This window comes from Micromonospora mirobrigensis (assembly GCF_900091555.1).
In the GTDB taxonomy this organism is placed as follows: Bacteria; Actinomycetota; Actinomycetes; order Mycobacteriales; family Micromonosporaceae; genus Micromonospora; species Micromonospora mirobrigensis.
On the sequence record NZ_FMCX01000010.1, the window covers coordinates 1 to 56670 of the forward strand.

A 56670-nucleotide genomic window follows, 5' to 3' on the forward strand; every position below is an offset into this window, starting at 1 on the left:
TCCTGATCACCGAGCACCCGACCCGCGTGGTCGACCGCAGCGGCGTGATGCGTCTTCCCGTGGGTATCAACCCCACCCGTGACCTGGCGCTTCTTGGCTGTCATCCTGGAACCGTCGTCCCTTTCGCTTGCACCGACAGGGTCGGCACGCACCCGCCGGGACGGGCGGACAGGACAGTGACGGGGCCTCTTGCACAGGCTCCTATCAGGTCACGACGCCCCTGCCAGTGACGTGCAGGACGGGGTCACCCGGAACCGATCGACGAATCGCTCAACAGGACAGCAACGTCGGTCAGTCGGTGAGTCAGACCGGACCGGGTGACCCCACCTACATCCTCACTGTCAGTCGGTCAGCGGCAGCGCGGTGGAGTGCAGCAGTCGACCGTCGTCGGTGACCACGGCGTGGGTGTGGTCGGCCAGCCGGTCCAGCCAGGCGACGCCGGCCGGGCCCATGGCGACGGCCGCGGTGGCGTACGCGTCGGCCACGCCCAGGTCCGCGCCGACCACCGTGACCGAGCGCAGCCCCCGGGCCGGCTCGCCGCGCCGCGGGTCGAGCACGTGGTGCCCCCGCTCGTAGACGCCGGAGGTGGCCACCGCCAGGTCGGTGCCGGTGAGCACCAGGCAGGTGGCTCCCGCGTCCCACGGGTGCCGCACCCCGATCCGCCACGGCCGGCCGGCCGCCGAGCGGCCCCGCACCCGGATGTCGCCGCCGGCGTTCAGGCAGTGGTTGGCCGCCCCGGCCGCGAGCAGCCGGTCCGAGGCGACCTGCGCCGACCAGCCCTTGACGTAGCCGGACGGGTCCAGCCCGCCGGTGGCGTACGCGTCGAAGAAGCCGTCGGTGTCGCGCCACAGCTCGGCGCAGCGCTCCAGCACGCCCCGCAGGTCGGCGGAGGCCCCGGCGAACGACAGCTCCCCCCGGCCGAAGCGGGACACCTCGCTCTCCGGCCGGTACGTGCTGAACCGGGCGTCCACCTCGCGCAGCCAGTCGAACGCCTCGTCGGCCAGCGCGTGCAGGGTGGCCGTGGGCAGGTCGTCGGCGAGGTCCAGGCTGATCGCGGTCCCCATCACCTGCTCCACCCGGCGCAGCCCGGGCCGGGCCGCGGTGGTCATCTCAGCGCGCCTGGTCGATCGCGGCCTGCAACGACTGCTTGTACGAGTTGCTGGTGTAGGTGGCCCCCGAGACGGTGTCCAGGCTGGCGCTCTGCCGCTGCACCACCTGCCCGGAGGTCCCGCTGTAGGCGGCGTCGACCTTGTCGCTGCGCAGGTCCGACTGGCCGCCCTGCGGCAGCTCCAGGGCCACGCAGTCGGTGATCCGGCTGCCGGAGAGGGTGATCTGCACCTGCACGTTGCCGTACTCGTTGGAGATCACCGGCCCGGTCACCTTGCGGTTGGTCGGCGCGGCGGTGGTGGTCCTCGGCGCGGCCGTGGTGGTGCGCGGGGCGGCCGTGGTGGTCCGCGGCGCCGACGTCCGGGTCCGGGTGCTCGTCGCGCCGTCCGGGGTGCGGCTCGGCCGGGCGGTGGCCGACCGGCTCGGCCGGGGCGACGGCGACGGGGTGACCTTCGGTCGCGGCGGCGTCGCCGACGCCCGAGGGGCGGTGGTCGCGCCGGGCACGGCGGGGGCCTGGTCGGCCGGGAGATCCTGGGCGGTCGGCTGGCCGGCGCCCGGGGAGCCCTTGAGCGCCACCAGCGCGGTGGTGCTGGCGGCGAGGCCGGTGATGGCGAGCAGGGCGCGGCGCATGGAGTGGAATGCCTCTCTACAGCTCGAAGGTGGCCAGGTGGATCTGCCGGCGGGGCACCCCGGCCTCCCGCAGCACCCGCACCGACTGGTCGACCAGGCCGGGCGGCCCGCACAGGTAGACGTCCCGGCGCAGCAGGTCGGGCACCAGCCGGAGCAGCCCCGCCGGGGTCATCACCTGGCGCGGGCCGGTGTCGTCACGGGAGCCGATGACGTACCAGACCGAGGTCTGCCGGGCCTGGGCGATCCAGTCCAGCTCCCGGTGCAGCAGCACGTCGGCCGGGGTGCGGGCGCGGTAGATCAGCGCGGCGCCGGCCGGCAGCTCCTCCAGGATGGCCCGCAGCGGGGCGATGCCGCTGCCGCCGGCGATCAGCAACGCCCGCTCCCGGGTGCGGTGCGCGGCGGTGAACGTCCCCGACGGGCCCTCCGCCCAGACCCGGGTGCCCGGCTCCAGGTCGCGCAGGTCCGCGGTGTGCGTGCCGACCACCTTGACGGTCAGCCGCAGCCAGCGGCCGTTGCCCGCGGCCGACAGCGAGAACGGGTGCGACTGCCACCAGCAGCCCGGGTTGAGGAACCGCCACCGGAAGTACTGGCCGCCGAGCAGGTCGATCTGGTTGAGCCGACGCCCGGTCAGGTAGATCGAGATGGTGTCCGGGGACTCCGCGACCACGTCGGCGACCTGGATGCGGTGCCGCAGGTTGAACCGCAGCGGGGCGACCAGTCGACCCCAGACCACCCCCGCCCCGACCAGCAGGTACGCGACGATCCAGCCGGTGCGGACCGGCCCGGCGGGGAAGAGCTGGGCGCCGTTGCTGAACTGGTGGCCGAAGCCGAGCAGCAGCACCGCGTAGCTGGCCAGGTGCAGGTGGTACCAGAGCTCGTAGGGCAGTACCCGGCGGACCGCCCGGACGCTGCTCACCCCGACCGCCACCAGCAGGCCGGCGGCGACGAACGCCGAGACCATGTCCTCGTAGCCGGTCAGCAGCGCGCCGACCTCGCCGAACAGGGAGTTCCCCTCGATCTCGGCGTAGGCGACCACCAGCAGCGACAGGTGGGCCAGGACGGCGACGAACAGGGTGGCGCCCAGGTCCCGGTGCAGCCGGGAGACCCGCTCGCCGCCCAGCCCGCGTTCCAGCACCCCGAGGCGGCTCATCATCAGCACCTGCACGAGCAGCAGATAGCCGGCGACCAGGCCGGTGATCCGCCCGGCGGCGGTGAGCACGTCGGCGGTGCCGGCCAGCGAGTCGGCCGGGGTCTGCACCCACCAGGGCAGCACCGCCGCCACCAGGCCCAGCCAGAAGGCCACGGCCAGGGCCCGCCGGGCGCCGGGCCCGCGCCGGGGAAGCGCGAGCGGCGAGGGTACGGAGGCAGCCGAACGGCCGCCGTACGGGGACGGGGTCCCGGTACGACGGCCGGCGGCGTCGGTGTGCTGGGACGTCACGCGTACAACTTCATGGGCTTGAACTTCTGCCTCGGGAAGATCGTGTCCACCTGCCCGTTCGTCAGGCCGAACCTGCCCTGCGCGACCGAGCCGTAGACGTTGAACATGTTGTTGTACTCGGGTACGTCGCCGCTGTCCAGATCGTTCAACCCGTTCCAGGTGCCGAGCAGCGAGCCGGCGAGCCGGCGCCCGGACAGGATGCTGACCACCCCGCCGTGACCGTGGTCGGTGCCGCCGCTGTTCGAGGCGACCCGGCGGCCGAACTCGCTGGACACCATCACCGTCACGTCGGCGGCCCGGTCGCCGAGGTCGGTGAAGAAGGCCGCCATCGCCTTGGCCAGCTCGTTGAGCTTGTTCCAGAGCTGCCCGCCGTCCTGGGTGCCCTGGTTCTCGTGGGTGTCGTAGCCACCCATGCCGACCGTGGCGACCCGGACGTTCGCACCGCCCTTGATCAGCTGGGCGAGCTGCTGGAAGGCGTAGCCGACGCCCTCGTAGGTGACCCCCGCCGCCGGCTCGTACGGCTTGGCCGCCAGCCGCTGCGCGGTGGCCAGCGCGCCCATGCCGTCGCGGACCGCCTCCTCCACCGGGTGGTTGATGTTGGTGAACAGGCCCTTGATCGCCTTCTCGGTGGCCTCCCGGTACTTGTCGTCACCGTTGAGGCGCAGCGAGCCGACGCTGTTCAGCGACAGCGCGCCGTTGGTGCCGACCAGCGAGCGGGGCAGCGTACTGCCGACGCCGACGCTGCGGAACGCGGTGCCCTTGCCGAGCTGGTCGACCAGGCTGTCCAGCCAGCCCCGGCCGCCGGTCTCGCTGGGCAGGCCACCGAGGTTGCAGGCGTCGGCTGCCTGGAAGTGGCTGCGGGACAGCCGCTCGTCGGAGACCGCCGGCACGAAGCCGAGCTGGCCGGCGGAGAGCCACTTCTCCAGCGGCTTGAACGCGCTGGTCAGCTTGAAGCCCCGGCCGAGGGCCAGCGAGTCGTTGCTGAGCAGCAGGTCCGGCCGGGCCTTGCCGAGCACCGGGTCGTCCGCCGGGGCGACCAGGCTCAGCCCGTCCAGCCCGCCGTAGAGGAAGACGTGGATCAGGGTGCCGGTCTTCGTCGCGGCGAAGGACGCCGAGGTGGTGACGAACTGGGCGGTGGCCAGCGCGGTGGCGGTGGCCGCGGCGCCGGCGACGAAGGTCCGCCGGGTCACCCCCCGGCCGTCCTGCTGGGCCTCCTCCAGCTCCTCCAGCCGGCGGTAGCGGTCCCGCTCGGCGGCGTTCTCGGCCGCCACGGCGGCGGCCTCGGCGCGCAGCACCGCCTCGGCCGGGTTGTCGGCCAGCCGGCGCAGGTCGGGGCAGTCGGGGTGCAGGGGGTACGGGTTCACGGTCTTCTCCATCGGGTGCCTCACCGGAGGTGGTGCTGGGGGGACGCGAGGATCGCCCGCGCGACGGCGGTGACGGCCCCGTTGAACGTCGGGTCGACCTTGGTGCTCGCCTCGACCCCGGCGACGCCGAGGATCAGGGCCCGCTCCCGGGCGGTCGGCTTCTGGTGCACCAGCCGCTTGAACAGCGCGTCCACGTACGCCCCGGCGGTGGCCGGCGGATCCGCCAGCAGCTTCTCCGGCTTGCTGAAGGTGAAGTGGGTGCGCCAGCCGGCGGCCAGGTCACCGGCCTCGTTCCAGCCGTTGACCATGGTGCCGGCGGAGGTCCAGGCGACGTAGACGTCGGGGTAGCCGTCGGGGGTGGGCTGACCCATCGGGTACTGGCCCAGCTCCCGCAGCTTGTCCTGGATCTGCCGCAGCCCCTCCGCGTACGGGGTCCGCTGGTTGTCGCCCGGCTTGTGCTCGGGCGAGGCGTCCGGCCGCACGCCCAGCGTGCGGTACGTGGCCACCAGGTACTCCATCGGCCGGCGTACCTTCTGGCCGATCGCCGCCCAGAACTCCGAGGCGCTGAACAGCGACATCAGCACCGGCTTGATCATGCCGTGGTTGGCCGTGTAGACCTTCTCCAGCCGGTCCACGATGGACTTCGGCGGGGTGTCGGAGACGAACCGGGTGGCCAGGCTGCGGGCGACGTACCGGGCGGTCGACGGATGCAGCGCGATGTAGGTGATGTACGAGTCGATGACCTTGTCGGCCTGCTTCGGGTCGTCGAAGTTGTTCGCGTGGCTGAAGCCGAGGACCTTGACCTTGCCCTTGTAGTGGCGCTCGGCGCGGAAGACGTACTCGTCGTCGTTCACGCCCCGGCCGGTCTGGAGCATGGCCGCCTGCCGGACGTCCTTCTCGGTGTAGCCGCCGTCCACGCCGACCGAGTACAGCTCCAGGTTCTCCCGGGCCAGGTTCTCGTTGATCGCGTCGGCCCGGGAGTCGTTCTGGTTCAGGTAGAGCAGCAGCGCCGGGTGCCGGTTCGCGGCGACCAGCATCTCCGGGTAGCTGCCCAGGGCGTGCTTGCGGATGACGTCCCGGTCGAAGGAGTTGCGGTGCAGCTCGCCGCCGTCGAAGTCCGCCGACACGTGCAGGAAGTCGTTCCAGAAGTCGACCATCACCTCGTAGAGCTGCCGGTCGGACCAGATCTGCCGGGCGATGGTGGCGTCGACCATCTCCTTCTCCGGCTGGGCGCCCCGCTGGTTGAGCTGGTCGCGCTGCTCCCGCAGCTGCTTGGCGCCCATCGTCAGGGTGCTCAGCTCGGCGAGCTTCAGCTCCCCCTTGGTCGGGGCGATCTTCTCCGGGTCGAGCTGCCAGCGGACCCAGGCGTCGACCCCCATCCGGCGGATGTCGGCGAGCACCTTGGGGGTCGCCCCGAAGGTGGCCCGGCTGGCCAGGTGCCGGACCGGGTCCTTGGCGAGCACGGTGCGGACAGTCGGCGTCGTCTCCTTCGCGGCGGCCGCCGGCCCGGAGAAGGTCCGGCCGCCGGTCGGCGAGTTCTTCTTCAGCGCCGCACCGGCCCGGGAGCCCATGTAGCTCTCGTTCTGCTCGGTGTAGGTGCGCACGGTGACCGGCTTCTGGCCGCTGGGGCGGGCGGCGGTGCCGTCGGTCACCCTGGTGCCGGTGGCGTCACCGGCCACCCCCGGCACCTCGGCCGGCTCGTCGGTGAACAGGCCCCGCACCGCGGGGGACATGGCCAACGCGGCGCCGCCGGCGATGACGGCCGCACCGCCGAACGCCACCAGGGCGCGGCGCCGCCCGGCGCCACCCCGGGGTCCGTCGTCGTCCAGGTTGGGCAGTCCGGCGCCGGCCGGCTGGGCGAAGCTCTGCCGGCTCAGCCCCTCGGGGCCGACCCACTGCGGGGTGGGGGCCACCGTGGGATTCGGGTACGCCGGCGCCGGCCGGTACGGGTCGCCGGCGGTGGGGACGCCGTACGCGTCCGGGTCGGGGTGCTGTCGTCCGTCCCACCCGCGGTCGTCCCGCGGACGGCGTGGTGGCACATTCTGGTCGGCCATGTACCAATCCCGTTTTCTTGAATCGCGCCGCAGCACCGCGTTGCCGGGGGAGCTGAAGGTGGCGGCGACTGCTGCCTGAGGAGTTGCTACGGGACGGTAGTGAAGGGCCCGGAGGCCATCAAGGCGGCCGATGCCGGCCCGGGAGGGCACTTAAGACACCGCTCAACGCCCCGCCGGCGGAGCGTCGAGCTGCCCGGTCTCGGCGCCACCGTCCCGAACAGGGCCGACCCGGCTGAGGCACGCCCGGATGTAACGTTCCGTCCCCCGGCGGCGCTGTCGTCGCCGTTCAACGGCACAGGGAAACTTAAGGTGCCGGTAAGCCGGAGCTGAGGTGCCGGCCGGACCCGCCCGGCCGCGCTCGACGGCTGGAGCCAAAGTAGCAGGAGCACGGCGGGCGTGACTCCCCGTCGCAGCGGGTATGCCGCCGAACCGCTGAAGCCGTGAGGGGAAGGCACCGCCATGCTCAGCAAAGAGGATCAGCGCAGGTTCGAACAGATCACCCGTCAGCTGCGGGAAAGCGACCCGCAGTTCTTCGCCCGCCTCGACCAGCGGGCCCGGGCCCGACGTGGCCGGTACCTGATGCTGTTGACCATCGTGCTCTGGGCCTCGCTGCCGGCGCTGACCGTGCTCGCCGGACGGCTGGCCGGCGCGGTCTGCGCCGTGGTGCTGATGGCCAACGCCGGTCTCATGTGGCGGTTCCGCCGCCGCTGGCTGTGACCGGCGCGGGCGGTGACTCGCGCGGGGACGGCCGGTCCCGACGCCGGGACGGTCCGGCAACCCCGGGCGATCAGGCCCCGCCGAGTGCCCGGTAGGCCCGGCGCAGCCGCTCCAGCAGGCCGGGCCCGCCGATCGTCGGGGCCGGCGCGCCGAGTTGGCGTAGCAGCAGCTCCGGCTCGGTGACCAGGCTCGGCGGCCGGTCCGGCAACGGCACCGGCGCCGCCCAGAACGCCGTCACCGCCTCGTCGAGGGGGGTGTCGGGCAGGCTGGCCAGCACCCGCGCCGCACCGGTGGCCGGCAGCTCCGGCCCGTTGGTGGGCAGCTCCGGAGCACCGGTGGACCGCCCTGGTCCGCCGCCCGCCGCTACCGCTGGCTCCGGCGTGGACCCACCGGGCCGATCGGGCGCCGCCGGACCGGTGCCCCGCAACCGCCGGAGCCGGTCGAGCAGCTCGGCGCGGCCGCGTCCCCGCCAGTGCAGCAGCTCGAACGGGTCGGCGTCGAACGCCTCGGCGAGCAGGTAGAAGGTGGCCGCCAGGTGCTTGCAGGGCACCGCGAAGTCCGGGCAGCTACACCGCTGGGCCAGCTCCCCCACCGACCGGGGGAAGAGCGGGGCGCCGGCGGCGGCGAACACCTCCTCCAGCTCGGCCGGCAGGTCACCGGCGAGCAGCCGGGCGCTGAAGAACGCCTGCGCGGCCAACTCCCGCTCGATCCGGTCCCAGAGCGCCGCCGGGAACGGCGCCAGCGCGATGGAGACCTGGTACGGCTGCGGGCGGGAACCCTGCACGTCGGCGGTGACCCGGCCCGGCGCGACCGTCAGGCGCAGCACCTGGCCCCGGCGGGCGTAGGCCCGGCCTCGGGTGAGCCGGGTGCCCAACGCGAACGACTCCAGCACCTCCAGGAAGCGCCGGGACCACCAGGAGACCCCGATCGCGCCCCGGGTGCTGCGCGCCTTCAGCCCGCCGTCGACCCGTACCGGCCGGCCGTAGTCGGCGAACCGGCCGCCGCCGTTCGGCTCGCTCACTCCACCACCGCCCCGGCCTCCAGGGCGAACAGGTCGCGCAGCGCGCCGGTGGAGAGCTCGGTCACCCACTGCTCGCCGCTGCCGACCACGCTGCGGGCCAGACTGCGCTTGTCGGCGATCACCGCGGCGACCTTCTCCTCCACCGTGCCCGCGCAGACGAACTTGCGGACCTGCACCCGGCGGCGCTGACCGATCCGGAACGCCCGGTCGGTGGCCTGGTCCTCCACCGCCGGGTTCCACCACCGGTCGACGTGCACCACGTGGTTGGCGGCGGTCAGGGTCAGCCCGGTGCCGCCGGCCTTGAGCGACAGCACGAACAGCGGCGGCCCGTCCGCGGACTGGAACCGGGTCACCATGGCGTCCCGGTCGGCCTTGCCCACGCCGCCGTGCAGGAAGATCACCTCGCGGCCGGTCCGGGCGGAGAGGTGCCCGCGCAGCATGCCGCCGAACTCGGCGTACTGGGTGAACAGCAGGGCCTTCTCGCCGGCGGCGAGGACCTCGTCGACGATCTCCTCCAGCCGTTCCAGCTTGCCGGAGCGGCCGGCCAGCGGCGAGCCGTCGCGCAGCAGCTGGGCCGGATGATTGCAGACCTGCTTGAGCCGGGTCATGGTGGCCAGCACCAGCCCGCGCCGCTCGATGCCGTCGCTCGCCTCGATCTTCGCCAGCATCTCGTCGACCACCGCGCGATAGAGCGCCGCCTGCTCGGCGGTGAGGTTGCAGAGCACCTCCATCTCCAGCTTCTCGGGCAGGTCGGAGATGATCGACCGGTCGGTCTTGAGCCGGCGCAGCACGAACGGGCCGGTGATCCGGCGCAGCCGCTCGGCCACCTCGGCGTCGCCGTGCCGCTCGATCGGCTCGGCGAACCGCTTGCGGAAGGTGGCGGCCGGGCCGAGCAGCCCCGGATTGGCGAACTGCATGATCGACCAGAGGTCGGCGAGGCGGTTCTCCACAGGCGTACCGCTGACCGCGACCCGGTGCCGCGCGGGCAGCGAGCGGACCGCCTCGGCCTGCCGGGTCGAGGCGTTCTTGATCGCCTGGGCCTCGTCCACCACCACCCGGTGCCAGTCGATCCCGGCCAGGTCCGGCGCGTCCCGGGCGGCGACCGAGTAGGTGGTCACCACCAGGTCCGCGGCGTGCACGGCCGCGGTGAAGCTCTCGCCACGGGCCCGCTCGGCCCCGTGGTGCACGTGTACGCGCAGCTTCGGGGTGAACTTCGCGGCCTCCCGCTGCCAGTTGCCGACCAGCGACATCGGGCAGACCAGCAGGGTCGGCCCGGCCTCCGGCGGGTCCCCGGCGAGCAGGGCGAGCAGCTGCACCGTCTTGCCCAGCCCCATGTCGTCGGCGAGCACGCCACCCAGCCCGAGGGACTGGAGGAACGCCAGCCAGGCCAGCCCGCGCCGCTGGTACGGCCGCAGGGTGCCGTGGAAGCCCGGCGGCGGCTCGGCCGGGGTGAGCCGGCGCTCCACCTGCCCGGCCAGCAGGTCGCCCAGGGCGCCGTCGGCGGTCACCTCCAGCACCGGCAGCTCGTCCGGGCGGTCCGCCCCAGCCAGCCCCATCCGCAGCAGGTCCGCCACGGTCAACTCGCCGCTGGAGCGCAGCAGCCGCAGCCCGGCGGCGAGCCGCTTCGGGTCCAGCTCCACCCACCGGCCGCGCAGCCGCAGCAGCGGGGTCTTGGCGGTGGCCAGCGCCGCCAGCTCCTCGGCGGTCAGCGGCTGGTCGCCGAGCGCCACCTCCCACCGGTAGTCCACCAGGGCGTCCAGCCCCAGGCCACCGCCGGTGGTGGCGACGGTGCCCGGCGCGGTCCGGCCGCGGGCCCGCAGCCGGGCGCCCAGCCGGGAGGAGGGGCGTCGCCACCACGACGGCAGCAGCACCCCGAAGCCGGCCGCGTGCAGCACCGGCGCGCCGTCGCGCAGGAACCGGTGCGCGCCCTCGACGTCCAGCTCCAGCCCCTGCGGGGTTGCGGTGCGCAGCGCGTCCGCCAGCTCGGGCCAGAGCCGGCTGGCCCGGCCCAGCTCGGCCAGCAGGGTCTCCTGCGGGTCACCACCGCGCCCGGCCAGGGCGACGACGCTCGCCGGCTCCCGCCACACCTGCCCGGCCTCGACGTGCAGGCCCGGCTCGTCGGCCGCCTGGAGGCCGAACTCCACCCGCCACGGGCCGACCGGCCCGACGACCGTCGCCGGGTCGGCCGCCGGGACCACCACCAGCGGCTCGGCGACCTCGTCGGGGTCGGGCTCGACCAGCCGGAAGCTGGCCCGTACCGCCCCGCCGGCCGCGTCCCGCTGCCAGGCGGCCAGCTCCCCGGCGAGGGTGCGCAGCGCGTCCGGGTCGCCGCCGACCAGCGGATCGGGGCCGGCCAGGGCGCGCAGCCAGCCGGCCACCACGCCGTCGCGCCGGCCGCCACGGACCAGGTCGACGCCGGCGAGCGCCGCCCGGGCGGCGGCGTCGGTCAACGCGTCCAGCGCGTCGGTGACCACGGCGGCGGCTCCGGGGGAATCGGCGCCGCCGGCCGGGCGGGCAGTCACCGGCCCCGGGCCGCCCAGGTCGGGACCGGAACCGGCCAGGTCGACCGCCGAAGCGGCGCGGGCGGCCGGGGGCAGGGCGAGAGCCAGTGACCGGGCCCAGCCGGCGTCGGTGCCGGTGAGCAGCGGCCGCCACACCGCCCGGGCCGCCCCCGCGCCGCTGCCGGCTGGAGGGTCGAGGCCGTCCGGCTCGCCGACGCGGGCCGGCTCGGCGGCGCCGTCGGGCAGGTCGGCGAGGGCGGGAAGGAGGCGGCCGCGGGTGACCAGGTCCCGGGCGAACTCGGCAACCTGGGCGAGGTGGCGCAGGTCGGCGCCGGGGACGGCGGCGCCGTCGAGGTCGTCGAGCGCGGTCAGTAGGCCGAGCGCCGCGTCCGGGGCGTACACCAGGGCGGGGGCCCGCCACCCGGCGAGGGTGACCGGGCCGCGGACCGGTCCGGCGACGGTGGCCCGGACCAGCTCCGGCGAGTCCAGCGGGGCGCCGGCCCGGGTGGGCAGGCGCAGCAGCACCGAAGCCCACCGGCCGGGCCGGTCGGCGAGGACGGCGGCGAGCTCTCCGGGGTCGACGGCGAAGGGGTGGGGCCGCTCGCGGGGCGCCCGGCCCGGGCGGCGCGGCGCGGCGCTCGGGCGGCTGCTCTCCTCGGCCCAGACGGCGAGGCCGACACCGACCAGCCACACCCCGTGGATGACCAGCAAGCTTCCTCCTCGTCGACGCCCGGGGTCAGCTTAGGCGGCACGGTTCGGCTACCGTCGCCGCCATGGTGGACCTGGTGGTGATCGGCGGGTTGGGCGTGGACCTTCGGGTACGGGTGCCGGGGATCCCGCTGCCGGCGGCCGACTCGATGGTCGTGCCGCCGATCGAGGCGCGGATCGGCAACACCGGCTCCGGGGTGGCCCTGGCGGCGCACGCCCTCGGGCTGCGGGTGCGGCTGGTGGACGTGCTCGGCGCCGACCCGGCGGGCGCGGTGGTCCGCGCGGCGCTGGGCCGTACCTCCGTGGCCACCACGCTGGTGCAGAGCCCCGGCGGCACCCGGCAGTCGGTGAACCTGGTCGACCCGGCCGGGCGGCGGATGTCGCTGTACGACCCGAGCCCGTGGTCCGGGCCGGCGCCGTTCGGCGACGAGGAGCTGGCCGGGCTGCTCCGGGACGCCGCCCACGTGCACGTCTCGATCGTGGACTGGGCCCGGGACGCGCTGCCCGTGCTGCGCGAGGCGCTGCCCGACGGGGTGACCCTCTCCACCGACCTGCACGACTGGGACGGCCAGAACGACTACCACCGGCCGTTCGCGGAGGCCGCCGACCTGGTCTTCGTCAGCGGCGTACGGCTGGGCGACCGGGCGGGCGCGGTCGCCGCCGCGCTGGCCCCGCGCACCGTGCTGGTGACCCGGGGCGCCGACGGCGCGGACCTGCACGACGGTGAGGGCCCGGCGACGCACGTACCGGCCACGGTCCCGCCGGCCGACGTGGTGGACACCAACGGGGCCGGGGACGCCTTCGCGGCCGGCCTGATCGCGGCCCGGCTGCGCGGCGACGCGCTGCCGCAGGCGGCGGGGTACGCGGCCCGGGTGGCCGCCGCGGCCTGCACCCACGACGGCATGGAGTATCCGCCCGGGCTGCTGCCCCGCGCCTGACCGGCCCGCCGCCGGCGCAAATCCTGCGCGCCGGCGACCCGCGGGGCAGGATGGGCGCATGGCATCAACGGTAGAGATCCCCCTGGTGGGTGGCGCGGCCGACGGACAGACCGTCACCGTCGAGCTGGACCCGAACGGCCGCCCGCCCCTGACCCACCACCACCTCGGCCCGCAGGGGCTCGCCGAGGCGGAGATCTACGAGCTGGAGTCCGGCGACGGCGACCGGCAGTGGGTCTACACCTCGCGGGGGCCGGCGGTCTGACGGCCCGGCCGCTCAGGTCACCCCGGTGCGGGTCAGCGCCTGCGAGCGCAGGCTCTCCAGCACCCCCCGGGTGACCTGGGAGGTGCCGCGGGCCTGCTCGCAGACCTCGGCCACCCGCCGCGCGGTGGCCGCCGCCCGGGACTCCCGCTCGTCCCAGAGCCGGTCCACCTCGGCCAGCAGCGGGCCCTCCACCTCCCGTTCCACCCCGCGCAGCGCCGGGACCCCGAGCCGCTGGGCCAGGTCGAAGACCTTCCCGGCGTACGGCAGGGGCAGGAAGGGGGTGCCGACCATGGCGGCGAAGATCAGGAAGTGCAGTCGCATGCCGACCGCGATGTCGAAGTGCCGCATCAACCCGAGGACCTGCTGCGGCGAGTAGTCGTTGTGCAGGATCCGGCCCCGGTCCGCCGCCGTCATGTGGGTCATCACCCCGTGCGAGTGCCGGATGTCGTCGCGTTCCATCGGGACGAAGAGCACGTGCGCGTCGATCCGGTGGACCAGGAAGTCCGCGATCTGCGCGAGCAGCCGGTGGTAGCCGTCCACGTCGAGGCGTTCCGCGGCGCGGCCCGGCTCCCGCACGCTCATCCCGACCAGCCGCTTGCCCTCCGGCACGCCCTCCGCCCGCAGGTAGTCGCGGGGGAAGTCGGCGGGCTCCAGCAGGAACGCCGGGTCGGCGGTGACGGTGATCGGGTTGATCAGGCCCGCCTCCTCCAGCACCATCCGGGACTCCTGGTCGCGGACGGTCACCTCGGCCGCCCCGGCCAGGGTCTCCCGGACCATGCCGGTGTCCACGCTCTCGCTGAGCGGCCCCACCCCGACCGCGTACGTCAGCAGCGGCAGGCCGCGTTCCTGGGCCACCCGGACCACCCGCAGGTAGCGGCGGGCCTCCCGGTCGTAGAGGATCCCGCCGCCGCCGAGGATGAGCAGGTCGAGCTGGGCCAGCATCAGCGACGAATCGGCCCGGCTGACCCCCTCCCAGGGCACCGCCTCGACGTCCGGGTGGGTCAGGGCGGTATGCGTCGGGTTACGCGAGAAGACGATGATCCGGGCGTTCGGCTCCTGGTTGCGCAGATCCGCCAGCAGGCCGCTGAGGATCGCCTCGTCGCCCAGATTGCGGCCACCGTACGAGCCGAGCACACCGATGCACAGGCCCTGGGTCATTCGTCGCTCCTTCCCGCCGGGGTCGGTCCAGCGGCCGGTTTCCCGGTGCGCCGGTGGACATACCTCAGCCGGCCGCGGGGGCCGTGTCCGCCCGGCCGACCAGGCGGGACACCAGGGCGGAGACCACCCGGTCGACGTCGTAGCCGGCGTCGATGGAGGTGGTCAGGAGGTCGAGGAGCAGGCCGTCGACGGCGTGGTGCAGCAGGGCGACCTCGAACGCTCCCCCGGGCAGCCCGGCCGCCACGTGGAAGGCGACGTCGTCGGCGTACCCGCGGCGCAGCACCTCGCCGAGCGCGGCGCGCAGCTCCGGGCGGCGGGAGGCCTCCAGCCGGAGCTCGAACAGCGCCCGGGTCAGCTCCGGCTCGCGGGTGGTGCGCTCGACGATGTGGCGCAGGTAGTCGGTGACCAGCGCCAGCGAGGGCTCGCGCCGGCTGAGCGCGGCCAGCACCTCCGGGTCGGGCGCCATCCGGTCGAAGATCCGTTCGGCCAGGCCGGCCAGGAGCGCCGCCCGGGACGGGAAGTAGTTGGAGGCGGTGCCGACCGGCACACCGGCCTCGGCGTCCACCGCCCGGTGGGTCAGGCCGCGGGCCCCGCCGACGGCGAGCACCCGCAGCCCGGCGTCGGCCAGCAGGATGCGGCGCTCGGGGTTACGGGGCATGCGGAACACCCTAGCAACAACCACGACAGGTGTTGTACATTCGCTCCCGACCACGACATCCGTCGTGGTCGACCCGGACATCGGAGTCGGTTTGCGCAAGCTCGTCTACTACGTCGCCAGTTCCCTCGACGGCTTCATCGCCGCCCCCGACGGGTCCTACGACTTCTTCACCCTGGAGCCCGACGTGGCGGCCCACCTCACCGCCGAATGGCCCCAGACCTTCCCCACCTTCACCCACGCCCAGCTCGGCATCGCCTCGCCGCCGGCCGGCCGCTTCGACGCGGTGCTGATGGGCCGGGCCACCTACGAGCCGGCCCTGACGGCCGGCGTGACCAGCCCCTACGCCCACCTCCGGCAGTACGTCTTCAGCCGTTCCCTGGCGCCGTCCGACTACCCGGAGGTGCGGATCGTGGCCGGCGACCCGGCGACCTTCGTCCGCGACCTCAAGGAGGAACCGGGCGGCGACATCTGGCTCTGCGGCGGCGGGCGGCTCGCCGGTCAGCTCCTGGACGAGGTCGACGAGCTGGTGGTCAAGCTCAACCCCGTGGTGACCGGCAGCGGTATCCCGCTGGCCGACCGGGGCTTCGCGCCCAGCCGGTTCACCCTGGCCGGGACCAGGACGTTCGACAGTGGAGTGGTCATGCTGCGCTACCGGCGACCGGCCACGGGCGCGACGCACGCCGGATGACCCGACGGTGCGCGTCGGCGCGGCCGGACGGAGCGGCGGGGCGCCGCCAATTCGCTTGCCCGGCCCGCCGCACCGCGCCGACCCTGGACGGATGAGCGGCACGACGCGGATCGGCTGGACCGACCTGCCCGCCGAGGTGCGGGCCGGGGTCGAGGAGGTGCTGGGCGACCGGGTGGTCGAGGCGGTCTCCCAGCCGGGCGGCTTCTCCCCCGGCACCGCCGACCGGGTACGCACGGCCGGCGGCGGTCGGGCGTTCGTCAAGGCCGCCGCCACCCACCGCAACGCCCGTACCGTCCAGATGCACCGGGTCGAGGCGGACGTCACGGCGGCGCTGCCCGGGCACGCCCCCACCCCCCGGCTGCTCGGCCGGTACGACGACGGCGAGTGGGTGGCGCTGGTCCTCACCGACGTCGACGGCCGGCACCCGGCGACCCCGTGGCGGACCGACGAGCTGACCGTCGTGCTCGACACGCTGGACCGGATGGCCGGCACGCTGACCCCCAACCCGGTGCCGCACGCCCCGACCGCCGTCGAACGGCTCACGCCCGACTTCACCGGCTGGGAGCGGATCGCCGCGGACCCGCCGGCCGACCTGGACCCGTGGGCGGCGGCCCACCTGGACGAGCTGCGGGAGGTCGCGGCGTACGGGCTGACCGGGCTGGTCGGGGACACCCTGTGCCACATCGACATCCGGGCGGACAACCTGCTGATCGACCCGGCCGGCGCGGTCACCGTGGTGGACTGGCCGCACGCCTGCGCCGGTCCGCCCTGGTTGGACACCGCGCTGCTGCTGGTCAACGTGCTGCTGCACGGCGGGCACGACGTGGACGGCCTGCTGCGCCGGTCGCCGGTGACCGCCGACGTCGACCCGGACCTGCTCACCGGGGTGCACGCCGGACTGGCCGGCTACTTCCTCGACCACGCCCGGCAGCCGCCCCCGCCCGGCATCCCCACCGTGCGCGCGTTCCAGCGACTCCAGGGCGACGCCCTGCTGCCCTGGGTACGCCAGCGGCTGCGGTGACACGGCCCGCCTCAACCATTCCCCGCCCGACCGGCGTTCTGATCAGTGGAGGGGGTGGCCGTGTCCGAGACGTTCCACGAGTTCGTGGTGCAGCGCTCGCCCGCGCTGTCCCGCACCGCCTACCTGCTGACCGGTGACCACCAGCTCGCCGAGGACCTGTTGCAGAGCGCGCTGGCCCGCACCTACCGGCACTGGCGGCGGGTCCGGGACGGCGACCCGGAGGCGTACGTGCGCCGGGCCATGTACCACCAGCACGTCTCCTGGTGGCGGCGACGCCGGGTCACCGAGCGGCTGGAGGCCGCGCCGGTCGGGCCGGCCGGCGGCGACCACAGTGACGCCACCGCCCTGCGACTGAGCCTGGACGCCGCGCTGCGTCGGCTCACCCCGCGGCAACGCACGGTGCTGGTGCTGCGCTACTACGAGGACCTGACCGAGGCCCAGGTGGCCGAGGCGCTGGGCTGCTCGGTCGGCACCGTGAAACGGCACGGCCACGACGCGGTACGCCGGCTGCGGGCGATCGCCCCGGAACTGGTGGACCGGCCTTCGGAGAGGAGCACCCGATGACCGACCGGCTGCGTACCGCGCTGCGGGAGGCCGCGGCCGACGTGCCCGCGTACGACGTGCACGGGCGGGCGGTCGCGGCGGCGCGGCGGACCCGGCGCCGGTCGGTGTCCGCCGCCCTGGCCGTGGTGGCGCTGGTCGCGCTGGTGCCGATGGGGCTGCGCGCCGGCGACCCGACCCCGACCGTCGCCGCCGGCACCCAGGGCGCGTTGCCCGACCGGGTGGCCGCGCCGGTGCTCGGCGCGCTGCACGCGACCGACCGGCCCCGGCTCGGTCCCGCGTCGGTCGTCTTCAGCGGTCAGGCGCCCCGGATGGTCTGGCACGAGGAGGGCAGCCGGGTGGTGGCCGTGGGCGCCGACTCCGACCGCTACCGGACCTTCACCGTCGGGTACGAGGCGCGCACCGGCGAGGACGTCGTCCTCTCCCCCGACGGACGACTCGTGGCGCACGGCTCCGGCGGCCCGGACCGGCCCCAGATCGCGGTGATCGACCTGGTCCGGGGGCGGAGCCGGCAGCTCGCCACCGGCGTACCCGACAGCGTCGCCAGCATCCCCGTGGCCTGGTCTCCGGACGGCAGCCGACTGGTGGTCCGGGACACCGTGCCGATCGACGAGCAGGTCACCGGCCACCGCTCGGTGCTGAGCCTGCTCCCGGTCGCCGGCGGCCCCCGGGTCGAGTTGACGGTCGGCCAGCGCCCCGACGACTTCGCCCGGGCGGTCGCGTTCAGCCCCGACGGCCGGCGCCTCGCCTACCAGGTCGGCGACCCGGCACCGCTGTCCCCCGCCACCGACCCCGAACCGGGCGGAGGAAAGTTGCAGGTGTCCGACCTCGACGGCGAGGTGGTCGCCTCCTTCCCGCTTCCCTCGTCGACCTGGCTGGCCGGCAAGGGCGCCTGGACGCCGGACGGCCGGTGGCTGACGGTGGTGGTGCGGCAGGGCGGCAGCTGGCGGCTGCGGCTCGTCGACCCGGTGAACGGGCGGGAGGTCCACCAGCTCGACGCGGCGAGCGGACGGGAGACCGGCCCCGCCCGCCTGCCGGCCGTGTCCGGGGTGACCGCGATCCGGCTGCTCGGCTGGACCGACGGCGGCGCGGCGATGGTGGTCGGGTACCGGCCGCACCCGTCGGCCCTGGCGGCGTTCGACGGGCCGCTGGACATGGACCAGCGCACGTCCTACGGCAACGTCGGCACCGTCCGGGTGCTGGCGCTGGAACCGGGGTCAACGGCGCCGCGGACCCTGATGACCGCCCCCGACGAGGTGGTCGCCGTGGACGTCGCCGACGACGTGGTGCACACCGGCCGGGTACGGCGGGCCAGCCCGCCGACCGGCACGGGGCCCCGGTTCTGGATGTGGACCGGGGTGGCAGGACTGGCCGTGGTGGCGCTGCTGGGCGTGGCGGGCCGGCGCTGGCGGCGACACCGGCAGGGCTGGTGACGCCGCCGGGTCACCCGGGCGGGCGCAGGCCGTGGGTGAGGAACGGCAGCGCCACCGCGGGCAGCGCCGGTGCGCCGACGATGTCGTGGTGGGTCAGGCCGGGCAGCACGGCCAGCCGGGACAGCGGGCGGTCGCCACCGTCCCCGCCCGCGTCGCGCCGGCCGCCGCCGAGCAGCCCGAAGAACTCGGCCGCGTGCCGGATCGGGATCTCGTCGGCGTCGGCGAAGACCAGCAGCACCGGCAGCGCCAGGGCGGCCACCTCGACCGACCAGTCGTACTCGCGGCGCAGCAGCTCCGCCGTCTTCGCCCAGAGGGTCGGCCAGTCCCACGGGCGTGGCGCCACCCGGGCGTACAGCTCGTGCGGCGGGGAGCCGCGCATCCGTTCCGCGGTCCGCTCGTCCTGGGCGACCATCGCGGCCAGCACCTCCGGGTACCAGCCGCCCCGGCGGCACGGCGCCGACACCACCACCAGCCGGCGCACCAGGCCGGGATGCTGGATCGCGGTACGCAGCGCCACCGCCCCACCCAGCGAATAGCCCATCACGTCCGGCCCGACCAGCCCGAGGTGGCGGATCAGGGCGGCGACGTCGTCGGCCATCGACTCGTATCGCAGCGGCCGGTCCACGTCGGCGGTACGCCCGTGGCCCTGGAGGTCGACGGCGACCACCCGACGGCGGGCGGCGAGGGCGGGCAGGATCGGCGCGAACGACTCGACCGCGCCGAAGCCGCCGTGCAGCAGCACCAGCGGACGGCCGTCGCCGTGCGTCTCGTACCACAGCCGCACCCCGTTGACCTCCGCGTAGCCCACCTCGGCATCCTCCGTCACCGGCGGCTCGGCCGGTCGGAAAACGCCGCGCCCCCGCTGCCGGGGCCAACGGCGGCGGGGGCGCGACGGATCCGGTCAGCTGACGCCGGTGACGGCCTTGACCAGGTTGATGCCGAAGTACAGGACGAACGCGATCGCCACACCCCAGAGCAGCGGGTGGATGCTGCGGGCCCTGCCCTGGGCGACCCGGATGGCCACCCAGCTCACGAAGCCCGCGCCGATGCCGTTGGTGATCGAGTAGGTGAACGGCATCAGGGTCATGGTCAGGAACGCCGGGACGGCGACCCCCAGGTCGGTGAAGTCGATCTCCTTGATCTGGCGGATCATCAGCGCGCCCACGATCACCAGCGCCGGGCCGGCGGCCTCGCTGGGCACCAACGACACCAGCGGGGTGAGCAGCAGCGCGCCGAGGAAGAGCAGGCCGGTGGCCACGCTGGTCAGGCCGGTCCGGCCGCCGTCGGCGATGCCCGAGGAGGACTCGACGTACGTGGTGGCCGAGGAGGCGCTGCCGGCGCCACCGGCGACCGCGGCCACGCCGTCGACGAGCAGGACCTTGTCGAGGCGGGGCATGTCGGTGCCGTCGGCGTTGGTCAGGCCGGCCTGCTTGGCCAGGCCCACTGTGGTGCCCATCACGTCGAAGAAGTCGGCGAGCACCAGGGTGAAGACCAGCAACAGTGCGGTCATCACGCCGACGTGCGCGAAGGCGCCGAACGACACGTTGCCGACCAGGTGCAGGTCGGGGGCGGAGACCAGCGGGTCGGGCAGGGTCGGCACGTTGAGCTGCCAGCCGGTCGGGTTCGGCTTGCCGTCGACGAACGCCGGCCCGGGCTTGGCCCACGCGTTGACGATCACCGCGACGACGGTGGTGACCACGATGCCGATCAGCACGCCGGCCTTGACCTTGCGGGCCACCAGGATGCCGGTGACCAGCAGGCCGACCAGGAAGACGACGGTGGGCCAGCCGCGCAGCGTGCCGTCGCCGCCGAGCTGCACCGGGACGGTGGTGCCGGCGGCGTCCGGCATCCGCCGGACCAGACCACCGTCGACGAGGCCGATGAAGGCGATGAACAGGCCGATGCCGGCGGCGATGGCCGCCTTCAGCTCCGCCGGGATGGCCCGGAAGACCGCCTTGCGGAAGCCGGTCAGCACGAGCACGGTGATGATCAGACCCTCGATCACCACCAGGCCCATCGCCTCGGCCCAGGTCATCTGGGAGGCGACCGCGTACGCGACGAAGGCGTTCAGGCCCAGGCCGGTGGCGACCGCGAACGGCACCCGGCCGACCACGCCCATCAGGATGGTCATCACCGCGGCGACCAGGGCGGTGACCCCGGCGACCGGCGCGATGCCGAGCAGGTTGCCGTCGGCGTCCGGCGCGGTGCCGATGATCAGGGGGTTGAGCACCACGATGTACGCCATCGTGGCGAAGGTGGTGATGCCGGCGAGCACCTCGCGGCGGACGGTCGAGCCCCGCCGGGTGATCTCGAAGAAGCGGTCGAGGCGGCCGTGCTCGACGGGTTCCGTCGGCTCGACCGGGGCAGCAGGATCCTGCGTGGTCACGCTCATGGCGTGGCTTGCTCCGTTCCGGGTTGGCCCGCCGGATGCGCCGGCATGGGCTGTAGGGGTGCAGTCGTCCCGTTTCGGTTGGCCCGGAGAACGTCGGAACGGCTGGGCTCCACGGTTCCCGTGAAGCACTACGAAGCCGCACCCCGGTCCGGGGAACGACTTCGCCCGTCCACCCTATCCACCGCACACCCGCCGCCGACCTGCCGCTATGGCCAACCTCACCCCTGAAGGAGCAAGCACGGGCCCCCTGTTAACGCCTGCGGTAGAGCAGGGGCCCCCTCTTAACGCCGGCCAGCCGGCCAGCGCCAGCGGGCGACGGCCGCCCGCCGCCCGCCGCCGCCGGCAGGCGGGCGCGGGGCAGCGCGGAGCGCACCGCCGCCGGTAGCGTCGGGCGGGTGGCCCTCCTGGACATGGTGGCGGCGGAACGCCGCCGCTTCGCCGACCTGATCGACCCGCTCACCCCGGAGCAGCTCGACACCCCCAGCCTCTGCGGCGAATGGACCGTCCGGGAGGTGCTCGGGCACGTGGTCTCCCCGTTCGCCGCCCGGCGTTCCTGGTTCCTGCCGCTGCTGCTGCGCAGCCGGTTCAGCCTGCACCGCGCGAACGCCGAGCTGGCCCGGATGGTGGCCCGACGGCCGGTCGCCGAGCTGACCGCCGAGCTGCGGCGCAACGCCCGCAACCCGTTCGCCCCGCCCGTGGTCGGGCAGCTCGGCCAGCTCACCGACCTGCAGGTGCACGCCCAGGACGTCCGCCGCCCGCTCGGCCTGGCGTACGCGGTCGAGCCCGAGCACGTTCGGACGTCGCTGGACTTCCTGGTCAGCCGCCGGTCGGTGGCCTTCGGCGGCGGTCGGCGCCGGGGCTTGCGGTTCGCGGCCACCGACCTGGACTGGGCGTGGGGCGACGGCCCTGAGGTACGCGGGACCGCGGAGGCGATCATGATGGCCCTCACCGGTCGGACGGTGGTGCTGCCCGAGCTGACCGGCGACGGCGCGGCGGTGCTGCGGAAGCGGTCGGCGCGGTGACCGGGGCCCGACCGGTGGTCACCGACGCGCTGGCCCGGCACGTGGTCGGCGTCTGGGGCGGCGACGGCGAGCGGTGGCTGGCCGAGCTGCCGACCGTCCTGGCCGACCTGGCCCGCGACTGGGGGCTCGACCTCGGTGAGCCGTACGAGCTGTCCTACCACTACGTCACCGCCGCGACCCTGGCCGACGGGACGCCGGCCGTACTCAAGCTGGGGGTGCCGACCGGGACGTCGCTGGCCGAGGAGGCGCCCGCGCTCGCGGCGTTCACCGGCCGGGGTGCGGTCCGGCTGCTCCGCGCGGACCTCGACCGGGGGGCGTTGCTGCTGGAGCGGGCCGTCCCCGGCGGGCGGCTGCGCGACCTGGTGCCCGACCGCGACGCCGAGGCCACCTCGGCGCTGGCCGGCGTGATCCGCCGGCTGCACGTGCCGCCACCGCCCGACTGCCGACTGCCGGAGGCGTCGGCGCAGGCCCGGGCCTTCGACCGATACCTGGCCCGGCACGGTACGGCCGGGCCGCTGCCGCACGACCTGGTGGCGCGGGCCGGCGGCCTGATGCGCGAGCTCTGCGCGTCCGCGCCCGCCCGGGTCGTGCTGCACGGCGACCTGCACCACGACAACGTCCTGCGGGCCACCCGGGAGCCCTGGCTCGCCATCGACCCGCACGGCCTGGTCGGCGACCCCGGGTACGAGGTCGGGGCGCTGCTCTACAACCCCACTCCCGAGGACCGGAGCGCGGCGCTGACCGGGTTGGTGCCGGCCCGGGTCGAGCAGCTCGCCGACGAGCTGCCGATGCCGGTCGAGCGGGTGGTGGCCTGGGGGTTCGTCAAGGCGGTGCTGTCGGACGTGTGGTCGGCCGAGGAGTGGAGCCCGGCGCAGGGTCGGTCGCCGGTGAGCCGGGCCCTCGACGTGGCCCGGCTGCTGCTGCCCCGCCTGTCCTGACCGTGGGCTGTCGTACCCGGCGGCGATGATGGGTCGACGACCGCAGGCCACGAACGGAGCAACCGATGAGCCGCCACGTCCAGGTCACCTTCGACGCCCACGACCCGCGCGCGCTGTCGTCCTTCTGGCGCGACGTGCTCGGCTACGTCCATCCCGGACCGCCCGGGGTGGAGCTGCCCGAGGGCGCCGACCCGCTGGCCGCCTGGGACGACTTCCTCGAGGGGATGGGGGTGCCGCAGGAGCAGCGCAACAGCCGGTCGGCCATCGAGGACCCGGACGGCCCCGGCCCACGGCTGTTCTTCCAGCAGGTGCCGGAGGACAAGGCCGGCAAGAACCGGGTCCACCTCGACGTCCGGGCCGCCCCCGGGCTGCGCGGCGAGGAGCGGATGGCGGCGCTGGAGGCCGAGTGCGCGCGGCTGGTCGCACTCGGGGCGACCCGGGTACGCCGGGAGGAGCCCGCACCGCCGATGAGCGCCGGCCACATCGTGCTGACCGACCCGGAGGGCAACGAGTTCTGCCTGGACTGAACCGTCGCCGCGCCCATCCGGTCCGGCCGGTCAGGTACGGGCCGCCACGGGCTGCGGGGCGGCGTCCAGCGGCAGGTCCCGCAGCCGACGGATCGGGCTCGACAGGTAGATCACCGGCGAGAGCACGGTCAGCCCCGCGAAGATCAGCAGGGTGGTGCGGGCGCTGAGCGGTCCGGCCAGCGCGCCAGCGAGCAGGCCGCCGAGCGGGATGGCGCCCCAGGAGACGAACTTGACGGTGGCGATGACCCGCGACAGGAGGTCCGGCGGGCTGGCCAGCATCCGGTAGGTCCGGGTGGTCACGCTGAGCACCACCGAGGAGACGGCGAGGACGATGGAGCCAACTGCGAAGGCGACGTATGCGGCGACGCCGGTGCCGAGCGGGATGACCAGCGCGCCGGCCACGCCGACGACGGACGCGATGACCAGGCCACGGGCGGTGCCGACCCGGTCGGTGAACCGGGTGGTCACCGCGGCGCCGACGAGCGCGCCGAGGCCGTCGGTGGCGATCAGCAGCCCGACCAGCAACGGCGACGCGTGCAGCTCGCGCACCAGGTAGTACGGGGTGAGGGCGATCATCGCGCCGGCGACGAAGTTGGTCACGGTGGCGTCCCACATGGCCGGTCCGATGATCGGGTGGCGGAGCACGAAGTGCCAGCCCTCGCGGATCATCGTGACCATCGGTGTCCGCTGCGCCGGTCGTTGCACCCGGCGGGCCGGCAGCGTCCGCAGCAGCGCGGCGGAGACGACATAGCTGGCGGCGTCCACGAAGAGCGTCGGGACGGCGCCCAGCACCTGCACCGCGAGTCCGCCCAGCGAGGGCCCGCCCAGCTGGGTGGCGGCGTGCGTGCCGGAGTTGAGGCTGTTGCGGGCCTGGAGCTGAGCGGCCGGCACGATCTCCGGCAGGAAGGTCTGGTTCGCCACGTCGAACAGCACGTTGGCGAAGCTCACCACCAGGGCGACCCCGACCAGCTGGGCCACCGTCAGGGCGTCGTACCACCAGGCCACCGGCACGGACGCGACCGCCAGGGCCCGGATCAGGTCCAGGGCGACCTGCATGCCGCGCAGCGGCACCCGCTGCACGATCACCCCGGCGGGCAGGCTGATCAGCAGGTACGCGAGGTAGCCGGCCGCCGTGATGAGACCCATCTCGAAGGCCGAAGCATGCAGCACGTTCAGTGCGGTCAACGGCAGGGCCAGCGCGCCGGCCGCGGAACCGAGCTGACTGGTCGTGCCGGCGGTCCACCAGCGCCAGAAGGCAGTAAGTTCCATAATGGAACGCACTATAGTGGAGGGCGTGAGAAGAGTCGACCTCGCTGACGCCGACTGCGGCATCGCCCAGACCCTCGGCGTGCTGTCCGACTGGTGGACGTTCCTGCTCATCCGCGACATCGCCGGCGGCGTGACCCGCTTCGACGGTCTGCAACGCGGGCTCGGCATGAGCCGCCGCGCCCTGACCGAGCGCCTCGCCGCCCTCGTCGAGCACGGCGTGCTGCGCCGCCGGCCGTACACCGATCGCCCACCGCGCCACGACTACCTGCTCACAGCGAAGGGCGAGGGGCTGTTGCCGGTCCTGGTCGCGCTGCAGGAGTGGGGCGACCGGCACCTGCTCGGCGACGGGTCGCTCACCGCCACGGCGGCGGCCGGGTCGGCCGAGGCCCGCCGCCTGCACGCCCTGGTCGGGCGCCAACTTCCCGAGGTGACCCTGGTACGCCACGACGGCGCACCGGTGCCGCCCGCCGATCCGGACGCCTGGACAGTGCTCTACTGCTTCCCCGGCGCGTACGCGCCGGGCGTGCAGGGCCTCCCGCCCTACTGGAGTGACATCCCCGGTGCCGCCGGCTGCACGCTGGAGTCCACCACCTACGCGTCACGGGCCGCCGACTTCGCCGCGCTGGGCGCCCGTGTCCACGGCGTCAGCACCCAACGTCCGGACCAACTGGCCGCCTTCGCCGCGCACGCCGAGCTGCCGTTCCCGCTGCTCTCCGACGCCGACGGCCGGCTCGCCGCCGCGCTGCTGCTGCCCACCTTCCGGGCCGCCGGCGCCGACCGGCTGAAGCGGGCCACACTGCTGGTCGACCCGGCCGCGACGGTACGCGCCGTCCAGTTCCCGGTCACCGATCCGGCCGGCTCGGTCGACGAGATGCTGCGCCTGGTCCGCGATCACCTGCCCGACCCAGATCATGAGCCCGCGAAGGCGCAACGCCAGCCCGGGACTCGGGCGATGGAACGGACCGACCGCGCCAGCCGGGTGATCGCGGCTCCTCCGGCCGCCGTCTACGACGCGCTGCTCAACCCGGAGGCACTCGAGGCGTGGCTCCCGCCGGACGGGATGCGCGGCCGGGTCGAGCGGTGGGATCCCCGGCCCGGCGGCGGGTTCCGGATGGTCCTCACCTACCTCGACGCCACCGACGCTCCGGGTAAGACGTCGGATGCGACGGACGCCGTGGAGGTCGGGTTCGCCGAGCTGACCCCGCCGCAACGGGTGGTGCAGCGGGCGGTCTTCGAGGCCGACGACCCGGCGTACGCGGGGGTCATGACGATGAGCTGGCAGCTCGTTCAGGTCGGCGCGGGGACCGAGGTGACGGTCACGGCCGCCGACGTGCCGGCCGGCATCGACCAGACCGACCACCAGACCGCGATGGCGTCGTCGCTTTCCAACCTGGCGTCGTACGTGGAAGGGGCTGACCGCACCGGTACGTGACTTGCTGCGGATTCCGCGCGAGCCGTGCCGGCCGAAAACGGAAAAGGCAAGGAGGAGAACTCCTTGCCACTGTCAACATATACCGCACCCCCGGCCTTGCGGCAAGACCCCGGTCGTGGCGCAGAATCGTCGGCCGAGCGCAGGAATCGGCACACCACGGGGGAATTCATGTTCGATGTGATCATCGTCGGCGGCGGGCCGACCGGCATGATGCTGGCGAGTGAACTGCGCCTGCACGGCGTCGACGTGCTCGTACTGGAGAAGGAGGTCGAGCCGCCGGCATTCGTGCGGTCGCTCGGGCTGCACGCACGCAGTATCGAGATCATGGATCAGCGGGGACTGCTGGAGCGGTTTCTCGAGAACGGCAGCCGATACCCGCTCGGCGGATACTTCGCGGGCATCGAGAAGCCCGCTCCCACCGGACTCGACACCACCCACGGATACGTTCTCGGTATTCCACAGACCCTGACCGACGGACTGCTCGCCGAGTACGCCGCCGAAGTCGGAGCCGAGATCCGGCTCGGTCACGGAGTGGTCGGGCTGGAGCAGGACGACGACGGTGTCGGCGTCCGCCTGGAGAACGGAACGCGGCTTCGGGCGCGGTACGCCATCGGCTGCGACGGTGGCCGCAGCAGGGTCCGGAAACTGCTCGGGGTCGGATTCCCCGGTGAGCCGTCGACGATCGACACGCTGCTGGGCGAGATGGAGGTGACCGCGTCCCCCGAAGACATCACCTCGGTGATGACCGAGGTGCGCAGGACCGAGAAGCGGTTCGGGGTGGGACCGTCGGGACGGCCGGGGGTCTTCCGGGTGGTCGTGCCGGCGCAAGGCGTGGCCGAGGACCGCGCGGTGCCGCCGACGCTCGACGAGTTCCGGCAGCAGCTGATCAGGTACGCCGGTACCGACTTCGGCGTGCACTCCCCCCGCTGGCTGTCGCGCTTCGGCGACGCCACCCGGCAGGCCGAGCGCTACCGGGTCGGACGGGTGTTCCTGGCCGGGGACGCCGCACACGTCCACCCACCGATGGGCGGACAGGGGCTCAATCTCGGGATCCAGGACTCGTTCAACCTGGGCTGGAAGCTGGCGGCGGCCGTCGACGGCTGGGCACCGGAGGACCTGCTGGACAGCTACGAATCCGAGCGGCACCCGGTGGCGGCCGACGTGCTGAGCAACACCCGGGCACAGATGCAGCTGACAACCAACGAGCCGGGACCGCAGGCGGTGCGGCGGTTGCTGGCGCAGCTGATGGACTTCGACGACGTCAACCGGTTCCTGATCGAGAAGATCACGGCGATCAGCGTCCGCTACGACCTCGGTACGGGCCACGATCTGCTCGGGCGGCGGCTGCGCGACGTCCGGCTGAAGCACGGGCGCCTGTTCGAGCTGATGCGCACCGGCAGGGGCCTGGTGCTGGACCAGACCGGACGGCTCTCGGTGCACGGCTGGGCCGACCGGGTCGACCATGCCGTCGACATCAGCGACGAGCTGGACGTGCCGGCGGTACTGCTGCGGCCGGACGGGCACGTCGCCTGGGTCGGCGAGGAACAGGAGACGCTCGAGGTCGCGCTGGCCAGGTGGTTCGGCGTCGCCGTCAGCCGTAGTACTCGACCAGGCAGAACTCGTGGTCCTCAGGGTCGGCCATGACGACGACCACACCCTGCTCGTAGTCGTGCCGCTCACCGGTGAACCGGCCACCCAGATCGACGACCGCCGCCATGGCCTCGTCGATGTCGTCGACGGAGATGTCGAGGTGGATCCGCACCTTGCCCGTTCTGGGCTCGGACACCGGCTGGAACACCAGCCGCGGCTGCGGCTCACCTCGCTCGCCGAGGTAGACCCAACCCTGCTGCGACGGGCCGAACTCGCGACCGAGCAGGGAGCTCCAGAATCGGGCCACCCGCTCGGGGTCGAGGCAGTCGATCGTGACACCGGACCAGACGTACGCCATGCGCCGATCCTGACAGAGCACGTCGGTGGTGAAGGGTGGGCGCGGCAGGTTTCGAACCTGCGACCCCTCGCTTGTAAGGCGAGTGCTCTCCCACTGAGCTACGCGCCCGGAACGCCCGTTCGGCGGGCCGGAGGCTGGCCAGCTTACCTGCCCGCCTCCGGCCCGGTCGAACGAGTACCGGTCGAACGGGTCAGGCCGCGACCGCGTCGGCGAGCGCCTTGCGCCAGCCCTGCTGGTCGCGGGCCTCACCCGGCATGTTCATCTCGGCGAAGCGGACCACGCCGGCCTTGTCGATGACGAAGGTGCCCCGGTTGGCGATGCCGGCGACGTCGTTGAAGACGCCGTACGCCTGGGCGACCGCCCCGTGCGGCCAGAAGTCGGCCAGCAGCGGGAACTGGTAGCCCTCCTTCTCGGCCCAGATCTTGTGCGAGTAGACGGAGTCCACGCTGACGGTGAGGACCTGGACGTCGTCGTTGACGTACTCGTTGAGGTTGTCCCGCACCTCGCAGAGCTCGCCGGAGCAGATGCCGGTGAAGGCCAGCGGGTAGAAGACCAGCAGCACGGTGCGCTCGCCGCGGAAGTCCGACAGCCGGACCTCCTGGTTGTTCTGGTCCTTGAGCACGAAGTCCGGCGCCTCGGCGCCAACCTCGATCGGCATGCGAACTCCTCGGTTCGGGTCAGGGGTGGGATCAGCCTGCCACACCCGACGGCCGGGGCCGCCGGGAGCGCACGCGGGTGGTTACTTCTTGTTCTTGGAGCCGCGGCGCAGCACGAGGCGGGCGCCGCTCCAGTCCCGGCCGGCGTTGATCGTGGAGGTCTGCTGGAGGCCGGCGGTCTGCGCGGACTCCGCGACCTCGCTCGGCTCGACGTGCCCGTCCCGCCCGGCCTTGGGCGTCAGGAGCCACACCACACCGGCGTCGGCCAGCGGGCCGAGGGCGTCGACGAGCAGCTCGAACAGATCACCGTCGCCGTCCCTGTACCACACCAGCACGGCGTCGACCACCTCGTCGGTGTCCTCGTCGACAAGTTCTCCACAGCGGTCGGTCAGGGCGTCCCGGAGATCCTGGTCGACGTCTTCGTCGTACCCCATCTCCATGACGACCATCCCCGGCTCGATCCCGAACCGGTCCGCCAGGCTGCGTACCCCGTCGGCGGCCTGACCAGCGGTCGCGCTCACTGTCGCGTGCCTCCTCATCTCATCCCTGCTCGCGGCGTCGTTGCGACACCGTCAGGCAAAGTCCACACACCAATCCCGCCGGATGCAAGTGGCGCACCGGGTGGAACGGAATTTACCGTGCCAGCAGCGTACGGGCACCCTGGGTAATGGCTTCCTCGGAGACCAGAACCTGACGCGCCGCCGGACCTAATGGTACAAACGAGTCGACTCCGGCTACCCTCCGCACGGCCCCGACGAAGCCGCCGTCGACCAGCGCGGCGATGATCCCCTCACCCACCCCACCGGAGCGGCGGGTCTCGTCGACGACCAGCACCCGCCCGGTCGCCGTGGCCTCCCGGACCACGTCCGCCACCGGCAACGGGGCCAGCCAGCGCAGATCCACCACGCGGGAGCCGATCCCCTCGTCGGCGAGGGTCGCCGCCGCCCGCAACGACATCCGTACCCCGTTGCCGAAGGTGACGATCGTGACGTCCTCGGCCGAGCCCACCCCGTACACCCGGGCCCGGCCGACCGGCACGTGCCCGGCGGACCAGGCGCCCGGCTCGGCGTAGCCGGCGAGCCACTCCTCGTCACCGTCCGTGTACAGGTCGCGGGTGTGGTAGAGCGCGATCGGCTCCAGGAAGACGCAGACCGTGCCGTCCACCGCCGCGCTGGCCAGGCAGGTCCGCAGCAGCGGCGCGGCGTCGTCCGGCCGCGCCGGCACCGCGACCACCAGACCCGGGACGTCCCGGAGTACGGCCACCGAGTTGTCGTTGTGGAAGTGCCCGCCGAACCCCTCCTGGTACGCCAGCCCGGCGACCCGCACCACCATCGGGTTGCGGAACGCGCCCCGGGAGAAGAACTGCATCGTCGCCGCCTCGCCGCGCAGCTGGTCCTCGGCGTTGTGCAGGTACGCCAGGTACTGGATCTCCGGCACCGGCAGCATCCCGGCCAGCCCGGCGCCCAGCCCGAGCCCCAGGATCGAGGTCTCGTCGAGCAGCGTGTCGAAGACCCGGGCCGCGCCGAACCTGTCCCGCAGCCCCTTGGTCACCCCGTACACCCCGCCCTTGGCGGCGACGTCCTCGCCGAAGAGGGCGAGCTGCGGATGGTCCAGCATGGCGTCGGCGAGCGCGGCGTTGATGCTCTGCGCGAGGGTCAGCGGGCCGGCCAGCTCCGGCGGCTTGCCGCCGAACGCCTCGGTGCGTGCCCCCGCCCCCGGACCGGCGGCCCGGGCCGCCGCGTCGGCCACCGCCCGGGACACCCGGACCGGCCGTCGGGGCGCCAGCGGGGCGACCACGTCCGCCGCGGCGGTCAGCTTCGGCTCGGCGAGCACCTCCTCGGCGACCCGGCGGACCTGCCAGCCCCGCTCGTCGTAGCGGGTCAGCAGCTCGGTAGGGGTGGCCGTCCCGGCCGAGACCAGCAGCCGGGCGGTGGCGAGCAGCGGATCGCCGGCCAGGTCGGCGGCGATCTCCTCGACCCCCCGGTACGCGGACTCCACGTCGGCCCCGGCGTGCCCCATCAGCCGTACCGTGCCCAGGTGCAGCACCGCCGGGCGGCGGTGCCGGCGTACCCAGGCCGCCGCCTCGGCCGCCACCGCGTACGTGCCGACCGGGTCGGTGCCGTCGGCGGCGAAGTAGCGGATGCCGGGCTTGGACCGGAGCGCCGTCGCCACCCAGCCCTCCGGCGAGCGGACGCTGATGCCCAGGCCGTTGTCCTCGCAGACGAAGAGCACCGGGATCCGCAGCCCGGTGTGGTCGTACCAGCCGGCGGTGTTCAGCGCGGCGGTGGCGCTGGCATGGTTGACGGAGGCATCGCCGAACGAGCAGACCACGATCGCGTCGGGCGGCCACGGCGAGCGCGCCGCCACGGGCTCCCCGGCCACCCCGCCGCGCCGCCCCGCCCCGTCGAGGCGGCGCAGCCGTTCCAGGGCGAGGCCCATCCCGACCGCGCGCGGCAGATGCGAGGCGATGGTGGAGGTGGTCGGCACGACGGCCAGGTCGGCCCGGCCGAAGACCTTGTGCCGCCCACCGGCGATCGGCTCCTGCGCGGAGGCCACCATGCCCCGCAGCACGTCCCGGGCCGCCTCCGTGTACGCGTCCTCGGCCCCCTCGGCCGGCGCGGGGGTGGGGGCGACGACCGCCTCGCCGGCCGCGTCGACGGCGATCGGGACGCCGGGCGGCGCCACCCGCGCCCGGTCCCCGTCCCGCGCCGGTCCCGCCGCGCCGTCCGCCTCCGCCGGCCCGCCGTCGTGGACGGTGCCGGCATCGTGGGCGGTTCCGGTGTCTCGGGTGGTTCCGGGCGGCCGGGTGGAGGGCTCCAGGGTTCCGGCCGACGGCCCGGAGGTGTCGGTGGGCTCGGCGCCCCCGCTGGGCTCGGTGTCCCCGCTGTGGTCGGCGGCCGCCTGGGCGGCGCGGAGGCAGTAGAAGGCGCCGGAGCGGTAGTGCAGCAGGGCGGGATCGGTGGGGCGCAGGGCTGCGGCCACCGCCGCGTTGCTCTCGTGGCCGGCCGAGCCGATGGTGTAGAAGCCCTCACCGAAGCTGCGCAGCCAGCGCCCGGCCAGGTCGAGCTGGCGGCTGGTGACCTGGGCGTCGAAGATCTCCAGCAGCTGCTGCCCGGTCAGCGCGGCGCCGTCGGCGACCGGCTCGCCCCGGTCCCGTGGCTGCGGCGCGGCGGCGAGGGCGGCCAGGGTCTCCCGGAACCGGTCGTCGAGATCTTGCGGCGTGGTCACGTCGGACAGCATTACCGAATCGGGGCCCGGTCGCCCAGTTGGACACGAACCGGGCCGGTCCGGATCAGCGCGGACCGCACTCCTGCGGGCAGCCGCCGTCGGAAACCTTCCACACCAGCTCACGCAGGGTGGCCAGCTCGTCCGGGGTGAGCCCGGCGAGCAGTCGGGAGTCGGACATCACCCGGCGTACCCGGTCCCGCATCGCCCGGCCCGCCTCGGTGACCACCAGGGTCTTCTGCCGGCGGTCGGCCCGGTCGACCCGGCGTTCCACCAGGCCGGCGCGTTCGAGCTTGTCCACCAGGGCGGTGACGTTGGACCGGTCGCAGCGCAGCTGCTCGGCGAGGTCCCGGGCCGGCAGCGGGCGGTCCGGGTCCAGTTCGTCGAGGGCGCGGGCGACGGCCGGGGTCAGGCCCAGGGCGGCGATCTCCTCGTCCTGGTAGTGCCGCATCGCCGACGCGACGTGCATGATCCGGCGCACGGTGTCCCCGGCCAGCCCGGCACGGCCGGTCGCGGCGGCTCCGGCGGAGGGGAGGGTCATGCCTCGATCCTACGTCCGGGTCCACCGGTCGACGATCTACACCGCTGCGGGCCGACGCGGCGGAAAGCTCCGGCAACCGTCGTCTCGCCGTCACCTGCCGGCCGTCCACCAGACCTACGACCGCCGACGGCCTGACCCGGTCCCGGGCCGGGGCGCCGCCCCGGCCCGGGCTCAGCCGGGCAGGAAGGAGAAGCGGACCTGGCGGGACGGGTTGTCGCCGTTGGGGTCGACCAGGCAGACCGACTGCCAGGTGCCGAGCTGGAGCCGGCCGCCGAGCACCGGCAGGGTGGCGTACGGCGGGACGAAGGCGGGCAGCACGTGGTCGCGCCCGTGCCCGGGTGAGCCGTGCCGGTGCCGCCAGCGGTCGTCGGTGGGGAGCAGGTCGTCGATCGCCCGCAGCAGGTCGTCGTCGGAGCCGGCGCCGGTCTCGATGACGGCGAGGCCGGCGGTGGCGTGCGGCACGAAGACGTGCAGCAGCCCGTCGCCCTGCCCGGAGACGAACCGCTCGGCCTCGGCCGTGATGTCCAGGACGGTCGGCCGGGAGCCGGTCCGGACGGTGATCACCTCACTGCGCATACGGCGCATTCTGCCGCAACCGCTCAGGAACCGCCGCCGGTCGGACCCGCGCACCGGTCGCCCCCGGGCCCGTCCGTCCAGCCACCCTCCGGCCAGCCGGGCCCGGCCAGGCCGGGCCGGCCCGGGGAGAGCAGGCCGTTCAGGCCGACCGCGAGCAGCACCAGCCCGGGCAGCCCGACCGGCGCCGGGGCGAGGTACCCCCGGAAGAGCCCGACGAGGGAGACCACCAGCGCCGTCGTGCCGAGCAGCAGGGCGCCGGCGGCCAGGGCACGGCGCGCGGTCATGGCCCGACCCTAGAGGGCGGGCGCAACCCGCACGACGGGCGCGCGCGGAGCAGTGCAAAGTTACCCACGGGTACCTGTGTTGAGCGTCGCGTTGCGGGGAGCCAGAGGTGACGACGGGTGCCACCAGGGGGCAGGATGGCGCTAGAGACCTATCCCACACACAACCGAGGGAACGCCTGTGGCTACGGAACGCAAGCGCCCGGTGATCACCGCTGGTCTGCCGAGCCAGCTTCCGGACATCGACCCTGAAGAGACCAGCGAATGGGTCGAGTCACTCGACGGTGTCATCGACGAACGCGGAACCAAACGCGCTCGATACGTCATGCTGCGCCTGCTCGAGCGGGCGCGCGAGCGCCAGGTCGGGGTGCCGTCCCTGACCACCACCGACTACATCAACACGATCGCCCCGGAGCAGGAGCCCTGGTTCCCGGGTGACGAGCACATCGAGCGGCGGCTGCGCGCCTACATCCGGTGGAACGCCGCCATGCTGGTGCACCGGGCGCAGCGCCCGGAGATCGGCGTCGGCGGGCACATCTCCACCTTCGCCAGCTCCGCCTCGCTCTACGAGGTGGGCTTCAACCACTTCTTCCGCGGCAAGGACCACCCGGGCGGCGGCGACCACATCTACTACCAGGGTCACGCCTCCCCCGGCATGTACGCGCGGGCGTTCCTGGAGGGGCGGCTCAGCGCCGACCAGCTCGACGGCTTCCGGCAGGAACTCTCCCACCCGGGCGGCGGGCTGCCGTCGTACCCGCACCCGCGGCTGATGCCGGACTTCTGGGAGTTCCCCACCGTCTCCATGGGCCTCGGCCCGCTGAACGCGATCTACCAGGCCCGGTTCAACCGGTACCTGCACCACCGCGGCATCAAGGACACCTCCCAGCAGCACGTCTGGGCGTTCCTCGGCGACGGCGAGATGGACGAGGTCGAGTCGCTCGGCGCGATCGGCGTGGCCGCCCGCGAGGAGCTGGACAACCTCACCTTCGTGATCAACTGCAACCTCCAGCGGCTGGACGGGCCGGTCCGCGGCAACGGCAAGGTCATGCAGGAGCTGGAGGCGTTCTTCCGGGGCGCCGGCTGGAACGTCATCAAGGTGGTCTGGGGCCGCGAGTGGGACCCGCTGCTCGCCGCGGACACCGACGGCGCGCTGGTCAACCTGATGAACACCACGCCCGACGGTGACTACCAGACCTACAAGGCTGAGTCCGGGGCGTACGTCCGGGAGCACTTCTTCGGCCGTGACCAGCGGACCCGCAAGATGGTCGAGGGGCTCACCGACGACGAGATCTGGAACCTCAAGCGGGGTGGCCACGACTACCGCAAGCTCTACGCGGCCTACAAGGCGGCCACGGAGCACACCGGCCAGCCGACCGTCATCCTGGCGAAGACCATCAAGGGTTGGACGCTGGGCTCGCACTTCGAGGGCCGCAACGCCACCCACCAGATGAAGAAGCTGACGCTGGAGGACCTCAAGCTCTTCCGCGACCGGCTCTACCTGGACATCCCGGACAAGGCTCTGGAGGAGAACCCGTACCTCCCGCCGTACTACACCCCGGGCGAGAAGTCCGAGGAGATCGCCTACCTCAAGGAGCGGCGCGCGCAGCTGGGCGGCTACCTGCCCTCGCGTAACACCGCCCGCAAGACCCTGGCGATCCCGGGCAAGGAGCGGTTCGCCGACGTCAAGCGCGGCTCGGGCAAGCAGAAGGTGGCCACCACGATGGCCTTCGTCCGCCTGCTCAAGGACGTGATGAAGGACAAGGAGTTCGGCAGGCGCTGGGTGCCGATCATCCCGGACGAGGCCCGCACCTTCGGCATGGACTCGCTCTTCCCGACCCAGAAGATCTACTCGCCGCACGGCCAGCGGTACACCTCCGTCGACCGGGAGCTGTTCCTGTCGTACAAGGAGTCGACCACCGGCCAGATCCTGCACGAGGGGATCAACGAGGCCGGCTCGGTGGCGTCGTTCACCGCCGCCGGCACGTCGTACGCCACCCACGGCGAGCCGATGATCCCGCTGTACATCTTCTACTCGATGTTCGGCTTCCAGCGCACCGGCGACGGGTTCTGGGCGGCGGCCGACCAGATGGCGCGGGGCTTCGTGCTCGGCGCGACCGCCGGTCGCACCACCCTCAACGGTGAGGGCCTCCAGCACGAGGACGGCCACTCGCTGCTGCTCGCCGCCACCAACCCGGCGGTGGTCGCGTACGACGCGGCGTTCGCCTTCGAGCTGGCCCACATCATGGAGGCCGGCCTGCACCGGATGTACGGCGAGGAGCAGGAGAACATCTTCTACTACCTCACCGTCTACAACGAGCCGATCCACCAGCCGGCCGAGCCGGACGGTGTGGACGTCGAGGGGCTGCTCAAGGGCATCTACCGCTACTCCCCCGCCCCGGCGGTGGACGGCGACGCGCCGCGGGCCAACATCCTGGCCTCCGGCACCGGCATGCAGTGGGCCCTCAAGGCCCAGCAGCTGCTGGCCCAGGACTGGGGGGTGGCCGCCGACGTCTGGTCGGTGACCTCCTGGACCGAGCTGCGCCGCGACGCGGTCGAGTGCGAGGAGTACAACCTCCTCAACCCGGGCAGCGAGCCGCGGGTGCCGTACGTCGCGCAGAAGCTGGCCGACGCGGACGGCCCGAAGGTCGCGGTCAGCGACTGGATGCGCGCGGTGCCGGACCTGGTCGCCCGCTGGGTCCCCGGTGACTACACCTCGCTGGGCACGGACGGTTTCGGCATGTCCGACACCCGGCACGCGCTGCGCCGGCACTTCCACGTCGACGCCGAGTCGGTGGTGGTGGCGACGCTGCGGCAGCTCGCCGTGCGCAAGGCGGTGCCGGCGAACGTGCCGGCCGAGGCCGCCAAGAAGTACGCGTTGGACGACGTGAACGCCGCCCCGGTCGGCGAGACCGGCGGCGACAGCTAGGTCGTAGGGAAGGGCCCCTTCTCAACGCCTCAGGCAGAGGCGGGGCCCCCGGTCAACACAGCGACGGCGGTCCGGTGCCCCTGGCGGGGACGCCGGACCGCCGTCGTCGCGGGTGACGCCGCAGGACGTGCCTCGCTCAGCCGACGGCGGCCAGGTCGGTGAGCCGGGCCAGCGAGTCCTCCAGGTCGGCGCCGACCCGACGCAGGCCGAGCCGCAGCAACGCGGCCTTGACCGGGCCGGCCGGCCAGCGTACGACGATGAGGCGGACGATCGTCCCGCCCTCCTCCTCGTCTCCGGTGAGTTGGACGTAGATCTCGGTGCGCGCCTCGGCCCGGGCGCCGGCGCCCTTGGCCCGCTCCCGCCAGCCGATCAGGGTCGGCTCCTGGTAGGCGATCACCTCGGCCTCGTGTGCCGCGCCCCGCCCGGCCTGGACGCGTTGTCGCCGGCCGAAGCCCTCCCCGGAGAGCACCTCCGCCGCGCGGACCCCGGCGAGCCAGGCGGGCAACTGCTCCGCCCGCTGCACGACGTCCCAGACCACTTCGATCGGCGCCACCACGTGCGCACTGCGTTCCACGAGGATCATTTCTTTCTTTCCCCCACTTAAAACACATCCGCGATATTCGGCACTGTATGCGCTAAATCGGACTTACCGGGACGGGTTCGGAAAAGACACGCCGAAAACCCTTGCGCGCCGGATGCCCGGCGGCCTATGGCGAAACGGCGTCCCGCGCCCTAGAGTCCCGAGCACGATTCGCGTTCTCCGGGAGGGTGGATGACCACACCGATGCCCGAGTTCCCCGCCGGTTTCCGGTGGGGCGTCTCCACCTCCGCCCACCAGATCGAGGGCGCGGCGCGGGAGGACGGCCGGGGGCCGTCCATCTGGGACACCTTCGCGCACTCCCCCGGCCGGATCGTCGACGGCAGCACCGGCGACGTCGCCTGCGACCACTACCACCGGTACGCCCACGACGTCGCGCTCCTGGCCGACCTCGGGGTGTCGGCGTACCGGTTCTCAATCGCCTGGCCGCGGGTGCAGCCCACCGGCGCCGGCGCGGCCAACCCCGCCGGTGTGGCCTTCTACGACCGGCTGGTCGACGCGCTGCTGGAGCGGGACGTCGACCCGGTGGCCACCCTCTTCCACTGGGACCTACCGCAGGCCCTGGAGGACGCCGGCGGCTGGCTCAACCGGGACACCGCCGCCCGCTTCGCCGAGTACGCCGACCTGGTCGCCGCCCGGCTCGGCGACCGGGTGAAGCTCTGGATCACCCTCAACGAACCGTTCGTCCACATGAGCCTCGGGCACGGCATGGGCGTGCACGCCCCCGGCCGGATGCTGCTCTTCGACGCCTTCCCGGTCGCCCACCACCAGCTGCTCGGCCACGGGCTCGCGGTCTCCGCGCTGCGCGCCCGCACTAGCAGCCCGGTCGCCATCGCCAACAACTATTCACCGGTGCGGGTGCTCGGCGACACCGACGCCGACCGGGTGGCCGGCGCGGCGTACGACGCGCTGCACAACCGGCTCTTCACCGACCCGCTGCTGCGGCTCGGCTACCCGCAGGGGCAGGACTTCGACCCGGGCGTGGTGCGCGACGGCGACCTCGACGTGATCGCCGCCCCGATCGACGTGCTCGGGGTGAACTACTACAACCCCACCGGCGTACGGGCCGCCGAGGAGGGCTCGCCGCTGCCCTTCGAGATCGTGCCGCTGGACGGCTACCCGCGGACCGCCTTCGACTGGCCGGTGGCCCCGGACGGGCTGCGCGAGCTGCTGGTCGGGCTCCGGGACCGCTACGGCGACCGGCTGCCGCCGATCCAGGTCACCGAGAGCGGCTGCGCCTACGACGACGTGCCCGACGCCGACGGGCGGGTGCACGACCCGGAGCGGATCGCGTACCTGGACGGGCACCTGCGGGCGGTCCGCGAGGCGATCGACGCCGGGGTGGACGTCACCGGGTACTTCGTCTGGTCGCTGCTGGACAACTGGGAGTGGGCCGAGGGGTTCACCAAACGCTTCGGGCTGGTGCACGTCGACTACCCGACGCAGCGGCGTACGCCCAAGTCGTCGTACGCCTGGTTGCGGGACCTGATCCGGCCATGACCACGGTGGACCCGACGCCGGCGTCGCTGCCGGCGGCGCTCGCCGAACCCACCGTGCCGGTCCGGCGGAGCTGGATCGCGTTGATCTTCGCGGCCAACCTGGGCGTCTGGATGGCGTTCTTCACCCCGATCCAGGTGCTGCTGCCGCAGCAGGTCGAACGGATCGCGCCGGGCGACAAGGAGGCGATGCTCGCCGTCGTCACCGGCCTCGGCGCGCTCGCCGCCGTGCTGGCCAACCCGCTCGCCGGCGCGCTCTCCGACCGTACGGCGATCCGGCTGGCCGGCCGGCACCTCGGCCGGCGGCACGTCTGGACCGCCTCCGGCGCGGTGCTCGGGGCGCTGGCCCTGGTGCTGCTCGCCCGGCAGGAGAGCATCGCCGGGGTGGCGCTGGGCTGGGTCGCCGCGCAGGTCTGCTTCAACGCCATGCTGGCCAGCCTCACCGCCGCCATCCCCGACCGGGTGCCGGTCGTGCAGCGCGGCGGGGTCTCCGGCTGGGTGGGCATCCCGCAGGCGCTCGGGCTGGTGCTCGGCGCGGTGCTGGTCACCGCCGTGGTCACCGGCAACGCCGCCGGGTACACGGCGATCGCCGGCGCGATGCTGCTGCTGTCGCTGCCGTTCGCCCTGCTCACCGCGGACGACCCGCTGCCCCGCGAGCACCGCCCGGCGCTGCGCTGGCGGGCGCTGGTCGCGTCGATGTGGATCGACCCACGCCGGCACCCCGACTTCGCCTGGGCCTGGATCACCCGGTTCCTGGTGCAGCTCGGCAACGCCCTGGGCACCCTCTACCTGCTCTACTTCCTCACCGACGGGGTCCGGGTCGCCGACCCCGAGGGTGGGCTGCTGGTGCTGATCCTGCTCTACACGCTCGGGATGATCCTCACCGCCGTGGTCGCCGGCCGGCTCTCCGACCGGTCCGGGCGGCGGAAGGTCTTCGTGATCACCTCCGGCGCGATCATGGCGGTGGCCGCGCTGCTGCTGGCCGTCGCGCCGGTCTGGCCGATGGCGGTCGCCGCCGCGCTGCTGCTCGGCGCCGGCTACGGCGTCTACCTGGCCGTGGACGCGGCGCTCATCACCCAGGTGCTGCCGGCGGCCACCGACCGGGCCAAGGACCTCGGGGTGATCAACATCGCGAACTCCGCGCCGCAGGTCCTCGGCCCCGCGCTCTCCGCGCCGATCGTGGTGCACCTGGGCGGATACCCGACCCTGTACGCGGCCACCGCGGCGGTCACCGTGCTCGGCAGCGCCCTGGTGCTGAAGATCAGATCCGTGCCCTGACCGGCCCCCTCGCGGAAACGGCTGGCCGCCGCCCGTAGGCTGGAGGACGTGACGGTACGTGTGCGCTTCGCCCCCTCCCCGACCGGTATGTTCCACGTCGGCGGGGCCCGCTCGGCCCTGCAGAACTGGATCTACGCCAAGCAGCAGGGCGGGGTGTTCGTGCTCCGCATCGAGGACACCGACGCGGCCCGCAACAGGCCCGAGTGGACCGAGGGCATCCTCTCCGCGCTCGACTGGATCGGCATCGAGCGGGGCGGCTACGAGGGCCCGTACTTCCAGTCGCAGAACGCCGGCGAGCACCGCGCCGCCGCCCAGCGCCTCCACGAGGCCGGCCGGGCCTACTACTGCGACTGCACCCGCGAGGACGTGCAGGCGCGGACCGGCTCCCAGTACCAGGGCTACGACGGCTACCACCGTGACAGGGGCCTCGGCCCGGGCGAGGGGCGGGCGCTGCGCTTCCGTACGCCCGACGAGGGCGTGACCGTGGTCGTCGACCTGGTCCGCGGCGAGCCGACCTTCGAGAACAAGCTGATCGAGGACTTCGTCATCGCCCGCGGCGACGGGTCGCCGGTCTTCCTGCTCGCCAACGTGGTCGACGACATGACCATGGGAATCACCCACGTGATCCGGGCCGAGGAGCACCTGCCCAACACCCCGAAGCAGCAGCTGCTCTGGGACGCCCTCGGGGTGAAGCCGCCGATCTGGGCGCACGTGCCGGTGGTGGTCAACGAGAAGCGGCAGAAGCTGTCCAAGCGGCGGGACAAGGTCGCCCTGGAGGCGTACAAGGACGAGGGCTACCTCGCCGGCGCGATGCGCAACTACCTGATGCTGCTCGGCTGGGCGCCGTCGGGCGACCGGGAGATCGTGCCCTGGTCGGTCATCGAGGACGAGTTCCGGCTCGACGAGGTCAACCCCTCGCCGGCCTTCTTCGACGAGAAGAAGCTGCGCGCCTTCAACGGCGAGTACATTCGCGCCCTGGGCGTCGACGAGTTCGTCGCCGCCTGCCAGCCGTGGCTGACCGGCACCGACACCATCGCCCCGCCGCCGTGGCAGCCGGAGGAGTTCGACGCCGAGGCGTTCGCCGCCGTCGCGCCGCTGGCCCAGACCCGGATCGCGGTGCTCAGCGAGATCGTGCCGAACGTCGACTTCCTCTTCCTGGCCTCGCCGCTGATCGACGAGGCGGCCTGGGCCAAGGCGATGAAGGAGGGCGCGGCCGACCTGCTGGACGCCGCCATCGCGGCGTTCGAGGCGCTGGCGACCTGGGACGCCGAGTCGCTGAAGTCGACGCTGGAGGCGGTCGGCGCCGAGCGGGGGCTCAAGCTGGGCAAGGCGCAGGCCCCGGTCCGGGTGGCGGTCACCGGCCGCACGGTCGGGCTGCCGCTCTTCGAGTCCCTCGAGGTGCTCGGCCGCGAGCGGACCCTCACCCGGCTGCGCGCCGCCCGCGTCCGCCTGCCCTGACCACTGTCGGCCGGGTCCGACTGCCCGGGTCCCCGGTCGGGCCAGGTCGGGGTGCGACATGCCGCACCCCGGCCCGTCCGGGGCAGCTGAAGGCCCGACCTGCCGCGGGTCGGGCCGGTCCTCGACTCGTGGGCGGGTCAGCGGCGGCGACGTAGCGCCAGGAACACGGCGGCCAGGACGACCAACAGGACCACCGGGGCCAGCAGCCACGGCCAGGCCGCGCCGTCGTCGGAGGACGTGCCCGCGGCCGGGCTCCGGGTACCGGCGGAGGGCGGGGCACCGGCCACCGAGGACGGACCGGCGGCCGACGGCGAGGACGGAACCGCATCCGACGACGGTGCGGACGGCGCCGCCGAGGGGGAGGCGGCCGCGGTGGCCGACGACGAGGGCGGCTGGGCGGGCGTACCCGTGGTCAGGGTGAAACGGATCTCACCGCTGACCGGATGGCCGTCGGCCGACCCCACCCGGTAGCCGACGATGTAGAGCCCGGCCGCGCCGGCCTTGAACGGCACGGCGACCCGGCTGCCGGAGAAGGTGGGCGGACCACCGGCCGCCGGCACGTTGTCCGGCCCGGTCACGGTGATCTCCGTGTTGCCCGGGTCCACCTTCGACAGGAACCGCAGCTCGATCCGGGCCGGCGCGGTGGCCGCCCGGGCGCCGTTGGCCGGGACGCTGCCGGTGAACGAGTTGTGAGCGGCGGCCGGCGTGGCGGGCGACACCAGGAACACTCCGAGCGCCACGCCCAATACGACTAGCCAGGCACGCCCCGCGCGTGCAACCCTGCCCCCCATGAATCCCTCCGCAACGGTACGATCCGCCCGCCGGTCGGCGTGCTGATCCATTAGTCGGACCGGGATCGCAGATAGTTCCAAAAACTGTTCCAACATCTGCAACCGCGTGGCGTTCTGCTAAGTCTTTGAGGTGGGACCGGTCGTTTCGGGCCGGGCGGCCGCCGTCGACGAGACCCACACGTGACCGGCAGCAGGCCATCCATCGAACGGGGCGAGGAGGCGGCGATGGTCCGACGGATGAGGCGTCTGGCGGCGGTACTGGTCAGCGGGGTCGTTGCCGGGGCGCTCTCCCTGGGCCTGGCCGGTCCGGTGCGGGCCGATCCGGCCCACCCGGTGTCGCGGCCCGGCCCGGCGGCCGGCGTGGAGATCACCGGCGACGGGATGGACGAGCCGCTGCGGCTGCGCTCCCCCGACCAGCGCCCGCAGGTCCTCGCGATCATCGACCAGGTGGACTGGATCGACCGGGTCGCCCGACTCAAGGCGCCCGGCAAGTCCGGCCTGGGCCGTAAGTTCACCGTGGTGGTGCTCGTCGGCGAGAAGCGGGTCCGGACCTTCGACCTCTACCCGTTCGCCGACGGCGGGCCGCGGATCTTCCGCCCGGCCAAGCAGCCCGGCGCGCGGGTGGTCAACGCCGGGTGGTTCCTCGGCCGGCTCACCATGTCCGAGACGCTGCGCAGCGTCGGCGTGCCGGTCGAGCGGCAGTTCGACACCCTCTCCGGCGGCGTCGGCGGCGGCGAGCGGGTCATCCCGGAGGCCTTCGACCCCGCCCAGGACATCGACGACGCCCTCGGTGAGCTGCGCCGCCTGCTGCTGCTCAACGTCTCGGTGGTGGTGCTGATCACCTTCGGCATCGCCGGGATCGCGCTGCTGATCCGCCGCCGCACCCGCTGACCCGGGTCGGCCGCACCGCTCAGACCTCCAGGACCACCTTGCCGCGGACGTGTCCCGCCTCCACCAGGCGGTGCGCGTCCGCGGCGTCGTCCAGCGGGAAGGTCCGCTCCACGTGCACCGTCAACCGACCGGCGTCGACCAGCCCGGCGAGCAGGCTCAGGTCGGCCGTGGACGGCTTGCAGAAGACGTAGCTGCCGCCCAGGCGGGTGACGTGCTCCGGGTCGGCGGTCGAGACCAGCCGCGCCGGCCGGGACAGCAGCTCGGCCGAGACGTCGAGCGCCTCCCCGCCGAAGAGGTCCAGCGCCACGTCCACCCCGTCGGGCGCGACCGTGCGGACCCGGTCCAGCAGGCCCGGGCCGTACGTCACCGGCTCGGCCCCCAGGGAGCGGACGAAGTCGTGGTTGGCCTCGCTCGCCGTGCCGATCACCCGGGCCGCGCCGAGCGCCCGGGCGACCTGCACCGCCAGGTGCCCCACCCCGCCCGCCGCGCCGTGCACCAGCACGGTGTCCCCCGCGCCGGTACGCGCCAGCTGCAACGCCTGGTACGCGGTCAGCCCCGCCAGCGGCAGCCCGGCCGCCTGGGCCCAGGACGCCTGCACCGGCTTGTCGGCCAGTGACCGTTCCGGGGCGGGCACCAGCTCGGCGTACGTGCCGTGCTGGATGTCGTCGCGTCGGGCGTACCCGATCACCTCGTCCCCGACGGCGAACCCGGCGACCGCCGGTCCGGCCGCCTCGACGACGCCGGCCAGGTCCCAGCCGGGCACCAGCGGGAAGTGACCGGGGATCGCCGCGGCGAGGTGCCCCTCGCGGACCTTCCAGTCCACCGGGTTGACCCCGGCGGCGCGCACCCGCACCAGCACGGTGTCCGGGCCGACCGGTGGGTCGGGCAGCTGTCTCGGGAGGAGCTGCTCGGCCGGACCGTACCCGTCGATCGCGATCGCCTTCACCCTGCCCACGCTAGTGGGCGGAGGGCCACCGTGTGGTCAGCACCAGCGGCGCGGCGGCCGTTCCCGGCGGTTGCCGCGCTGGCGGGGGCGGACCGGGCCGTGCCGGTGCGCGCCGGCCCAGCCGGCCAGCTCGTTGCGGCAGCCCGCGGCGGCGGGCTCGGGCTCGGCGGCGGGCGGTTCGGCGCCACGCGGCCGGGGCACCGACGGCTCGTCCTCGGCCCGCCCGACGGTGGGCTCGGCCGGGAACGACGGTCCGGCCGGGCGGCGGTGGTGCTTGCCGCCGTTGGCGTGCTCGTGGTGGCCCGGGCGGCAGGACTCGCCCTGGGTGCAGCCGTGTTCGGCCTCCCCGTGCGCCATGCCGGCCTCCTCGCCTTCTCGCCGTTCACCCGCCGGGCGGTCGCCCCGACGTGCCCTGACACCGTACTGGCCGGCACCGACAGGCCGTACGCCGCGTACCCGGATCGGCGTCCACCCCGTGCCGGGAGATCAACGGGCTCAGGCGGTCAGGTCGGCGCGGGCGAACAGGGCGTGCAGCCGGACGCCCCGCTCGGCCAGGGCCTCGGCGCCGCCCTCGGAGCGGTCGATCACGCAGAGCGCGTCGGTGATCTCGGCGCCCAGCTCGCGGAGCTGCCCGGTGGAGATCACCACCTGGCCGCCGGAGGTGACCACGTCCTCCACCACCAGCACCCGGCGGCCGGCCACCTCGGCGCCCTCGGCGAGCCGGGCGGTGCCGTACGCCTTGGCGGTCTTGCGGACGAAGGCGCAGGGCAGCCCGACGTGCCGGGCCAGGGCGGTGACCACCGGGATGCCGCCCAGCTCCAGCCCGGCCAGCACCTCGGTGCCCGGCGGCACCAGCCCGGCCAGCCCGGCGGCGACCCGGTCCAACAGCGCCGGGTCGGCCTCGAAGCGGTACTTGTCGAAGTACTCGTCGGCCACCCGGCCGGAACGGAGCGTGAAGCGGCCGGTGAGGCGGCAGGTGGCGGCGATCTGGCGGGCGAGGTCGGTGTCGGTCACGGGTGATCATCCTGGCAGCCCGTCGCGGGCGGGTCGAGCGCCGGCCGGCCGGGGTGGGGCCCGGACCGGGGACGTGTCAGGCTGGAGCGGTGAGCGAGCCGGGCGGTAGTGAGCTGACGGCCACCCTGCGCCGGATCGAGCGGGCGGCGGGGGCGCTGGCCACCGCGAGCGTCTCCCGGATGGACGAGACGCTGCCCTGGTTCCGGGAGCTCCCCGCCGACCAGCGCTCCTGGGTCATGCTGGTGGCCCAGGCCGGCGTCCGGTCGCTGGTGCAGTGGCTGCGCGAGGGTGGCGGCACGGCGGACAGCACCCAGGAGGTCTCCGACGAGGTCTTCGCCACCGCGCCGCAGGCGTTGGCCCGCTCGATCAGCCTCCAGCAGACCGTGGCGCTGATCAAGGTCACCATCGACGTGGTCGAGGAGCAGGTGTCGCTGCTGGCGGCGCCGGGCGAGGAGCAGCAGCTGCGCGACGCCGTGCTGCGCTTCTCCCGGGAGATCGCCTTCGCCGCCGCCCGGGTGTACGCCCGCGCCGCCGAGTCCCGCGGCTCCTGGGACGCCCGCCTCCAGGCCCTGCTGGTGGACGCGCTGCTGCGCGGCGACTCCCCGGACGTGCTGGCCAGCCGGGCGGCGGCGCTGGGCTGGTCGGACGCGCCGCCGGTGGCGGTGGCGGTGGGCCGCTCCCCGGGCGGTGAGGTGGCCGCCGTGCTGCACACCGTCTACCGGCACGCCCGGCGGATCGGGGTGGAGGTGATCGGCGGCGTGCACGGCGACCGGCTGGTGATCGTGCTGGGCGGGGCGGCGGACCCGGGCGCGGCCACCGAGAAGCTGCTGCCCGCGTTCGGCGAGGGACCGGTGGTGGTCGGGCCGGCGGTGCCGAGCCTGGACGAGGCGACCGACTCGGCGCGCTCCGCGCTGGCCGGCTACCGGGCCGCCCCGGCCTGGCCGACGGCGCCCCGGCCGGTGGCCGCGGCGGACCTGCTGCCCGAGCGCTCCCTGGCCGGCGACGCGGAGGCCCGTCGGCGGCTGCGCCGGGACGTGTACGCCCCGCTGGTCCGCGCCGGGGGCGAGCTGCTGGAGACGTTGGACGCCTTCTTCGCCGCCGGCGGGACGCTGGAGAGCGCCGCCCGGGCGCTGTACGTCCACCCGAACACGGTGCGTTACCGGCTGCGCCGGATCGCCGAGGTGACCGGGTTCTCCCCGCTGACGCCGCGGGACGCGTTCGCCCTCCAGGTGGCGCTCACGGTGGGCAGACTGGACCCGGTGGTCCCGGTGGCCCCGACCCAGACATGACGCCCAGCCGTCGGCAAACCAGTACAGACATGCGACGACCACCGTTGATCTTTGTAGGAACCCGACAAAGGTTCTAGTGCGGTTTGGTGCCAGCCGGCACAGCGCGACCCGTGGGTATCCGTCAGAGTCATAGACGTGCTCGCCGTACTCTCACCCGGCCAGGGTTCCCAGAAACCCGGCTTCCTGACCCCCTGGCTCGACCTGACCGGCGCCGAGTCCCGGCTGCGCTGGTGGTCCGCGCTGGCCGGGGTCGACCTGGTGCACCTCGGCACCGCGGCCGACGCGGAGGAGATCAAGGACACCGCCCGCACCCAGCCCCTGCTGGTCGCCGCGGCGCTGCTCGCCGCCGACCAGCTCCCCCTCTACGACGTCGCCGTCACCGTCGGCCACAGCGTCGGCGAGCTGGGCGCCGCGGCCGTCGCCGGGGTGCTGACCCCGGAGACGGCGATCACCCTGGCCGGCGTCCGCGGCCGGGAGATGGCCGCCGCCTGCGCCCTGGAGCCCACCGGCATGGCCGCCGTCCTCGGCGGCGACCCCGACGAGGTGCTCGCCGCGATCGAGGCCCACGGGCTGCACCCGGCCAACCGCAACGGCGCCGGCCAGATCGTCGCCGCCGGTTCGATCGAGGCGCTGGACAAGTTCTCCGCCGAGCCGCCGGCGCGGACCCGGGTGATCCGGCTCCAGGTGGCCGGCGCCTTCCACACCCCGTACATGGCCCCGGCCGAGACCGCGCTGGCCCAGGTCGCCGCCGGCATCACCCCCGCCGACCCGGCCCGGATCCTGCTGTCCAACCTCGACGGCTCGGCGGTCAGCCACGGCCGCGAGATGGTGCAGCGGCTGGTCCGCCAGGTCACCGCGCCGGTCCGCTGGGACCTGTGCATGCGCACCCTGGCCGACCTCGGCGTCACCGGGGTGATCGAGCTGCCGCCGGCCGGCACCCTCGCCGGCCTGGTCAAGCGCGAACTCAAGGCCACCGGCGCGCCCGAGATCGTCACCCTGAACACCCCCGACGACCTGCCCGCCGCGCGTGACCTGATCGCCCGGCACAGCGGACTGCGCGGCCACGAGCCGGTGATCCAGTTCCGGGTGGTCGTCTCCCCCGCAGCAGGCACCTTCGCCCCCGCCGAGGGGCTCGCCGAGGGCGCCGACCTGCGGACCGGCCAGGTGATCGGCCACGTCGCCACCCGACAGGGCCCGGTCGAGGTCACCGCGCACGACAGCGGGCTGCTCACCGAGTGGCTCGCCCACCACGACGATCCGGTGGCGCCGGGCCAGCCGCTGGCCCGCATCGGCGGCCCCGCGTGAGCGGGCCCGCGCGCACCGCGGTCGCGACCACGAGAGGAACGCATCGGTGAGCGCGAGGAACGAGCCGGGTCTGCGAGTCCCGCAGTCGCGAACGAACGGAGGCCTCCGATGACCGGCAGCCGGATCGTCGCGCTCGGGCACTACCAGCCGTCCCGGGTGGTGACCAACGACGACATCGCCCAGCTCGTCGACACCAACGACGAGTGGATCCGCGACCGGGTCGGCATCGTCACCCGGCGGATCGCCGGTGACGAGACGGTGGCCGACATGGCCGCCGCCGCGGCCGGCAAGGCGCTGGCCAACTCCGGGCTGACCGCCGCCGACATCGACCTGGTGGTCGTCGCCACCTGCACCTCGGTCGACCGAAGCCCGAACGTCGCCTGCCGGGTCGCCGCCAAGCTCGGCATCACCGCGCCGGCCGCGTACGACGTCAACACCGCCTGCTCCGGCTTCGCGTACGCGCTGGGCACCGTGGACCACGCGATCCGCGCCGGCGCCGCCCGCAACGCCATCGTGGTGGGCGCCGAGAAGCTCTCCGACTTCACCGACTGGACCGACCGGTCGACCTGCATCATCTTCGGCGACGGGGCGGGGGCCGCGGTGGTCACCGCGACCGCCGACGGTGAGCCGGCCGGCGTCGGCCCGGTGGTGTGGGGCTCGGTGCCGGAGAAGAGCGACGCGGTACGCATCGAGGGCTGGCGGCCGTACATCGCGCAGGAGGGGCAGGCGGTCTTCCGCTGGGCCACCACCGCGCTGGCCCCGCTGGCGCTCCAGGCCTGCGAGAAGGCCGGGGTCGCCCCGTCCGAGCTGGCCGCGTTCGTGCCGCACCAGGCCAACGCCCGGATCATCGACGGCATCGTCAAGCGGCTGAACATCCCGAACGCGGTGATCGCCAAGGACATCGTCGAGTCCGGCAACACGTCGGCCGCGAGCGTGCCGCTGGCCCTGTCCAAGCTCGTCGAGCGGCGCGAGGTGCCGGCCGGCGCCCCGGTGCTGCTCTTCGGCTTCGGCGGCGGCCTGACCTACGCCGGTCAGGTCGTCCGCTGCCCCTGAATCCCACCCCGGCGCCCGCGCGCCGGGGGAGACGGCCGGCGGCAGGTCCGCCGGCCGAGTGAAAACCGATGGAGAGGAAGCAACACCAATGACCCGTGACGAGATCACCGCCGGCCTCGCCGAGATCCTCGAAGAGGTTGCCGGGGTGAACCCGGACGACGTGGCCGAGGGCAAGTCCTTCACCGACGACCTGGACGTCGACTCGCTCTCCATGGTGGAGGTCGTGGTGGCCGCCGAGGAGAAGTTCGGGGTGAAGATCCCGGACAACGAGGTGCAGAACCTCAAGACCGTCGGCGACGCCGTCAGCTACATCGCGGCGCAGTCCTGATCATGGCTCGCACCGACGTCGTCGTCACCGGGCTCGGCGCGACCACCCCGCTGGGCGGGGACGTCGCGTCGACCTGGGACGCCATGCTCACCGGCCGCTCCGGGGTGAGTGCGCTCACCCAGGAGTGGGCCGGGCAGCTGCCGGTCCGGATCGCCGCCCAGCTCGCCGTCGACCCGTCCGAGGTGCTGGACCGGGTCCGGCTGCGCCGGCTGGACCGCTCCGAGGCGATCGCGCTCATCGCGGCGCAGCAGGCCTGGGCGGACGCCGGCCTGGCCGACTCCGGGCTCGACCCGGAGCGGCTGGCGGTCAGCGTCGGCTCCGGCATCGGCGGCGCCACCACGATGCTCGCCCAGGACGACATCCTGGAGGCCTCCGGCCCGCGGCGGGTCTCCCCGCACACGGTGCCGATGCTGATGCCGAACGGTCCGGCCGCCTGGGTCGGGCTGGAGGTGGGCGCCAAGGCCGGCGTGCACTCGGTGGCCAGCGCCTGCGCCACCGGCGCCGAGGCCATCGCGCTGGGCCTGGACATCATCCGCGCCGGCCGGGCCGACGTGGTGGTGGCCGGCGGCACCGAGGCGGTCATCCACCCCCTGCCGATCGCCGGTTTCGCCTCGATGCGGGCCATGTCGACCCGCAACGACGAGCCGGAGAAGGCCTCCCGTCCGTGGGACAAGGGCCGGGACGGGTTCGTGCTCGGCGAGGGCTCGGGCGTGGTGGTGCTGGAGAGCGCCGAACACGCCGCCGCCCGCGGCGCCCGGGTGTACGCCCGGCTCGCCGGCGCCGGCATCACCTCCGACGCGTACGACATCGTGCAGCCGCACGCCGAGGGCGAGGGCGCCATCCGGGCGATCCGCCGGGCGCTCGCCGACGCGGACCTCGCCGGGACGGACATCGCGCACGTCAACGCGCACGCCACCTCCACCCCGGTCGGCGACATGCTGGAGATCGGCGCGCTGCACAAGGCCGTCGGCGACCACGTGGTGCTGTCGGCGACCAAGTCGATGACCGGGCACCTGCTCGGCGCGGCGGGCGCGCTGGAGTCGATCGCCACCATCCTGGCCATCCGCGACGGTGTCGTACCGCCGACCATCAACCTCGACGACCCGGACGACGGCCTCACCCTGGAGGTGGCCGCCCACAAGGCGCGCCACATGGAGATCCCCGCCGCGCTGAACAACGCTTTCGGCTTCGGCGGACACAACGTGGCTCTCGTCTTCACGCGGGCCTGAGACCACAGCCTTGGAGGCTCATGTGACCACGACCGCCGTCAGCGCGGACTCGTCCACCGTGGACTACCGGGATCCCGAGGTCCGGCTCCGCGCCCTGTTCGACGCCGGCTCGCTGCGCCTGATGTCGCCCCGGGACACCTCCGGGGTGCTCTGGGCGCGGGGTGAGATCGAGGGTACGCCCGCGATCGCGTACGCCACCGACGCCACGAAGATGGGTGGCGCGATGGGCACCGACGGGTGCCGGCACGTCGTCGACGCCATCGACACCGCGGTGCGGGAGCGGGTGCCGGTGCTCGGGCTCTGGCACTCCGGCGGGGCCCGGCTGGCCGAGGGCGTGGTCGCGCTCGACGCCGTCGGGCAGGTCTTCGCCGCGATGGTCCGGGCCTCCGGCCGGGTGCCGCAGATCTCCGTGGTGCTCGGCCCGGCCGCCGGTGGCGCGGCGTACGGGCCGGCGCTGACCGACATCGTCGTGATGAGCGGCGCCGGCCGGATCTTCGTCACCGGTCCCGAGGTGGTCCGCAGCGTCACCGGCGAGCAGGTCGACATGGAGCGGCTCGGCGGCCCCGAGCCGCACGGCCGGCGCTCCGGCGTGGTCCACGTGACCTGCGCCGACGACGAGGCGGCGATGGTCGAGTCGCGCAAGCTGGCCGCCCTGCTGGGGCACCAGGGTCGGCTCTCCCCCGACGACGTGCCGGCCGACGCGGTCGAGGGCCACGACCTGGTCGCGAAGATGCCGGCCGAGACCAACCGGGCGTACGACGTGAAGCCGGTGGTCAAGGCGCTGCTCGACGCCCCCGGGGTGGAGCTGCACGCCAAGTGGGCGCCGAACGTGGTGACCACCCTGGGCCGGTTCGCCGGCCGGACGGTCGGGGTCATCGCGAACAACCCGCTGCGGCTGGGCGGCTGCCTCGACGCGTCCAGCGCCGAGAAGGCGGCCCGCTTCGTGCGGATGTGCGACTCGCTCGGGGTGCCGCTGATCGTGCTGGTGGACGTCCCCGGCTACCTGCCCGGCCTGGGTCAGGAGTGGGACGGCGTGGTCCGGCGCGGGGCGAAGCTGCTGCACGCCTTCGCCGAGGCGGTGGTGCCGCGGGTGACCCTGGTGACCCGCAAGGCGTACGGCGGGGCGTACATCGCGATGAACTCCCGCTCGCTCGGCGCCACCGCGGTCTTCGCCTGGCCGAACGCGGAGGTCGCGGTGATGGGCGCCAGCGCGGCGGTCAACATCCTGCACCGCAAGAAGCTCGCCGCGGCGCCGGCCGAGGAGCGGGAGGCGCTGCGCGCCCGGCTGATCGAGGAGCAGACCCGGGTCGCCGGCGGGGTGAACCGGGCGCTGGAGATCGGCGTGGTCGACGACGTGATCAAGCCGGAGCAGACCCGGCGGCGGATCGCCGAGGCGCTGGCCGCGGCGCCGGCCGCCCGGGGCGCGCACGGCAACATCCCGCTGTAGCACCGGTCCCACCCGTCGGGGCCCGCATCCGAGGCGGATGCGGGCCCCGACGCGTCCGCCCGGCGGCGGGCTGTGCGACGGCTGTGCGGCCGATATGGTGAGGGCCGCCAGTCCCCCGCCGAGGAGTCCACCGTGGAAGCCACCGAGATCCGCAAGCTCGCCGCGCTCGAGGACACCCACTGGTGGTACCGCGAGCGCCGGGCCCTGCTGGCCCGCGCGTTGCGCCGGCTGGCCGCCGCGGGGACGAGCCCCGAGCGGGCGCTGGACGTCGGCGCGGCCGGCGGCGGCAACACCCGGGTGCTGCGGGCGCACGGCTGGCGTCCGCTGGCCCTGGAATACAGCGCGGAGGGTGCCGGGGTGGCCCGGGAGCGCGGCCTGTACGTGATCCGCGCGGACGCCCGGCACCTGCCGGTCCCGTCGGCCTCGCTGGGCCTGGTGGTCGCCTTCGACATCCTCGAACACTTCGAGGAGGATCATCTCGCCGCGGCCGAGTTCCGGCGCGTCCTGCGCCCCGGCGGCACGGCGTTGATCGCCGTGCCGTGCGACATGCGGCTCTGGTCGGCGCACGACGAGGCCGTGGGGCACGTCCGCCGCTACGACCGGGAGTCGTTGCGGGCGGTGGTGGAGAAGGCCGGCCTGGTCGTCGACGAGCTGTGGAGCTGGAACGTGGTGCTGCGGCCGGTGGCCGCCTGGCGGCGCCGCAGCTCCACCGGCAGCGACCTGGACGACCTGCACCCGGTGGTCAACCTGGGGCTGCGGACCATCATCACCGCCGAGCGCTACCTGCCGGTGCGGTCGCTGCCCGGGGTGTCGCTGATGCTCCGCGCCCACCGGCCCGGCTGACCGCCGGACGGGCCGTCAGCGCAGCCGGTAGACGGCCACCCGGCCGTTGTCGAAGCGCAGCTCGGCCAGCTCGCCCAGCGTCGGCGACTCCCGGCCGGTCGACCGGTCGGCGACGAGCCAGCGCACCCGGCGCCGGTCACGCAGGTCGGCCAGGCCGGCGGCGGTGGGCGCGGTGAAGGCGGCGTCGTTGGCGGCCAGCAGGTCCTGGTCCCAGAACGGCGCCGCCACCCCGGCCGGCTCGCCCACCATCCGGGGCGCGAACCCCCAGCCCTCCACCAGCACGGACCGCTGGGCGTACGCGCTGAGCCAGAACGACCGCGCGTCGCAGGCGCCGCTGCGCAGCACCTGGCGGCAGTGCGCGTTGGTGGCGACCACGTCGTCGGGTTCGCTGTGCGCGCGGACCCAGCGGGCCGCCTCGACCCGGGAGGCGGGCATCGACACCAGCCCGTACGCGCCGCCGTTGGGGTTCTCCCGGGCGGCGGCGCCGTCCATGACCAGCCCCGGCGCGCCGGCCACCAGGATCCCGGTGAGCAGCACGACGCCGCCCCGGCCGGCCAGCGCGGTGAAGCGGCGGCCCAGCAGCCACCAGAGCAGCCCGAGCAGCAGTGCGAGCAGGGCCAGGGCGCCCGCCCAGCGCAGCAGGGGCAGCAGCCGGTCGAAGCGCGGCCCGACCGTGGGTGCGACCCGCCAGGCGAACTGCGCCGCGGTGAGGGCGACGGCGAGACCGGCGGCGGCCAGCCCGAGCAGGACCTTTCCCCGGCGGGTCAGCGCGGCCCGGTCCAGCAGTTCGGCGTAACCCCAGGCGGAGAGGAGCACCCCGAAGGCGAAGCCGGTCCGGGTGAAGTACTGGTTGCTGCCCCCGGGGTGCTTGAGCAGCAGGTGCAGGGTGGGGCCGGCCAGCGCCCCACCGAGCAGGAAGAGCTGGCCCGCTTCCAGCCGGAACCGGCGCAGCCGCAGCAGCGCCACCACCCCGGCGAGCCGCAGCTGGAGGTTGAGCAGGAAGGCGACCAGCACCGCCGCCCAGATCAGCACGTGGACTCCGGTGGTGCGGCCGTCGGCCGGACCGACGTAGACCCGCACCACGTAGAACGGGTCGACGGTCACCCCGTGGCTCTCGAAGGCGAAGAGCACCGCGGTGGCGAAGAGCTGCGCGGCCAGGGCGAGACCGGTCAGGGCCAGCACGGGCAGGTCCAGCCGGCGTCGGGTGAGCAGCCCCAGCACGGCCGTGCAGGCGAGCGCGGCCAGCAACACCGGCAGCGAGCTGGCCTTGGCCCCGGTCGAGGCGAGCAGGAACAGCACCGCCAGCACCCACGCGCCGCGGCCGAGCGGGGGGACGGCGCTGTCGGACGTCCGGCCGATCCGGTCGGCGGCGACCGCGATCAGCGGCAACAGCAACACCCAGCTGTACGTCATCGACGGGCTGCCCCAGACGATGAACGTGGCCTGGGTGCCGAAGAGCTGCCGCACCCCGTTCTCGAAGCCGAACTCCCCGACGGTGAACATCAGCGCGGACGCGGCCACGCCCACCCAGGCCCGGCCGCTGACCCGCCAGCCGACCACCGCGACCAGCACGGCGGCCAGGGCGCACCACGCCGGCACCGCGAGCCGGAAGAAGACCGTCGGGAGGTCCACCCCACTGATCAGGCTGCTCGCCGCCATCTGGGCGAACCCGAACCAGTGGTAGTGCAGCGGCTCCCCGGCCACCTGCGGCACGTCCAACGGCACCTGATGGGTCGCCGCCCCGGCGATCGACAGTTGGAAGGCCAGGTCGATGTACTGCTGCTGCCCCTCGGAGGTGGGCAGGACCGGGTTCGTGGACAGGAACGACGCCGCCAGGTAGCCGGTGAAGCCGACCACCACCGCGGTCAGCGTCCACGCCCAGCCCAGCGGCGCGAAGGCCGGGTAGCGGACCGACCAGTGCCGGCGCAGCCGGGGCAGCACCGCGTACGGCACCAGCACGGCCAGCGGCCAGCACCACAGCCAGCTCCCCGCGTCCAACGCCAGGAACGCGGCCCAGGCGGCGAGCTCCAGCACCAGCCCGACCGCGGCGCCCATCGCCAGGTCCTCGACCAGGGTGTGCGGACGCGAGCGCAGCGACCGGTAGACCAGCGTGCCGGGCAGCATCACCCAGACCGCCGCGTACCCGGTCCAGGCGATCAGGTCGATCGGGGGTGTGCCGGTGAGCAGCAGGATCGTCGCCACCGCGGCGTAGCCGACCAGCGGCGGCAGGAACCCGGCCAGCCGCTGCCCGCCGGGCGGGTCGCTCACCGGCAGCTCGGCGTCGGCGACGGCGAGGACGGTCACCGGCGGGCGTCGGTGAGCACCGTCGCGGCGCCCGGTACGGACGCCGGTTCGTCGTCGGTGTCGGCGACCACCTCGACCGGCACCGGGCCGGCGGCCGGGTGGCGCTCGTCGGCGGTGTCGGCGGCGACGAAGTACGCCGGGCGGCCCTGCACCGCGGTGTAGATCCGGGCGACGTACTCGCCGAGCAGGCCGAGGCAGAGCAGCTGCACCGCGCCGAGGAAGAGGACCGCCACGTAGAGGGAGGGCCAGCCGCTGACCGTGGCGCCGCCCAGCCAGGCGGCCACGGCGAGCAGCACCAGCACCCCGCAGAGCACCACCCCGGCCAGGCCCAGCCAGGTGGCGAAGCGCAGCGGCGCGGCGGAGAAGCTGGTCACGCTCTCCGCGGCCAGCCCCACCATCCGGGAGATCGGGTACTTGGTCCGGCCGGCCGGCCGCTCCTGGCGCCGGTAGCTCACCGCACCGCTGGGAAAGCCCAGCCACGGCACCACCAGCCGCAGCACCGGGCTGCGTTCGGGCAGCTCCCGCAGCGCCTCCACGGCGGCCCGGCTGAGCAGCCGGAAGTCACCCGCCTGGGCGGGCACCTGCTTGCCGACGAGGCGCCGCATCAGCCGGTAGTACGCGCCGGCGGTCCAGCGCTTGAACGGGCTGTCGGTGCTGCGGTCGTCGCGGACGCCGTACACGATGTCGAGGTCGTCGGCGCGGGCCCGGCGCAGCATCTCCGCGATCGTCTCGGGCGGGTCCTGGAGGTCGGCGTCGATGCTGACCACGTAGCGGCCGTGCGCCCGGAGCACCCCGGCGACCAGGGCCGCCTGGTGGCCGCTGTTGCGGCGCAACCGGACCACCCGCAGCCCGGGCCAGCCCATTCGCAGGGCGGCCAGCCCGGCCGGCGTGCCGTCGGTGCTGCCGTCGTCGACCGCCACCACCTCGTACGTCTCGCCGAGCCCGTCGAGGACGGCGCGCAGCCGCCGCGCGAACAGCGGCAGCACGGCCTCCTCGTTGAACATCGGCACGACGACCGAGAGGACCGGATCCGGACGCGTGGGTGCCACCTCGACCTCCGTCACCTGGATCGGGCGAATGCGACGGACGCTACCAGCCGAAACTGTGCCGCGTTGCCCCCTGCGATCCGCGCCCCGGCCGGCTCAGCGCAGTCGGTAGACGGCCGTGGTGTCGTTGTGGAACCGCAGGTCGGCCAGGCGGGCCAGGTCGGGTGACTCGACCTCGACGGACCGGTCGACGACCAGCCAGCGCACCCGCCAGTGGTCGCGCAGCTCGGCCAGGCCGGCGGCGGTGGGCGCGGTGAAGGCGGCGTCGTTGGCGCGCAGCCGCCCCTGGTCCCAGAAGGGCGCGTACGGGCCACCGGGGAGCCCCACCACCCGGGGTGCGAACGCCCAGCCCTCGACCAGCACCGAACGTTCGGCGTAGGCGCTGAGCCAGAACGACCGCGCGTCGCACCAGCCGTCCACCACCTGTCGGCAGTGCGCGTTGGTGGCGACCACGTCGGCCGGGTCGCTGTGCGCACGCACCCAGCGGGCCGCCTCGACCCGCGCGGCGGGCATCGGCACCACCGCGTACGCCCCGCCGTTGGGGTAGTGCCGGCCGGCCGCCGCGTCGGTCACCAGCCCGGGCGCGCCGACCACCAGCACGGCGGTGATCAGCAGCAGCTCGCCCCGGCCGGCGAGCCCCGGCCACCGGCCGACCAGCGCGGGCCAGCAGAGCGCCACCAGCAGGATCGCCACCAGCAGCGCGCCGGCCCACCAGAGCAGCGGCAGCACCGGCTCGTACGCGGGCCGGCCGGTGGCGGTGGCGGGGTGGCGGAGCTGGACGGCGGTGAGCGCGGCGGCGAGACCGGCGGCGCCCAGCCCGAGCAGCACCGCGCCCCGGCGGGTCAGGGCGGCCCGGTCGAGCAGTTCGGCATAGCCCCAGGCGGACAGCAGCACCCCGAAGGCGAACCCGGTCCGGGTGAAGTACTGGTTGCTGCTGCCCGGATGGCCGACCAGCAGGTAGATGGCCGGGCCGGCGAGCGCGCCGCCGAGCAGGAGCAGCGGGACCGGTTCCAGCCGGAACCGGCGCCGCCGCAGCAGCGCCACCGCGCCGGCCAGCCGGAGCTGGAGGCTGAGCAGGAAGCCGACCAGCACCGCCGTCCAGATCACCACGGTGGCCAGCGGCGACCGGTCCGGGGCGGCGCCGACGTAGGGCCGCAGCCCGGAGAACGGGTCGACGGTCACCCCGTGGCTCTCGAAGGCGAAGAGCACCGCGGTGGCGAAGAGCTGCGCGGCCAGGGTGGCCGCCGCGGCCGGCAGCAGCGCCCGGGGCAGCCGCCGCCGGAACACCAGGAGCACGGCGGCGGTGAACACCAGCGCGGCCAGCAGCACCGGCAGCGAGCTGGCCTTGGCCCCGGTCGAGGC

The 56670-nt window shown here is 74.2% G+C and carries 49 protein-coding genes, 1 tRNA gene and 3 pseudogenes (1 of these 53 only partly in view); 25 read left to right on the forward strand and 28 right to left on the reverse strand.

Translation table 11 applies throughout. The features are described 5' to 3' along the window. Positions 1–341 precede the first annotated feature (341 nt). From GA0070564_RS25440 to GA0070564_RS25460, 5 genes are read right to left on the reverse strand one after another with little or no spacing between them, the layout of a single operon-like run. Entirely contained in the window at positions 342–1064 is a 723-nt protein-coding gene (locus GA0070564_RS25440) for an FAD:protein FMN transferase (protein ID WP_091614692.1), read from the reverse strand. 46 nt (positions 1065–1110) lie between these two features. Next, the gene (locus tag GA0070564_RS25445; RefSeq protein WP_091614246.1) at positions 1111–1737 is read right to left on the reverse strand and encodes an FMN-binding protein; all 627 of its coding nucleotides are present in this window, start codon (positions 1735–1737) and stop codon (positions 1111–1113) included. Between the two features lie 16 nt (positions 1738–1753). Continuing rightward, the gene (locus GA0070564_RS25450) at positions 1754–3175 is read right to left on the reverse strand and encodes a ferredoxin reductase family protein (protein ID WP_091614251.1); all 1422 of its coding nucleotides are present in this window, start codon (positions 3173–3175) and stop codon (positions 1754–1756) included. Then, entirely contained in the window at positions 3172–4551 is a 1380-nt protein-coding gene (locus GA0070564_RS25455; RefSeq protein WP_091614254.1) for a DUF1501 domain-containing protein, read from the reverse strand. Before GA0070564_RS25455 ends, GA0070564_RS25450 begins: the two co-directional genes overlap by 4 nt. A gap of 8 nt (positions 4552–4559) precedes the next feature. Continuing rightward, a complete protein-coding gene (locus GA0070564_RS25460; RefSeq protein WP_091614257.1) occupies positions 4560–6593 on the reverse strand; it encodes a DUF1800 domain-containing protein in 2034 nt (677 codons plus the stop codon). Positions 6594–7052: 459 nt separating this feature from the next. Here GA0070564_RS25460 and GA0070564_RS25465 point away from each other — a divergent pair, with 459 nt between their 5' ends. After that, on the forward strand, positions 7053–7310 hold the full coding sequence (locus tag GA0070564_RS25465) for a DUF3040 domain-containing protein (RefSeq protein ID WP_088972522.1): 258 nt from the start codon (positions 7053–7055) through the stop codon (positions 7308–7310). Between the two features lie 70 nt (positions 7311–7380). Here the strand turns inward: GA0070564_RS25465 and GA0070564_RS25470 are convergent, their stop codons facing one another. Further along, a complete protein-coding gene (locus tag GA0070564_RS25470) occupies positions 7381–8331 on the reverse strand; it encodes an SWIM zinc finger family protein (protein WP_091614261.1) in 951 nt (316 codons plus the stop codon). Next, positions 8328–11000 (reverse strand): annotated as a pseudogene (locus GA0070564_RS25475) (DEAD/DEAH box helicase); the annotation flags it as partial. The gene GA0070564_RS25470 and the pseudogene GA0070564_RS25475, both read right to left, overlap by 4 nt. A 605-nt stretch (positions 11001–11605) precedes the next feature. On the opposite strand from GA0070564_RS25475, the gene GA0070564_RS25480 reads away from it, so the two are divergent. Together GA0070564_RS25480 and GA0070564_RS25485 are read left to right on the forward strand one after the other, a co-directional pair. Then, positions 11606–12478 carry a carbohydrate kinase family protein gene (locus tag GA0070564_RS25480; protein WP_091614269.1) on the forward strand — a complete coding sequence of 291 codons (873 nt, stop codon included), beginning with the start codon at positions 11606–11608 and terminating at the stop codon, positions 12476–12478. Positions 12479–12536: 58 nt separating this feature from the next. Beyond that, complete coding sequence (locus GA0070564_RS25485) at positions 12537–12740, forward strand: hypothetical protein (protein ID WP_091614273.1); 204 nt, start codon at positions 12537–12539, stop codon at positions 12738–12740. A 12-nt stretch (positions 12741–12752) separates the two neighbouring features. On the opposite strand, the gene GA0070564_RS25490 is transcribed toward GA0070564_RS25485, so the two are convergent. Beyond that, positions 12753–13898, reverse strand: a complete 1146-nt coding sequence (locus tag GA0070564_RS25490) for a polysaccharide pyruvyl transferase family protein (RefSeq protein ID WP_091614276.1) — start codon at positions 13896–13898, stop codon at positions 12753–12755. Between the two features lie 64 nt (positions 13899–13962). After that, positions 13963–14556, reverse strand: coding sequence for a TetR/AcrR family transcriptional regulator (locus GA0070564_RS25495; RefSeq protein WP_091614695.1), 594 nt, complete (start codon positions 14554–14556; stop codon positions 13963–13965). 91 nt (positions 14557–14647) lie between these two features. Between GA0070564_RS25495 and GA0070564_RS25500 the strand changes: the two genes are divergently transcribed. From GA0070564_RS25500 to GA0070564_RS25515, 4 genes are all read left to right on the forward strand, one after another. Beyond that, positions 14648–15244 (forward strand): dihydrofolate reductase family protein, encoded by a 597-nt coding sequence (locus tag GA0070564_RS25500; protein ID WP_245670265.1) that lies wholly within the window; start codon positions 14648–14650, stop codon positions 15242–15244. 91 nt (positions 15245–15335) lie between these two features. Further along, positions 15336–16265, forward strand: a complete 930-nt coding sequence (locus GA0070564_RS25505) for an aminoglycoside phosphotransferase family protein (protein WP_091614292.1) — start codon at positions 15336–15338, stop codon at positions 16263–16265. Between the two features lie 60 nt (positions 16266–16325). Next, positions 16326–16829, forward strand: a complete 504-nt coding sequence (locus GA0070564_RS25510; RefSeq protein ID WP_091614699.1) for a SigE family RNA polymerase sigma factor — start codon at positions 16326–16328, stop codon at positions 16827–16829. After that, positions 16826–18259, forward strand: coding sequence for a PD40 domain-containing protein (locus GA0070564_RS25515; protein WP_091614294.1), 1434 nt, complete (start codon positions 16826–16828; stop codon positions 18257–18259). Before GA0070564_RS25510 ends, GA0070564_RS25515 begins: the two co-directional genes overlap by 4 nt. Before the next feature lie 10 nt (positions 18260–18269). Here the strand turns inward: GA0070564_RS25515 and GA0070564_RS25520 are convergent, their stop codons facing one another. Then, positions 18270–19067, reverse strand: a complete 798-nt coding sequence (locus GA0070564_RS25520; protein ID WP_091614297.1) for an alpha/beta fold hydrolase — start codon at positions 19065–19067, stop codon at positions 18270–18272. A 93-nt stretch (positions 19068–19160) separates the two neighbouring features. Beyond that, on the reverse strand, positions 19161–20651 hold the full coding sequence (locus GA0070564_RS25525; protein WP_091614301.1) for an NCS2 family permease: 1491 nt from the start codon (positions 20649–20651) through the stop codon (positions 19161–19163). Between the two features lie 395 nt (positions 20652–21046). On the opposite strand from GA0070564_RS25525, the gene GA0070564_RS25530 reads away from it, so the two are divergent. The 3 genes from GA0070564_RS25530 (at position 21047) to GA0070564_RS25540 (ending at position 23138) form a co-directional block, all read left to right on the forward strand. Then, the gene (locus GA0070564_RS25530) at positions 21047–21673 is read left to right on the forward strand and encodes a maleylpyruvate isomerase family mycothiol-dependent enzyme (RefSeq protein ID WP_091614306.1); all 627 of its coding nucleotides are present in this window, start codon (positions 21047–21049) and stop codon (positions 21671–21673) included. Then, the gene (locus tag GA0070564_RS25535) at positions 21670–22611 is read left to right on the forward strand and encodes an aminoglycoside phosphotransferase family protein (RefSeq protein ID WP_091614311.1); all 942 of its coding nucleotides are present in this window, start codon (positions 21670–21672) and stop codon (positions 22609–22611) included. Before GA0070564_RS25530 ends, GA0070564_RS25535 begins: the two co-directional genes overlap by 4 nt. A 65-nt stretch (positions 22612–22676) precedes the next feature. Continuing rightward, positions 22677–23138 carry a VOC family protein gene (locus GA0070564_RS25540; protein ID WP_091614314.1) on the forward strand — a complete coding sequence of 154 codons (462 nt, stop codon included), beginning with the start codon at positions 22677–22679 and terminating at the stop codon, positions 23136–23138. 30 nt (positions 23139–23168) lie between these two features. Here GA0070564_RS25540 and GA0070564_RS25545 read toward each other — a convergent pair whose 3' ends face one another. Continuing rightward, positions 23169–24407, reverse strand: coding sequence for an MFS transporter (locus GA0070564_RS25545; protein ID WP_091614317.1), 1239 nt, complete (start codon positions 24405–24407; stop codon positions 23169–23171). 25 nt (positions 24408–24432) lie between these two features. Here GA0070564_RS25545 and GA0070564_RS30405 point away from each other — a divergent pair. The 3 genes and pseudogenes from GA0070564_RS30405 to rox all read left to right on the forward strand — a co-directional run. Further along, positions 24433–25299, forward strand: a pseudogene (locus GA0070564_RS30405) (winged helix-turn-helix transcriptional regulator); the annotation flags it as partial. Between the two features lie 108 nt (positions 25300–25407). Further along, positions 25408–25839 (forward strand): annotated as a pseudogene (locus GA0070564_RS30410) (SRPBCC domain-containing protein); the annotation flags it as partial. Between the two features lie 168 nt (positions 25840–26007). Then, positions 26008–27483, forward strand: a complete 1476-nt coding sequence (gene rox / locus GA0070564_RS25560) for a rifampin monooxygenase (protein ID WP_091614320.1) — start codon at positions 26008–26010, stop codon at positions 27481–27483. On the opposite strand, the gene GA0070564_RS25565 is transcribed toward rox, so the two are convergent. From GA0070564_RS25565 to GA0070564_RS25600, 8 genes are all read right to left on the reverse strand, one after another. After that, on the reverse strand, positions 27431–27787 hold the full coding sequence (locus tag GA0070564_RS25565; RefSeq protein ID WP_091614323.1) for a VOC family protein: 357 nt from the start codon (positions 27785–27787) through the stop codon (positions 27431–27433). The genes rox and GA0070564_RS25565 overlap by 53 nt on opposite strands. 36 nt (positions 27788–27823) lie before the next feature. Further along, positions 27824–27895: transfer RNA gene (locus GA0070564_RS25570), tRNA-Val, on the reverse strand. Between the two features lie 82 nt (positions 27896–27977). Continuing rightward, positions 27978–28445, reverse strand: a complete 468-nt coding sequence (locus GA0070564_RS25575; protein ID WP_091614326.1) for a peroxiredoxin — start codon at positions 28443–28445, stop codon at positions 27978–27980. An 81-nt stretch (positions 28446–28526) separates the two neighbouring features. Then, entirely contained in the window at positions 28527–28964 is a 438-nt protein-coding gene (locus GA0070564_RS25580; protein ID WP_091614331.1) for a DUF3052 domain-containing protein, read from the reverse strand. Positions 28965–29076: 112 nt separating this feature from the next. Further along, positions 29077–31563 (reverse strand): transketolase C-terminal domain-containing protein, encoded by a 2487-nt coding sequence (locus GA0070564_RS25585; RefSeq protein WP_425412537.1) that lies wholly within the window; start codon positions 31561–31563, stop codon positions 29077–29079. 172 nt (positions 31564–31735) lie between these two features. Next, a complete protein-coding gene (locus GA0070564_RS25590) occupies positions 31736–32209 on the reverse strand; it encodes a MarR family winged helix-turn-helix transcriptional regulator (protein ID WP_091614339.1) in 474 nt (157 codons plus the stop codon). A 171-nt stretch (positions 32210–32380) separates the two neighbouring features. Then, the gene (locus GA0070564_RS25595; protein ID WP_176730839.1) at positions 32381–32785 is read right to left on the reverse strand and encodes a YjbQ family protein; all 405 of its coding nucleotides are present in this window, start codon (positions 32783–32785) and stop codon (positions 32381–32383) included. A gap of 23 nt (positions 32786–32808) precedes the next feature. Continuing rightward, positions 32809–33069, reverse strand: coding sequence for a hypothetical protein (locus GA0070564_RS25600; protein ID WP_091614347.1), 261 nt, complete (start codon positions 33067–33069; stop codon positions 32809–32811). Positions 33070–33247: 178 nt separating this feature from the next. Between GA0070564_RS25600 and aceE the strand changes: the two genes are divergently transcribed. After that, complete coding sequence (gene aceE, locus GA0070564_RS25605) at positions 33248–35992, forward strand: pyruvate dehydrogenase (acetyl-transferring), homodimeric type (protein WP_091614352.1); 2745 nt, start codon at positions 33248–33250, stop codon at positions 35990–35992. 136 nt (positions 35993–36128) lie between these two features. Here aceE and GA0070564_RS25610 read toward each other — a convergent pair whose 3' ends face one another. Next, the gene (locus tag GA0070564_RS25610) at positions 36129–36575 is read right to left on the reverse strand and encodes an SRPBCC family protein (RefSeq protein ID WP_091614356.1); all 447 of its coding nucleotides are present in this window, start codon (positions 36573–36575) and stop codon (positions 36129–36131) included. Positions 36576–36776: 201 nt separating this feature from the next. On the opposite strand from GA0070564_RS25610, the gene GA0070564_RS25615 reads away from it, so the two are divergent. Genes GA0070564_RS25615 through gltX form a run of 3 tightly spaced genes read left to right on the forward strand, consistent with a single transcriptional unit; the run spans position 36777 to position 40822 of the window. Then, positions 36777–38090: a GH1 family beta-glucosidase gene (locus GA0070564_RS25615; protein ID WP_091614360.1), complete on the forward strand. Its 1314-nt coding sequence runs from the start codon at positions 36777–36779 to the stop codon at positions 38088–38090. After that, positions 38087–39364, forward strand: coding sequence for an MFS transporter (locus GA0070564_RS25620; RefSeq protein ID WP_091614363.1), 1278 nt, complete (start codon positions 38087–38089; stop codon positions 39362–39364). Before GA0070564_RS25615 ends, GA0070564_RS25620 begins: the two co-directional genes overlap by 4 nt. A 48-nt stretch (positions 39365–39412) precedes the next feature. Next, positions 39413–40822 carry a glutamate--tRNA ligase gene (gltX, locus tag GA0070564_RS25625; protein ID WP_091614366.1) on the forward strand — a complete coding sequence of 470 codons (1410 nt, stop codon included), beginning with the start codon at positions 39413–39415 and terminating at the stop codon, positions 40820–40822. A 137-nt stretch (positions 40823–40959) separates the two neighbouring features. Here gltX and GA0070564_RS25630 read toward each other — a convergent pair whose 3' ends face one another. Then, positions 40960–41562, reverse strand: coding sequence for a copper resistance CopC family protein (locus GA0070564_RS25630; RefSeq protein ID WP_245670249.1), 603 nt, complete (start codon positions 41560–41562; stop codon positions 40960–40962). A gap of 276 nt (positions 41563–41838) precedes the next feature. On the opposite strand from GA0070564_RS25630, the gene GA0070564_RS25635 reads away from it, so the two are divergent. Beyond that, complete coding sequence (locus GA0070564_RS25635) at positions 41839–42504, forward strand: hypothetical protein (RefSeq protein ID WP_091614707.1); 666 nt, start codon at positions 41839–41841, stop codon at positions 42502–42504. Between the two features lie 19 nt (positions 42505–42523). Here GA0070564_RS25635 and GA0070564_RS25640 read toward each other — a convergent pair whose 3' ends face one another. From GA0070564_RS25640 to pyrE, 3 genes are all read right to left on the reverse strand, one after another. Next, complete coding sequence (locus GA0070564_RS25640) at positions 42524–43450, reverse strand: NADP-dependent oxidoreductase (protein ID WP_218105000.1); 927 nt, start codon at positions 43448–43450, stop codon at positions 42524–42526. A 36-nt stretch (positions 43451–43486) separates the two neighbouring features. Next, complete coding sequence (locus GA0070564_RS25645) at positions 43487–43807, reverse strand: hypothetical protein (protein WP_091614377.1); 321 nt, start codon at positions 43805–43807, stop codon at positions 43487–43489. Positions 43808–43945: 138 nt separating this feature from the next. Continuing rightward, positions 43946–44464, reverse strand: a complete 519-nt coding sequence (gene pyrE, locus GA0070564_RS25650) for an orotate phosphoribosyltransferase (RefSeq protein ID WP_091614380.1) — start codon at positions 44462–44464, stop codon at positions 43946–43948. 11 nt (positions 44465–44475) lie between these two features. Here pyrE and GA0070564_RS25655 point away from each other — a divergent pair, with 11 nt between their 5' ends. The 7 genes from GA0070564_RS25655 to GA0070564_RS25685 all read left to right on the forward strand — a co-directional run bounded on the left by GA0070564_RS25655 (position 44476) and on the right by GA0070564_RS25685 (position 51958). Continuing rightward, on the forward strand, positions 44476–45753 hold the full coding sequence (locus GA0070564_RS25655) for a PucR family transcriptional regulator (protein WP_425412538.1): 1278 nt from the start codon (positions 44476–44478) through the stop codon (positions 45751–45753). Between the two features lie 135 nt (positions 45754–45888). Further along, complete coding sequence (locus GA0070564_RS25660; protein ID WP_091614383.1) at positions 45889–47058, forward strand: acyltransferase domain-containing protein; 1170 nt, start codon at positions 45889–45891, stop codon at positions 47056–47058. Between the two features lie 108 nt (positions 47059–47166). Continuing rightward, positions 47167–48111 (forward strand): beta-ketoacyl-ACP synthase III, encoded by a 945-nt coding sequence (locus GA0070564_RS25665; RefSeq protein ID WP_091614386.1) that lies wholly within the window; start codon positions 47167–47169, stop codon positions 48109–48111. A gap of 88 nt (positions 48112–48199) precedes the next feature. Continuing rightward, positions 48200–48439, forward strand: coding sequence for an acyl carrier protein (locus GA0070564_RS25670; RefSeq protein WP_088972559.1), 240 nt, complete (start codon positions 48200–48202; stop codon positions 48437–48439). A gap of 2 nt (positions 48440–48441) precedes the next feature. Continuing rightward, on the forward strand, positions 48442–49668 hold the full coding sequence (gene fabF / locus GA0070564_RS25675; protein ID WP_091614390.1) for a beta-ketoacyl-ACP synthase II: 1227 nt from the start codon (positions 48442–48444) through the stop codon (positions 49666–49668). Positions 49669–49690: 22 nt separating this feature from the next. Beyond that, positions 49691–51115 carry an acyl-CoA carboxylase subunit beta gene (locus GA0070564_RS25680; RefSeq protein ID WP_091614393.1) on the forward strand — a complete coding sequence of 475 codons (1425 nt, stop codon included), beginning with the start codon at positions 49691–49693 and terminating at the stop codon, positions 51113–51115. 132 nt (positions 51116–51247) lie between these two features. Beyond that, positions 51248–51958, forward strand: a complete 711-nt coding sequence (locus tag GA0070564_RS25685; RefSeq protein ID WP_091614397.1) for a class I SAM-dependent methyltransferase — start codon at positions 51248–51250, stop codon at positions 51956–51958. Positions 51959–51973: 15 nt separating this feature from the next. Here the strand turns inward: GA0070564_RS25685 and GA0070564_RS25690 are convergent, their stop codons facing one another. The 3 genes from GA0070564_RS25690 to GA0070564_RS25700 all read right to left on the reverse strand — a co-directional run. Beyond that, a complete protein-coding gene (locus GA0070564_RS25690) occupies positions 51974–54262 on the reverse strand; it encodes a hypothetical protein (protein WP_091614401.1) in 2289 nt (762 codons plus the stop codon). After that, a complete protein-coding gene (locus tag GA0070564_RS25695; protein WP_281182193.1) occupies positions 54259–55311 on the reverse strand; it encodes a glycosyltransferase family 2 protein in 1053 nt (350 codons plus the stop codon). Before GA0070564_RS25695 ends, GA0070564_RS25690 begins: the two co-directional genes overlap by 4 nt. 93 nt (positions 55312–55404) lie before the next feature. Then, positions 55405–56670, reverse strand: the 3' portion of a protein-coding gene (locus GA0070564_RS25700; RefSeq protein WP_141714867.1) for a hypothetical protein. 1017 nt of this gene lie beyond the right edge of the window; 1266 of the gene's 2283 nt are visible here — the last part of the coding sequence; the start codon falls outside the window, past its right edge — the gene reads right to left on this strand; the stop codon is at positions 55405–55407.

Bases quoted from the DNA above. Each gene is read 5' to 3' on its own strand.
- GA0070564_RS25440 (WP_091614692.1), bottom strand. From the start codon at position 1,064: ATGGGGACCGCGATCAGCCTGGACCTCGCCGACGACCTGCCCACGGCC.
- GA0070564_RS25445 (WP_091614246.1), bottom strand. From the start codon at position 1,737: ATGCGCCGCGCCCTGCTCGCCATCACCGGCCTCGCCGCCAGCACCACC.
- GA0070564_RS25455 (WP_091614254.1), bottom strand. From the start codon at position 4,551: ATGGAGAAGACCGTGAACCCGTACCCCCTGCACCCCGACTGCCCCGAC.
- GA0070564_RS25460 (WP_091614257.1), bottom strand. From the start codon at position 6,593: ATGGCCGACCAGAATGTGCCACCACGCCGTCCGCGGGACGACCGCGGG.
- GA0070564_RS25465 (WP_088972522.1), top strand. From the start codon at position 7,053: ATGCTCAGCAAAGAGGATCAGCGCAGGTTCGAACAGATCACCCGTCAG.
- GA0070564_RS25480 (WP_091614269.1), top strand. From the start codon at position 11,606: ATGGTGGACCTGGTGGTGATCGGCGGGTTGGGCGTGGACCTTCGGGTA.
- GA0070564_RS25485 (WP_091614273.1), top strand. From the start codon at position 12,537: ATGGCATCAACGGTAGAGATCCCCCTGGTGGGTGGCGCGGCCGACGGA.
- GA0070564_RS25490 (WP_091614276.1), bottom strand. From the start codon at position 13,898: ATGACCCAGGGCCTGTGCATCGGTGTGCTCGGCTCGTACGGTGGCCGC.
- GA0070564_RS25495 (WP_091614695.1), bottom strand. From the start codon at position 14,556: ATGCCCCGTAACCCCGAGCGCCGCATCCTGCTGGCCGACGCCGGGCTG.
- GA0070564_RS25505 (WP_091614292.1), top strand. From the start codon at position 15,336: ATGAGCGGCACGACGCGGATCGGCTGGACCGACCTGCCCGCCGAGGTG.
- GA0070564_RS25515 (WP_091614294.1), top strand. From the start codon at position 16,826: ATGACCGACCGGCTGCGTACCGCGCTGCGGGAGGCCGCGGCCGACGTG.
- GA0070564_RS25525 (WP_091614301.1), bottom strand. From the start codon at position 20,651: ATGAGCGTGACCACGCAGGATCCTGCTGCCCCGGTCGAGCCGACGGAA.
- GA0070564_RS25540 (WP_091614314.1), top strand. From the start codon at position 22,677: ATGAGCCGCCACGTCCAGGTCACCTTCGACGCCCACGACCCGCGCGCG.
- GA0070564_RS25545 (WP_091614317.1), bottom strand. From the start codon at position 24,407: ATGGAACTTACTGCCTTCTGGCGCTGGTGGACCGCCGGCACGACCAGT.
- rox (WP_091614320.1), top strand. From the start codon at position 26,008: ATGTTCGATGTGATCATCGTCGGCGGCGGGCCGACCGGCATGATGCTG.
- GA0070564_RS25565 (WP_091614323.1), bottom strand. From the start codon at position 27,787: ATGGCGTACGTCTGGTCCGGTGTCACGATCGACTGCCTCGACCCCGAG.
- GA0070564_RS25575 (WP_091614326.1), bottom strand. From the start codon at position 28,445: ATGCCGATCGAGGTTGGCGCCGAGGCGCCGGACTTCGTGCTCAAGGAC.
- GA0070564_RS25590 (WP_091614339.1), bottom strand. From the start codon at position 32,209: ATGACCCTCCCCTCCGCCGGAGCCGCCGCGACCGGCCGTGCCGGGCTG.
- GA0070564_RS25595 (WP_176730839.1), bottom strand. From the start codon at position 32,785: ATGCGCAGTGAGGTGATCACCGTCCGGACCGGCTCCCGGCCGACCGTC.
- GA0070564_RS25600 (WP_091614347.1), bottom strand. From the start codon at position 33,069: ATGACCGCGCGCCGTGCCCTGGCCGCCGGCGCCCTGCTGCTCGGCACG.
- GA0070564_RS25610 (WP_091614356.1), bottom strand. From the start codon at position 36,575: ATGATCCTCGTGGAACGCAGTGCGCACGTGGTGGCGCCGATCGAAGTG.
- GA0070564_RS25615 (WP_091614360.1), top strand. From the start codon at position 36,777: ATGCCCGAGTTCCCCGCCGGTTTCCGGTGGGGCGTCTCCACCTCCGCC.
- GA0070564_RS25620 (WP_091614363.1), top strand. From the start codon at position 38,087: ATGACCACGGTGGACCCGACGCCGGCGTCGCTGCCGGCGGCGCTCGCC.
- GA0070564_RS25635 (WP_091614707.1), top strand. From the start codon at position 41,839: ATGGTCCGACGGATGAGGCGTCTGGCGGCGGTACTGGTCAGCGGGGTC.
- GA0070564_RS25645 (WP_091614377.1), bottom strand. From the start codon at position 43,807: ATGGCGCACGGGGAGGCCGAACACGGCTGCACCCAGGGCGAGTCCTGC.
- GA0070564_RS25665 (WP_091614386.1), top strand. From the start codon at position 47,167: ATGACCGGCAGCCGGATCGTCGCGCTCGGGCACTACCAGCCGTCCCGG.
- GA0070564_RS25670 (WP_088972559.1), top strand. From the start codon at position 48,200: ATGACCCGTGACGAGATCACCGCCGGCCTCGCCGAGATCCTCGAAGAG.
- fabF (WP_091614390.1), top strand. From the start codon at position 48,442: ATGGCTCGCACCGACGTCGTCGTCACCGGGCTCGGCGCGACCACCCCG.